The following is a 49788-nucleotide window of genomic DNA, read 5'->3' as shown; positions in this document are numbered from 1 at the left end:
TTCAAGGTCCACGGGGAACTTTGTCCCCAAGAACATTGTACCAAATCCGTGTCCACCTGTGGTGGACGTGGGGGAGTCCATGTATCCCCGGTTTGGTCAGCCTGTAGGGCTATCTTGGAAACCGGGGGATTATAGCTCCCCCACACCCCCTCTTTTCTCTAAGCGGGGGAAGGGTGTGGGTCAAAAGAGGGCTGGGACGGGAACTCGCCTTGCTCACGCAAGGGGGCGAAGGCGCCTTCCCCCTGGGGCAGGGGTTTGGCCTGGCCCTTCTGGAACCGGGGGAGAAGGCGCACCTGGACTTTTCCTCCCTGGAGGAGGAGGCGGTGTTGGAGCTTCTGGGGGAGGCCTATGCTCCTGAGGATTCCTGGGGGCTTCTTTTAAGCGTGCGGGGGGCCTGGGGGGAAGGGCACCTGCGGCTGGAGGGATCCTTTGCCCATCGGCTTCTCCTTCCCCCTGGTCCTTTTCACCTGCGCTTTTCCGGCGTGGGGGTGGCCGAGTTTACCCTGCGGGCCTACCGCCCGCGGTCGGACGAGGGCACCTTCCGTTCGGGCAAGGCTCCGGTGGACGTGTGGGTCTTAGCGGCGAAGAAGGCCGAGGAGGTTCCAGAGCAGGGTGAGAAGAAGGGAAAGAACCAGGGCCGAGGTGAGGGGAATGTACACCCGTAGACCTTCCCGTTCTATGCGGATGTCCCCCGGCAGGTGGCCGAACCAGGAAAAGAGCTTGGGGAAATAGAGGAGCACCAGGCCAAGAAGGACCAGCAAAACTCCCAGGAAAAGTAGAGCCTTACCCACCTCCATCCCGAACCTCCAGATAGGCAGTGAGGGCGGCACCCAAAAGCCCGGCCTCCCCGCCCAGGAGGGCCCGGCGCAAGGGGGGAGCCTCCCAGCCCGCCAGGTAGTGCCGGTAGGCTTCCTCCAAGGCTTCCCAGTAGGCCTGAGGGGCGTTTAGGGCAAGTCCCCCGCCCACCACCACCACCCCGGGGTCGAAGGCCTTCACCAGGCTGGCCAGGCCCATGCCCACATAACGGGCTGCCTGGAGGAGGATGCGCCGGGCCCTGGGCTCGCCTTCCTGGAAGAGCTGGAAGAGCTCCTTGGTATCCACCTTGCGGTGGTAGGCGTAGGAGGCTTCCCGCTCCAGGGCCCTGCCCGCCGCCAGGGCCTCGAGGCATCCCTCCAGCCCGCAGCCGCACACCGGCCCCCCGGGAAGCAGGGTGATGTGGCCGAGCTCCCCTCCCTGGCCTCTTTCCCCCCTCAAGACCCGCCCCCCCAGAACCACCCCACCCCCGATCCCCGTGGATACCGTGAGGAAGAGGGAGCTACCTTCTCCCCTTGCCGCTCCCAGGTGGTGCTCGGCCAAGGCGGCGGCGTTGGCGTCGTTTTCCAGATGGACGGGCCTTTTGGTGGCCTCCTCCAGAAGGCGGCGGATGGGGAAGTTCACCAGGCCCCGGATGTTGGGGGTGAAGCGGATCACCCCCTCCTTAAAGTCCAGGGGCCCCGGGGTGCCCAGGCCGATGGCCACACCCTCCACCCCAGCCTCCGCCTCCGCTTTCCTGGTAGCCTCGGCCAGGGCCTGCACCACCGCCATCCCGCCTTCCTCGGGGGTGGGAAGGACCACCTTGGAAAGAAGCCTCGTGCCGTCAAAGACCCCGGCGGCGATCTTGGTGCCCCCCAGGTCCAGGCCCACCACGGTCATGGGATCTCCTCCTCCAGGGCTGCTTCCGCTTCCCCCAGAAGGGCCTCGGGCACAAAGAGGTTCACGTCTCCCATGTAGGTGCCCAAGGCCGCCTCGGGCAGACCGGAAAAAGGGGTTTCCAGGACGACGGGGATGCCCCTGGCCTCGAGCCTCGCCTTCATTCCCTCGGCCACGGGCCGGGGGGCGGTGAGGAGCTTCCGGTAGGGGGTGCCGGCGATCAAGCGGCGTTCCATAAAGCCTCCACCAGGCGCACGTAGTCCTGGGCGGCCCTTTCCACCTCGGCCAAGGGAATATGCTCCCTGGGGGTGTGGGCTAAGGAGGGATCCCCCGGGCCGTAGCCCAAGACGGGAGCCTTGGTGCCCAGATAGGGGGCGTCGGTGGTGAAGGGCCAAAGGCCCGCCCCCTCCTGGCCCAGGGCCTTAAGGGCCGCAAGGAGCAAGGGGTGGTCCTCCGGCAGGCGGTAGGGAGGCCAGAGGGCGGGGATGACGAGGCGCACCTCCCCCGAGGCCCGTTCCTCTTCGGGGATGTAGACCGAGGCATCCCCCAGGGCCTTGAGCCTTTCCAAAAGAGCTTCCAGGTTGGCCTCGGGCTCGTAGCGCACATCCAGGTACAGGCGCACCACCCCGGGGGTCTGGTTCCGGGCCCCGGGGTAGGTGTCCACCCGGGTGGGGGTGAGCTTGAGGCCGGGGGAAAGGGGAAGCTCCTTTAGGGCCAGGAGGTACTCCCCGAGGCCGAAGAGGGGGTTTTCCGGGCCCGAGAGGGCGGCGTGGGCCTCCTCCCCTTCAAAGTCAACCCAGACCTCCGCCCGGCCCCGGTGGCCCCGCATGAGCCTTCTTCCCGAGGGCTCCCCCAGGATGAAGGCCAGGGGGGAAAGCCTTTCTGCGGCATGACGGCTCCCCAGGCCCCCCACTTCCTCCTGCACCGTAGCGAGGAAGCGCACCCGTCCCTTGAGGGGTCTTTGGGCAAGGGCCTCGAGGGCCAGGAGCATGGCCACCAAAGGGCCCTTCATGTCCACCGCCCCCCGGCCAAAGACCGCTTCTTCGGCCACGGTACCTTGGGGATAGGGCCAGTGGGCGGGGTCTCCTGCGGGGACCACGTCCAGGTGTCCCGCCAGGACCACCTCGGGTTCCTTCTCCCCCAAAAGGGCCTCCACGTTGCCCGCCTCGTCCAGGGTGGCCGTCAGGCCCATGCCCTTGAGGGCCTCCAGGAGAAGGGCCGCTGCTTCCCCCTCCTGTCCCGGGAGGCTTTCCGCCTGGATGAGGCGGGAAAGAAGCCGGATCCAGTCCACGACCCTATCCTACACCCCGGCCCAAGGCCACCGCATAAAGGGCTATCCCTAAGGCCACGGAGGCGTTCAGGGACTCGGCCTCCTCCCGCATGGGGATGCGGAAAAGCTCGTCGCAGCTTTCCCTTACCAGCCGGCGCATCCCTTCCCCTTCCGAGCCTAGCACCAGGGCCAGGGGCCTTTGGAAGTCCAGCTCTCTAGGGGTCTTTGCTCCCCTCACGTCCAGGCCGTACACCCAAAGCCCCTTTTGCTTGACCTCCTCGAGGGCCCGGGGAAGGTTTTTCACCTTCACCACGGGAAGCTTTAAGGCGGCCCCGGCGCTGGCCTTCAGGGCCAGGGGCGAGAGGGGGGCGCTTCGGCGCTCCTCGGACACCACCCCGTGGGCTCCCAGGGCCAGGGCGCTTCGGATCATGGCCCCGTAGTTCCTGGGGTCGGTGATGCCGTCCAGGAAGACCAGAAGGGGAAGCTCCTTGCGGGCTTCCGCCAGAAGGAAGGCTTCCTCCAGGGGAGCGTAGCGGGGTTCCTCCACCTCCGCGGCCAGGCCCTGGTGGTGGGTGGTTCTCAGGAGGGTATCCAGCTCGATCCGGGGCACCAGGGTGTACTCCGCCCCGAGTTTCTCCAGCTCCCTTAAAAGCCAGGCCTCCACCCCCCGGGCCACCAGGACGCGTCGCACCCGGCCCTCCTTCAAGGCCTCGAGGACCGGGTTCCTTCCGTAGATCCACATGGCCTGAGTTTACGACGGGGTATCATGAAGGCGAAGGAGGCGAGCCATGTACAAGACCATCCTGATGCCCACGGACGGAAGCCCCTGTAGCTTCCAGGCCCTAGAGCACGGCCTTTCCCTGGCCAAGGCCTTGGGGGCCAAGGTTCACTTCCTCTACGTGCTGGAGAATCCCGCCCAGGCCATCTGGATCGTTCCCGAAAGCGTTCCTTATGGCCTTGAGCTTTTGGAGGACCTGAAAAAGGCGGGGGAGGAGGCTATTGCCAAGGCCTTGAGCCTGGCTCAAGAGAAGGGGGTGGAGGCCACGGGGGAGGTGAAGGAGGGGGTGCCGATACCCACCATCGTGGAGGCGGCCAAGGGCTTTGACCTTCTGGTCATGGGTACCCACGGGCGCACGGGTTTGGACAAGCTCCTCCTGGGCTCGGTAACGGAGGGGGTCCTGCACCGGGTTTCCATTCCCGTCCTGGTGGTGCGCTGCCGCTAGATGCGCTTGGTCTCTGCCTTTGTCTCCTCTCGCCTCGCCCCGGAGGACCCCCTTTACGCCAAGCTGGTTCGCTACGGGGAGGTGATGGCCGAGGAGGGCTTCGGCCTGGCCTGTGGGGGCTACCAGGGAGGGATGGAGGCCTTAGCCCGGGGGGTGAAGGCCAAGGGGGGCATGGTGGTGGGGGTCACCGCCCCGGCCCTTTTCCCCGAGAGGCAGGGGCCCAACCCTTACGTGGACCTAGAGCTTCCGGCTGCCACCTTGCCCGAGCGCATCGGTAGGCTTTTGGACCTGGGGGCGGGGTACCTGGCCCTGCCGGGTGGGGTGGGCACCTTGGCCGAGCTCACCCTGGCCTGGAACCTCCTCTACCTAAGGCGGGGCCTGGGGCGGCCCTTGGCGGTGGATCCTTACTGGCTTTCCCTCCTCAAGGCCCACGGGGAGATCGCCCCGGAGGACCTGGCCCTTTTGCAGGTGGTGGCGGACGAAGAAGACTTGCGGGCGTTTTTGCGGAGCCTATGAGCGAAACCCTTGTGGTGTACGTGCCGGATCTGGGCCAGGGCGTGAGCTTCTATCAGGCTTTGGGGCTGGCCCTGGAGGAGCTGATCCCGGAAAAGGAGGCCCTTTTGGCCCCAGGGGAAGGCCCCCTCCTCCTTCTCCGGCTGGGAGGGGGAGGGGTGGAGCGGGGGCCGCAGAGGCCGAGCCCCGAGGGCCGGGGTTTCGCCCGGTTGTGCCTGGAGGAAGGGAGGTTGGTCTTCTTGGTGGAGGACCTGGCCCACGAACGCCTTCGCCTGGCCAAGTACGGCCTGGCCTTCCTGGAGGCAGGGGAGCACCTCCTCCTCTTTGACCCGGGGGAGAACCCGGTCTTGGTGCGGGAGCTTCCCCCAGAGAAACATTCCTGACCCGAGGAGATACATGAAGCTTTGGCTTTTGGACCTGGACGATACCCTTCTTGTGGACCACCGGGTGAGCGAGGAGATCTTGGGCCGCCTGGGGCAGGAAGCAGGGATGGAGGGGCTACCCCAGGCGGTGCGGAGAAAAGCAGAGGAGTTCTTCCGGCAGGCTCCCTTCTACCCCTGGGCCGAGCGCATCGGCCACTCGGCCCTGGAGGCCCTTTGGGCCCGCTACTCCACCCCGGGGCTGGAAGCCCTAGCGGAGTGGGCCTGGCCCTTTCGGGAAAGGGTTTTCCGTGAATCTCTTTTGGAGCTTGGGGGTCCAGGGGAAAGGGCGCGGGAGTTGGCGGAGGCCTTCTTTTGGGAACGGCGCCGCTATCCCCTTTTCCCCGAGGTGCCTGAGTTTTTGGAAGCCCTAAGGGCCAAGGGGGCCAGGCTGGTTCTTCTTACCAACGGGGTACCGGACCTGCAGCGGGAAAAGCTCTTTGGGACCGGCCTGGGGGAGGCCTTTGACCTTACCCTGGTCTCCGGGGAGGTGGGCCTGGGCAAGCCCGATCCCAGGCTCTTCCGCATGGCCCTTTGCGCCTTTGGCGTGGGCCCGGAGGAGGCGGTGATGGTGGGGGATAACCCCGAGCGGGACATCAAGGGAGCCCTTTCGGCGGGGATAAGGGCGGTGTGGGTGGACCGGGGCCACCGCCCCAAGGACCCCTGGTATCCCGCCCACCTGGAAGTCCAGGACCTCCGGGAGGCCTTGGCCCTCCTGGAGACTTGACCCTCCTTGGCCGCATTTAATACCCTTTGTGATTTCCTTCCGTGGGCCAAGGGCTTCCTGGGATAGCCTTGGACCATGTACGAGGCTTTGCTCTTCATCCACAACCTGGTGCGCTGGTTCGTTCTAGCCTTTGGCCTCTTAGCCCTCTGGCGCCCTGGGGCTAAAGAAGGAGCTTTTTTCGCCCATGCCCTCACCCTGCAGGTGGTGTTGGGGATCCTGCTGGCCTTTGTGAGCCCTCTCTTTCAGGGAGCCTTGGCCAGCCTCGAGGCGACCCTGCAAACCCCAAGCGAGGCCCGCTACTTCGTGGCCGAGCACTGGGTGGGGGGGCTTGTGGCCTTGGGCCTGGCCCACGCTGGGCTTTCCCAGGCCCGAAAGGGAAAGCCCCGGGCCCGGCTCCTCTTCGCCCTGGCCCTGGCGCTGGTGCTCCTTTCCATTCCCTGGTTCCGGCCCCTTCTTAGGCTGTAGCCCGAAGCTCCACCCGGTCGTCCTCTCCCAGGAGGCCCGCCTGGACCATCCTGTGGAACTCCTCCATGGTGAACCGCTTGCGCACCGGGGTCGTGGTTTCATCTTAAGGCAGGTGGATCTTGCCCTAAATAGGCCACTGCGGCGTACCCCACCACGCGGCTTGTGTCCCCGGAGGCCTCGGCGCTGGTGGCGTAGGCCAGAAGCTTTGGCCGATTTCATGATACCACGCCTCTTGGGTTCCTCCTGCTGCGCCTTAAACTGGTCTTGTGCTGCCTTTCCCCCCAAAAAAGGAGGAGGACTTTGCCCCTCTTTTTCCCCCGGAGGTCCTCAGGCGGGGACTGGCCTACTTCCAGGAGGGCCGGGTGCTCCGGGTTTTTCGGGTAGGGGAGAGGGTTTTCGGCCTGGTGCAGGGTTCGGCGGAAGCCCCCTACCAGGTGGAGGTGGGTCCCGGGCTTTTGGGCCAGTGCACCTGCCCTTATCCCGACTTCCCTTGCAAACACGCAGCGGCGCTTCTCTATGCCTACGTGGAGGGAACGGTGCCCGACCTTGCGCCCCTGATTGAGGCTTTGACGCCCGAGGAGGCCAAGGACCTTTTGAAGAAACTCGCCGTGATTCCCGATGTGGCTTTGTATCTGGCGGAGGCCCTGGCCCCGGAGAAGGCCTTCTTGGAGGCGGTAAAGGCCCTGCGTTGGGCTTTCCGGCTGGGAGGAGGGTTGGGGGAAACCAAGGCCTTGTCCCTACGCTTGGACCGGGCGGGGAGGGAGGAGGTGGAGGCCTATCTGGAGGCGCTCCTCGAGGCTCCCTTTGATCCGGAGCCCTACCTCAGGGCGGCTTTGGAGCGCTACCTGGCCCTCACCCCTAGGCTTTCCTTCCTCCTGAACCTTTACCTGAGGCACCCTTCCGAGGCCTTGCGGGAGGCTTTCCTGCAGGTGGCGGGGGAAAGGGGGGAGGAGGCCCTTCACCTTTTAAGGGGTGGGAACGGCTTGGGGCTTAAGCGGGCGCTTAGGGCCGAGCTTCTCTTCCGCCTGGGGCGGGTGGAGGAGGGGCTTTCCGCCTTGCGGGAGGGGCTTGAGGGGGTGGAGGACTACCTCCATCTGGTGCACCGGCTCCTTTCCTTAGGCCGGGTGGAGGAGGCCTTAAGGTATGCGGAGGAAGCCCGGGACTGGTTTGGGAAAGACCCCAGGCTCCTTCCCCTTCTGGACCTGTTGGTGGCCCATAGGGGGAACCCGGAGGACCACCGGGCCCGCTTTGGGGTAAGGCCGAACCTCGAGGACTACCTGGCCCTAAAGTCCAAGCTGGGCCGGGAGTTTTACCGGGAGCGCAAGGCTCTTCTCAGGCAGGTGCGGGACCCCGCCCTCCTGGCCCGCATCTACCTCTTGGAGGAGGATTGGAAGGCCTTGGACCGCCTGTTGAGGAACGCCCCGCCGGAGGCCTATCCCGCCTTGGCGGAGGTCCTGGAGGAGAAACTTCCCGAGGAGGCCAAAAAGCTTTACCGGGAAGCGGCCAGGCGCTTGGTGGAAAAGGGCCCCCGCAAGGCCTACCGGGAGGCAGCCAGGCTCCTTGGGCGCCTTTCCCGCCTGGACCCCAAGGGGGCTAGGGAGGCGGCCTTGGCCCTGGTCCTGGCCTACCCCAGGAGGGCTGCCCTGAAGGAGGAACTCGCCCCTTTGTTCTCGGAAAAGCCTCATGGACCTGTGGAAGAATAACCCCGTGGAGCGCTTCCCTTGAGTAGAGGTCTTCCGGGGGCTGGCCATCTTGGAAGTGGTCCTCCACCACGTAACGGGCCGTTTCCTGCGGGAGCTTTCCCCGGGAAGCTTGGAGTGGTACCTTCTTGCGGCAACGAACCGCACCTTACACTTCGCTGTACCGGCCTTTCTCTTCATGGCGGGCTTCCGGAAGACTGCCCGGACTGCTACGCTCGGCAAAGCCCCTTACCCTATGCGGCCCTTTTGGCGACCCCCCTTCTCATCCTCCATGCGGGCAACGACCCCCTTATTCCCCCCACTCAAGCTTGTCGCCTGAGGGATGTGCGGGAGAAGATGGGCCGCAGGGTGTATCAGGTGGCCCTGACCCGGGAGGGTGAACCCTGGACCCTGCCCCTAACCAAGGACCGTGCCTGCCTAAGGCCCACGGGGTTCGGCCCCCTAGGGGAGGACCACCTAATCCTCTTTCCCGACCTCCACCATGCGGTGATTCCGGCCATGGAGGCTTGGGTGGAGCGGTTTGTCTTGGCCTGGCTCCGCTAAGAGTCCAGAAGGGGGATGGCCTGAGCCAGCATCTGCCTAAGAAGGGGTTCTAAAGCCTTTGCTTCCTCCTCCGTGTAGGCGTGAAGCTCCACCGGAAGGCCCTTAAAAGCCTTTCGCGCCAGGCGGTGAAGGTCCCCGCGGGCAGGGCCTTGGTAGATGAGGAGGAGGTCCAGGTCGCTTCCCGGTAACGCTCGGCCCGTGGCCCAGGAACCGAATAGGTAGCTCTGTTGAAGGGGAACTTCCTTCCCCAGGGATTCAAGCCCCTCCTTGAGGCGCCGAAGAACCTCGTCCTGGGTCCAAGGGGGGAAGAAGACTCTGACAGAACTCATAGATCTCCTCCGCATGGCGCAAAAGCCGCTCCGCCTCGGGGCGCCGGTAACGCTCAAAGGGAGCCCCTTCGGGGAGGGCATCGGGATAACGGGTGGGGATGTAGGCCTTGTCCAGCTCGCTGGCTGCGTCTAGGAGGGACTCGCTTACGGGATGCCGCTTGGCTAGTTCCTCCAAAAGGCCCAGCACCGAGTGCCCCCAGGCCACAGCTCCTAGGTGCTGAAAGACGGCTTTAACCGCTTTTTCCGCTGCTTGTTGAGCGGAGAAGGCAGCCCACTCGTAAAAGCCCTTTTCCAAGGCGAAGCGGGCGTGCTCCAAGTCCCTCCTTGCTTGAAGGATAAAGTCCCGGCTTCGCTCCACAAAGGCAGTATAGCCCATCCCGATTGACAACCTGAGGAGCTTGCCGCATAGTAAACCTTGCGGCCATACCTTGGAGGGTTGGCCGAGCGGTTGAAGGCGGCGGTCTTGAAAACCGCTGTGGGCTTCAGGCCCACCGGGGGTTCGAATCCCTCACCCTCCGCCAAACGGCTTGGAGAGGTGGCCGAGTGGTCGAAGGCGGCACCCTGCTAAGGTGTTGTACCGGGAAAACCGGTACCGCGGGTTCGAATCCCGCCCTCTCCGCCAGAAAGCCCGGTCTTAGACCGGGCTAACGTTTTGGTCATGCTGGCCTTGCCCTTGCCTCCCCTCAAACCCTGCCGTTTCCTGAAGAGGAAAAACCGCTTCCTGGTGGAGTCGGACGTGGGGCCCTTGCACCTTCCCAACTCCGGGCGGATGGGGGAGCTTCTCCTTCCCGGGGCTCCTTGCTTTTACCATCCCAGGCCCACGCCTAAAACGGTGGGCCGGATGATCCTGGTGGAAAGCCAGGGGGTGCTGGTGGGGGTGGATGCTTCCTTGGCCAACCGGCTCCTGGAATTGCTTTTGAGGGAAGGGGTTTTCGGCTCCCTTGCGGATTTGCGAAAAGAGGTGCGCCTGGAAGGGGAGAGGCTGGACTTCTCCGCCCGGATTGGGGGGAAGGAAGCCCTTTTGGAAGCCAAGAACTGCAACCGGGTGGAGGGAGGCCTGGCCCTTTTCCCCGATGCCCCTACCCCTCGAGGCGCCCGGCACCTGAGGCTTCTTTCGGGGTTTGCCCGGGCCGGGGGCTTGGCCTATGCGGTGTGGATGGTCCAGCATCCCCTGGCCCGGGCCTTTGCCCTCGACCCTGAGGACCGGGTTCTTTACCAGGCAGCCCGGGAAGCAAAGCGGGCTGGGGTGCAGCTTCTGGCCTACCGGGTGCGGCCGACCCTCGAGGCCCTCCACCTGGAGGAACAGCTTCCCTGGGTCTGGTTACCCTCCCAGGAGGATCTGGAAGGCCACCATCAGGGCCACGGCTAGGGTAAGCACCGTGGCCACTCCCTCCGCCTTGGCCTCCCTTAAGGCTTCGGGGAGGATTTCCGCCACCGCCATCCAGGTCATGGCTCCGGCGGCGAAGCCCAGGCCCACGGGCAGGGCGGGTTTGAAGGCCTCCACGAAGAGGTAGGCGGGCACGGCCATAAGGGGTTGGGGGAGGCTGGAAAACACGCTCCAAAGGGCAGCGCCCAGGACGCTAACCCCCCTGGGGATCAGAACCAGGCTGATGGCCAGGCCTTCGGGAATGTTGTGCACGGCGATGGCCAGGGTGATGAAGACGCCCAGGGCTTCCCCACCCCCGAAGGCCACCCCCACCCCCACTCCCTCAGCGAAGGAGTGAAGGGTCATGATGCCCACCATCATGAGGGCCTTGCGGGCGTCCAAGCCCTTCAGTTGGCCAAAGCTTACCTCCCGGCCTTGCAGGAAGCGGTGGGAAAGCTGAATGAAGAAAAGGCCCAACACCACTCCCAAGAGGGTGCGGCCCAGGTGGTAGTGCACCCCCTCGTAGATGAGGCCGAAGCTGGCCGAGAGCATAAGGCCAGCAGCCGCGGCGTTGGCCAGGCCCAGGTGATGGGCCAGGATGCGGCGGGTGAAGAGGAAGGGTAGGGCTCCCAGGCCCGTGGCGATGGCGGTGAAAAGGGCGTATAGGAAGACGGTCCAAGGGGAGATGGATAAGGGCTCCACGGCTAGCATCTTACTGCAAACGATTACTGTTAGCAATAAGCCAATCCCTGACCACCTGGGCTACCGCCTCCCGGTCCCGGTCCAACAAGAGGTCATGCCCACTTTCGGGAAAGACCAGGTAATCCTTCTTTTGGCTTCCCAAAAGGGCGTGGTAGCTGCGCACTCCCTCCGGGGCCACCACCTTGTCCCGGCCCGCCTCGATCACCAGGGCGTTAGCCTTCACCTTGGGCAGGACCTCCGGGGTGCGGCGCATCAGGGCCAAAAGCTGGAGCAAGGCCCGGGTGGGGAAGTAGGGGTAGTTGGGGTTTTGCTTCTTGAGCTCGGGGTCTTGGATGGAATCGGGGCCGGGGAAGCGGGGGATGAGCCAGGCCAAAAAGGGGGCCAGGGGGGCAAGGGGGTGCTTGAGGGCCATGGCCGGAGCTAGGGCCACCAGGGCCTGGGTGGGGGTTTCCGCCGCCAGGTGGGCGGAAAGCAGGGCGCCCATGGAAAGCCCCACCACCCCTCGAGGCTCGGGCAGTTCCCGGTAAAAAGCCCGGGCCGTTTCCAGCCAGTCCTGCCACCGTACCTTGAGGAGGTCCTCCGGCCGGGTGCCGTGGCCGGGAAGGGCTGGCTGGCTCACCTGAAACCCGGCTTCCCGCAACACCTGGGGCAAGGGACCCAGGGTGAGGACGGGGTGCGAGGTAAACCCGTGAAGCAAGAGGAGGTTCATGCCCCTAGCTTACGCAAATGGGTATGGGTTTGCCCTTCGGGCAAAGCAACAGGGTACCCCGCCTGGACGCTTGGGAGGTGGCATGGTAAAACGGAGGGGAATGCTGGGTCAACCGCCGGGCCATTCTGGGCAACCTTCAGGCCACCTTGAAGGCAACCTTGCGGAGTTCCCCTTCTCGGCTTTGGTGGGGGCTTTGATGAGCACCGGGCGCACGGGCCAGCTTCTCCTCCGCACCCCTTACCTGGAGGGGGAGGTCTTCCTGCAAAACGGCCAGGTGGTCCACGCCCGGGTGCGCTCGGGGGAGAAGGTCTTGGAGGGGGAGGAAGCCTTGGACCTTCTCACCGGGATCAAACGGGCTCCCTACCGCTTTGAGCCCGAGGTGTCGCCTCCCCACACCACCCTTCTTGGGGGGCTTGCGGTGCCTGCTCGCCTGGCCGAGGCCGAGGCTCAGTGGCGGGGGCTTTCCCTTCCCGTCGACTGGGGGTATGTCCTGCGCCTGCCCGCAAAGGGAGGTGCGGTGGAACTTGGCCCTGAGGCTTTGCGGGTTCTTGCCCAGGTGGAGGGAAAACGCATCGTGGAGGTGCTCCTGGCCCCCGGGACCCTGCGCCTGGCCCGCATCCTGCATACCCTTTTGCAAATGGGGGCCCTCGAGGCGGTCCCCCTGGTGGAGGTGCCGCCCGCTTCCCTTCTTGTCCTTCCCATCTACGGCCCGGGGTCCGGGGTGGCCTATGTGGACGAGGCCCTTTACGCCGAGTGGGCCCGGGCCATCCGCCACGGGTTCCGCCTGCGCCTAAGGCCTCCCGAGGTGGTGATGGAGGTGCGGCCCAGGCCCAACATCCCGGGCCGGCTGGGCCTATTGGAGGAGGATCTCAGGCGCCTCCGCCTCAGGCGGGGGGATAAGGTGGAGGTGGTGCCGGAGGTATAGCCATGGATATCCTGGCCTTAAACGAGTATCTCAACCGGGTCGTATACGGCTTTCCCATGAAGCTGGTCTTCCTCCTGGTGGGGGCCTATCTGGTCATCTTCCAGATCCGCTGGTTCAGCGCCCCCTTGCGGATGATGCGGGTTTCCTTCAGCGAAACCCTGGGAGCCATCCGCGAGCGCACCTACGGCTTCGGCGGGCAGATCACGCCCTTCCAGGCCACCATGGTGGCCCTATCCGCCACGGTGGGGACCGGGCACCTTTTGGGCATGCTGGCGGCGGTGCTCGTAGGGGGCCCGGGGGCGGTCTTCTGGATGTGGCTGGGCTACTTCTTCGGCACCGGCACCAAGTTCGCCGAGGCCACCTTGGCGGTTCATTTCCGCCGCCGCTATGCCGATGGCTCGGTTTCCGGCGGGCCCATGTACTACCTGTACCGGGGCCTACCCAGGCTCCGTTTTCTGGCCTACTTCTTCGCCTTCTTCGCCGCCGTGGCCGCCTTCGGCATCGGCAATCTCTCCCAGGTTGGGGCGGTGGGGGGTGCCCTGGCTCCTTTAGGGGCGCCTCCAGCTTTGGTGGGGCTTTTCCTGGCCCTGCTGGTAGGGGTGGTGCTGGGGGGAGGCATCGTGCGGGTGGCCCGCTTCGCCCAGGTGGTGGTGCCCTTGAAGCTCCTTCTTTTCCTGGTGGCGGTGGTTCCCCTTCTGGTGGTTTACGGGGGCCAGATTCCAGAGGCCCTGGCCCTGGTCTTCCAGGCGGCCTTCAGCCCGGAGGCAGCCTTGGGGGGAGCGGCGGGGTATAGCCTCTTCGCCGCCATCAACGCCGGGCTTGGCCGGGGCATCTTCGCCAACGAGGCGGGCTTGGGCTCCGCGCCCATCGCCCACGCCCAGGCCCAGGTGGACCATCCCGTGCGCCAGGGCTTCTGGGGGGTCACGGAGATGTTCGTGAGCTTCCTGGTGACCAGCCTCACCGCCCTTACCTTCATCGCCTCGGGGCTTTGGCGAGGAGGAGGAAGCGCCACCGAGGTGGCAGGTGCCCTCTTTCAGGTCCATCCCCTGGGCGGGCTTATCCTGGCCGTCACCGTGGCGGTCTTCGCTCTGGGGACCATGGTCTCCTGGGGGTTTTACGGGGAGGAGGCCGCGGCCTTTATCTTCGGGGAAGGGATCCGCTGGCCCTACCGCCTCACCTTTGCCGTTTTGGCCTTCGTGGGGCCCTTGGGGGGCCTCGAGGCCTTCCTGGCCATCTCCGACACCCTAAACGGCCTCATGGCCATCCCCAACCTCATCGGCCTGGTGCTCTTGGGGCCGGTGGTGGGGCGGCTCGTCTACGGCTTCTTCCGGGGAGAGCCCTGGGTGCCTCCCCGCTAACCCCACTCCCGGATGGGCACCAGCTCTCCCCCCACCACTTCCTTGCGCACCGGGCGGAACCGCCGGTCAAACCAGATCTCCAGCACCGCCCGATCCAGGCTCTTGGGGGCCACGATCTCCTTGCGCACGTAGTAGCCCCCCTCCACGGGGCTTATCTCCGTGGATTTGGAAAGCCTTAGCTCCACCACCTCGCCGCTTTTCGTGCGCACCCGCACCCTAAAGGCCAAGGGGCCTTCGGGCTTCACATGGGGGTCTGGGCGGAGGAACCACATAAGGGGTCACAGGGCGTAGAGGAGTTCGGCCAAGAGGGCCGTGCGTCTGGGGATCTCCGAGACCACCACGTACTCGGTCTTCTGGTGGGCGTCGCCTCCAAAGAGACCGAGGCCATCCAGGGTGGGCACCCCAAGGGCGGCGGTGAAGTTGCCGTCGGACCCTCCGCCCACCCGGCCTGGACGTAAGGAGAGCCCCAGGGCCTCGCCGATGGTCCGGGCCTTTTCAAAGAGGGCCAGGCTTTCCGCCGTGGGCTCCATGGGAGGGCGGTTAAGGCCTCCGGAAAGCTCCAGCCTGGCCCCGGGGAGGATGGGGGTGAGGCTTTTAAGGCCCTCCTCCACCCGCTTCACCTCCTCCAGGGTCCAGGCCCGGAGGTCGATCTCCACCCAGGCTTCCTCCGCCACCACGTTGCTCACCGTGCCCCCTGCCACCACGTTGGGGCCCAGGGTGGTGCCCTTTTCCCGGTCCTCGAGGGCCGCGACCCTTACGATCTGGTGGGCGAGTTCCAGGATGGCGTTCACTCCCTTTTCCGGCTCCACCCCCTGGTGGGCGGCCTTGCCCAGGGCCTTAAGGCGGTAAAGCCCCACCCCTTTTCGGGCCACCTTGAGATCCCCTTCCGCCGTGGGGGGCTCGAGGACCAACACTGCCCTGGCCTTTCTGGCGGCGGCCTCGATGAGGGGCCGGCTTTCTTGGGAGCCGATTTCTTCGTCCGGGGTGAAGAGGATTTCCAAAGGGGGAAGCTTTCTTCCCGTGGCCTCCGCATGGCGAAGGGCGTAGAGCAAGGCCACGATGCCCCCTTTCATGTCGTAGACCCCGGGCCCCACCGCCCGGTCCCTTTCCACTCGGAAGGGCTCGGGGAAGCTTCCCCTGGGATGGACGGTGTCGTAGTGGCAAAGCACCAGGACCGGGGCTCCTTCCCCTTCCCGCTTCAAGAGAAGGATGGGGCCCAAGGGGGTGTCCTTGCGGGAAAGCCGCCCCTGGAGGGGCCCGAAGGCCTCTTCCAGGAAGGCCGCCGCTTCCATTAGACCCTTCAGGTCCTTGGAGGGGGATTCCCGGCGCACGAAGGCCTCGAGGTCCTTTAAAAACTCAGGGAGCTTCGCCTGCATCCAGGCTAGGGTTTCCATGGGCTCATTATGACCTAAGCCCAAGGGGCCTGGTGCCTCTTGGCAAGGGGGCCTCCCCGTGGTATAAAGGAGGGGTATGCCCTTCGGGGCCGGTTCACGCGAGAGGGGAGTGAGGGGTCTCCCCCTACTTTTCGTGTGAGCGTGCGCGAAAAGCGCCCGCCTTCCCAAGAAGGCGCGTAAGGAGGAAAGAGGCGGCATGGAAGAAAAGGCGACCCAGGTCAGCGAAGCCAACTTGACCCCAGGCCAGACCTTCAGCATGGAGGAGGCCCTTCAGGAAACCGAGGCCCGCTTGGAAAAGCGCGTGCGCCCGGGCCAGATCCTGACGGGCAAGGTGGTCCTGGTGGGCTCGGAGGGTGTGGCGGTAGATATCGGCGCGAAGACGGAAGGCATCATCCCCTTTAACGAGCTTACGGAGAAGTCCCTTCCCGAGGAGGAGCTAAAGGCCCTTTTGAAGCCCGGGGATCTGGTGCGGGTCCAGGTGATCAAGGTGGACCCCGAAACGGGCCAGGTCCTTCTTTCCCGCAAGCGGGTGGAGGCCACGGAGCACTGGGACCGCATCCGGGAGCTTTATGAGAAGGGCGAGCCGGTGACCGTCACCGTAAAGGAGAAGGTCAAGGGGGGCGTGGTTGCCGACCTGGATGGCGTGTCCGCCTTCATCCCTGCTTCGCAGCTGGACCTCAAGCGCATCCCCAACCTGGATGCCTACGTGGGCCAGCAGATCCTGGTGAAGATCATCGAGTTTAACCGCAAGAAGGGGCGGGTTCTCCTCTCCCGTCGGGCGGTTTTGGAAGAGGAACAGAAGCGGGCCAAGGAGGCCTTTTTCCAAAGCCTGCAGCCCGGCCAGGTGGTGGAGGGTACGGTGGTGGACGTCACCGACTTCGGGGCCTTCGTGAACCTGGGCCCGGTGGACGGCCTGGTGCACCGTTCCGAGATCACCTGGGGGCGGTTTAACCACCCCAAGGAGGTCATCCACAAGGGGCAGAAGGTGCGGGCCCAGGTGGTTTCCGTGGACCCCGAGAAGGAGCGGGTCAACCTTTCCATCAAGGCCCTGATCCCCGATCCCTGGACCACCGTGGCCGAGAAGTACCCGGTGGGAAGCCGGGTCCGGGGCAAGGTGGTGGGCCTCACCCAGTTCGGGACCTTCGTGGAGGTGGAGCCTGGCCTCGAGGGGCTCATCCACATCTCCGAGCTTTCCTGGACCAAGAGGCCCAAGCATCCCTCCGAGGTGGTGAAGGAGGGGGACGAGGTGGAGGCGGTGGTCCTTCGGCTGGACCCCAGTGAGCGCCGCCTTTCCCTAGGGCTCAAGCAGACCCAGCCCGATCCCTGGCAGCTCCTCACGGAAAAATACCCCCCGGGTACCGTGGTCAAGGGCAAGGTCACCGGGATCACCGACTTTGGGGTCTTCGTGGAGCTGGAACCCGGCATGGAGGGGCTGGTCCACGTTTCCGAGTTGGACCACGGGCGCATTGAGAACCCCGCCGCCCTCTTCAAGAAGGGGGAGGAGATGGAGGTGGTGGTCCTCAACATCGACCCCGTGGAGCAACGGATTTCCCTCTCCCGCAAGCGCCTCCTGCCCCCCCCGCCTCCTAAGGTGGAAGAAGAGCGGCCTCGTCGGGCCAAGGGCAAGGAGGCCCGGGGCAAGAGGAAGCCTGGACCGCGCCGCGAGGAGCGCCGGGAGTACGAGTACGGGGCGGTGGCCGAGTACAACCTGTACGATGCCTCCGCGGTGCCCACGGCTAGCGCCAGCGTGAAACTCGGGGACCTCTACGGAGACCTTTTGGCCAGCCTGGGCCTCGAGGAGGAGAAGCCCTCCTAAAGCTTCCAGAAGTTATGGGACCCCGCCTTGGCGAAAGCCAAGGCGGGGTGGTTTACCGGGGCCCCCACTCCGCCGGTAGGCAGAGCGGGGTGGTATTACTGGAGAGCCTCTTCCTCCTTCTTCCCGTAGAAGATGCGGAGCAGGGTGTAGGAAACGAGGTAGGTAAGCAAGGGCCCGCCCAGGACCAAGGTCCAGAGCACGGCGTTGTTTCCCAGGATGGAGCCCTGTTGCTGGAAGTCGATCTTGTACCCGGCTAACGTGGTCATGAGGAAGAAGACCAGGAGGGCCAGGATGACGCTGGTGCGCACCGGGTGCTCTGAGGGAAGCTCCATGTAGCGCATCTTGTCCTTGCGGGTGTCCACGAAGGGCAAAAGAAGCCCCACCAGGCCCAGGATTCCCGGGATCAATACCCCCCCGATGAACTCCGGTCCTATGGTGGCCCCGAAGAGGCGGAACTTCCAGCTGGAGGGGATGATCTGCAGGATGCCGTAGATCCAGAGGAAGTACCAGTCGGGCTTGACCGCAGGGGTATTGGGGGTGGGAGGGCCGAAGGCCTCGATGGGGTGGGCCAGGAAGGCCCCGGCGATCATGGTCATGATGCCCACGTACAGGGCGAAGAGGATGCCCATCATCACCAGCTGCTGGGGGTACATGGGCACGCCGAGAATCCTTCCAGGGGCCACCCTTTCCGCATAGCGGGGCTGGGTGTGCTTCTGCTTCATCATGATGGCCATGTGCGCCCCGATGAGGGCCATGAGAAGCAGGGGAAGCCAGAGGACGTGGAGACTATAAAGCCTGGGGATGGACTTCTCCGAGCCCGGGAACTCTCCCCCGAACATCACCTGGGCCAGGGTGGTACCCACCCAGGGGATGGAGTTTGCGATCCCGTAGCCGATGCGGGTGGCGGTGACCGCGTAGTTGTCGTAGGGAAGGGCATATCCGGTGAAGGCGGTGACCACCGCCAGGCCCAAAAGGGCCAGGCCCACCAGGTAGTTGAGCTCCCGGGGTTTCTTGTAGGCCCCCGAGAGGAGAATGCGGAGCATGTGCAGGAAGGCGGCGGCGATCATCACGTTGGCCGACCAGTGGTGGAGGCTACGGATCACCGCCCCGAAGGGAAGGCTGTCTATGTAGAGGACGCTGGCGTAGGCAGCGGGCACGGTGCGGCCGTCGGGGAGCTTCACCTCCCGGATGGAGGGTTCAAAGTTGAGGGTGAGAAAGATGCCGGTAAGCACCAAGACGATGAAGGCAAAGAGGGTGATCTCGCCCAGGAAGAAGGAGTGGTGCACGGGAAAGGCCTTGCGCAAGACCTTCTGGTAAAGGCCCGTGAGGTCCAGGCGTTCGTCTAACCACTTGTACATGCTTCCCTCCTAGACATGACGGTAGAAAGCGGCTTCCGCCTTCACCCCCACCTCGCCCAGGAACTCCCCGGCGGCCACCAGGACGCCTCCTTCCACCATAAGAGGAAGCTGGGGTACAGGCCTGGGCGGGGGGCCAGCGATGACCCTGGCTCCGCGGGCGAGGTCATAGATTCCACCGTGGCAGGGACAAAGGGCTGCCTTCTTGTCCGCCACCCACTGGCTCACGATGCAACCCAGGTGGGTGCAGACGGCGGAGTAGGCCACGATCCCTTCCACCCCGTTCTGGGCCACCTCGGGGGCGAGCTCCTCGGGGTTATAGCGCACCACCAGGACGGTGTTTTTGGCCTCGCCGCTTTTCACCACTTTGGTCTTGGGGTCCATGGGGTAGGCCAGAACGAAGGGGTCGCCGGGCTTGAGCTCCTCAGGGCGGATGGGTTGAGGCTCACCCCCGCCTTGGGCGTAAACCAGAATGTCTCCCGGCTTCAGGGGTTCCTTCTCCGGGGTGACCTCGGCCTTGGGGCGCAGGCTCGCCCCCACGTAGAAGGCGGAAACCAAGGAGAGGCCGATGCCGGTACCGATGGCGGTCTTCAGGAAAAGCCGCCTGCGGGATCTTTGCAAGCGAATCTCGCGTTCGTCCATGCTTCACCTCTTACCAGGGGAAGTGGCTCTTCTCCTCCTCGGTGATCACCTCGTCCCGGCCGAAGAACTTCTTGTAAATGCCCAAAAGGGCGGCTACCACTAGGCTGATGGTTCCGAAGACAAAGCCCTGGAGCCAGGTGGGGTTATGCCCGGTCTGGGCGGCGTAAACGAGAAGGCGCACAAAGAAACCGGAGAGGGCGGTGAGGAGAAGAACCAGGACCACACCCACCGCTACCGGTGCGGTGGAGGGAGTGGGGAAATGGCGGCCAGGGCGAAGCTCTATCCCTTCCAGCCAGTAGGAGACCAGGCCGATTAGTCCGTAGAGGAGTAAGACAGCGCCAAAGGCCATGAGGCCAATCTGGCCCACGGAAAGCTTTTGTGGAACGTGGCCCAGGAGGCGGACGATGTGGAGCCCATCCAGGTAGGCCATGTAGAAGAGGCCTGCGGCCAGGATGAGGGCGAAGGTGGGTACGATGGGGTCGTTGCGGTACATGCCTTAGCCCTCCTTATTCCACCGGGCCGAAGTTGTTGCCGAAGCTGTTGCGGATGTAGGTGGCCACGGCTTTGAGCTCCTCTTCCGAGAAGGCGGCTCCCACCGGGGGCATCGCCCCGCGCCCGTTCTTTACGACGCTAAGGATCATCTGGGCGTCCTTTAGGTTGGCGTTGCCCGCCAGGGCAGGCATAACCGGGGGCATTCCCTGGCCGTCTGCCCCATGGCAGGCGGCGCAGTTGGCCTCGTAGATGGACTTACCCTTTTCCATGAGGGCCGGGTCCACGCTGGCTGTGGCCTGGCTGCCTCCTTCCTTAGGGGCTTGGGCTTCCTGGGCCGGAGGGGCTAGCTCGGTTACCACTTTCTCCGTTGCTGGAGAAAGGGCGAAGTAGGCCCAGATGCCGCCCAGTACGACCACCGAGGCCACCACGTACCAGATGGGGTTGAAGCGGACCGGTTCCACGGGAAGCTCAGGCTCGCCCACAGCCAGGCGGAGCTCGAGGGTCCCCGCCACCTCGCCCCTCTCGTCCAGGCCCAGGACCATCACATCGGGGTAGTTGTTAACGGTGAAGGGGATTTCTCGGACCTCCTGGCCTCCGCCGCGGAAGTGGGTTACCACCCGCAGGACATGCTCCCCGTCGGGGATCTTTCGGGTGTCTAGGTTTAGCCGGTAAGGGGGCTCCTTCAGAACCGCCAGGGGCTCGCTGGCCCCATCCAGGTACACCTCAATCCGGTCTACGACCATTCTGCCTCCCTTTGTGAAGGGGGGGTACAAACCCCCACTCCACTACTATAAGCGTACCCTGGCAAGGACAGATGTCCCCCCTTATGAAAGGGGAGGCTTAGGAGGCAAGGAGGGCCTGCAGACGGGAAAGGCTCTGGCGTACTCCTTGGATGTTCCCACCCACCTCGAGGGCCGCGGTGGCAGGGAAGCTCCTCAGCCGGGGGGCCAGCCTTTCCCAGGGCACGGCTCCCGTGCCCACGGGCAGGTGGTCATCCCGGCGGGCGTGGTTGTCGTGGAGGTGCAGGTGGATGAGCCGGTCTCCCAGGGCCTCCCAGTAGAGGAAAGGACCCAGGGGACCTAGCTCCACCAGGGCGTGGCCCACATCCAGGCAGAACCCGTACTGGGGGAAGCGGTCCAGGAGGGCCCTTAGCTCCTCCGGGCCCCGGAGGAGATCCTCCTCGGCAAGGGCCAGGTTTTCCAAAGCCACGGGGAAGGGAAGGGGGAGGAGGGCGGAAAGGGTCTTTTCCAAGGCTTCCCGGGCCAGGCTTATGGCCATGGGGTGGCGCACGGGTACCTGGCCGGTGTGGAGGACCCCCACCTTGGCCCCCAGGGCCTCGCCAAACTCCAGGGCCCGCTTGAGGCGCTCCTCGGCCAAGGCACGGACGCTGGGGATGAGGCTGGCTGGGTTCATCTCCACGAAGGGAAGGTGCAGGGTGAACCCCACCCCCAGGGCTTCCCCCGTGGCCCGCAAGGTCTTGGCGTCGGGAAGGGGCAGGACCTCGTGCAAGTCGTAGGGAACCTCGAGGTCCAGCCCCAGTTCCGCCGCCAGGCGGAAGGCTTCCTCATAGCCCATCTCCGCATTGAAGGGACTGAAACCTAGGCGCATCCCTGCCATTTTAGAGTGTTTTATGGCGGAGCTAACCCCTTCTCGCCCTATTGTGCTCCTTAGGTACTCCCAGACGTGGCTTGGAGGAGGGGTTTATCGGGGCCCCCACCCTGGCAGAGCAAGGGTGGGGTGGTATTACCGGATGGCCTCCGCCTTCTTCTGGGCTTCCTCCAGGGCCTTCTGGGGAGGAACCCCGCCCTTCAGGGTCTTTTCCAAGGCCTCTGCCAGGACGCTGGCCCAGGCGGAGAACTGGGGAATGCGGGGGCGCTCCTGGGCGTGGGCGATCTGCTCAAAGGCCACCTTGCGGAAGGGGTTTTCCCGGTAGAAGCCCTCCAGGAGGGGAATGGCCGACTTGCGCACGGGCACGTAGTAGCTGGCCTGTACCCAGCGGGCCACGTTTTCGGGCTCCATCAGGTACCTCCAGAACTCCAAGGCCCCCCGTACCTGGGCTTCCGTGGCCCCTCGGAGCACCACCAGCTGGGCCCCGCCCATGGGTACCTTGCCCCCTGGCTCCCGGGGCACCGGGGCCACCCCTAAGGTGAAGGCGAAGGAAAAGTTTTCCGCAGCGGGCCAGTTGGCGATGGAGGCCATGACCATCATGCCCTTGGTGCGCACGAAGTCCAGTTGGGCGAAGGTGGCCTCGGCCATGCTCCTTGCGGAAAGGGCCCCGGCGCGGTTTAGGCGCACCAGCATCTCCAGGGCCTCGAGGGCCTCCTTGGAGGTGAAGTTGGGCTTGCCTTCCCGCACCAGGTTCCCACCCCGGCTGGTCACCATGGCCTCAAAGAGCCAGGCCTGGGGGTCGGTGACGAAGATGAAGCCCTTGGCCTGGCGGGAGGTGAGGGCCTTGGCCACCTCCTCAAACTCCTTCCAGTTCCTCGGGGCTTTAAGCCCCTTGGCCTGGAAGACGTCCAGGTTATAGAAGAGAACGGGGGTGGAGGTGTTTAAGGGAAGGCCGTAGCGCTTACCGTCCATCACCCCGTAGTTCCAGGCGGGTTCAAAGAGATCCTCCAGGAAGGTGCGCTCCAGGTTTAGATAACCATCCAGGGCCAGGGCCCGGCCTTCCCCCACTAGCCGGGGAAAGAAGCTGATCTCCGCCTGGAAGAGCACGGGCTGGCTTCCCGTGCGTAGGGCGGCCACCAGCTTGGTTTCGGCATCCCGGTAGTCCCCTGCATACTGGGGTACCACCCGGTAGAGCCCCTGGCGGGCGTTGAACTCCTGGGCGAAGGTGGAAAGAAGCCTCCCCGCGGGGCCATCCATGGAGTGCCAGAAGGAAACCTCCGTGCGGGTGCCGGCCTGGGCCAAGGCCAGGGGAAGGAGGAGAAACCCTAGGGCCAGAGCTAAGGGCTGTTTCATGGGGGGGATTTTACCATCCCAAAAGTCAAGCCTGGGTCAGGGGCTTCTTTAGCGCCTCTCCACCCCCATGGCCTTCCTCTGGGCCTCCTCGAGGGCCATCTGGGGCTTCACCCCCTGCTTCAGGCTTCGTTCCAGGGCTTCCTCCAGGTAGCTGTACCAGACCACCAGCTCCGGGTCCTGGCTCCAGGGGCGGGCCACCTCCGCCTGGGCGAAGACCGCCTGCCTTTCGGGGTCTTTCAGGAAATCGGCAAGCTCCCTTTCCGCTTCTTTTCGCAAGGGCAGGTACCAGGTAGTCCGCACCCACTCCGCCTGGCGCTTGGGTTCCAGGAAGTGAAGCCAGAAGGCCACGGCTCCCCGGGCCTGCTCTGGGCTTGCCCCCTTGAGCACCGCCAAAGCTGCCCCGGAAAGGGGTACCGCACCCCCTTCCCGCCGGGGCAGGGGGGCCAGGCCCACGCTAAAGGGCAGGGAGGTTTGGGCCAGCACCACCGGCAGGGCGGTGGTGGGTCCGATTCCCATGAAGGCCTTGGTGCGCAGGAAATCGGCCACGGCGAACTGGGCCTCGGCCAGGTTTCTGGCCTGGGCGTGCCCCTTCTGCACCATGCGGTAAAGCATCTCCAAAGCCTCCACCACTTCCTTGGAGGTGAAGGCGGGAAGCCCATCCTTGACCAAGCTTCCCCCCAGGCTCATGACGATGGCGTTGAAGCTCCAGATGTCCGTGGAGATAACAAGCCCCTTGCTGGTGCGGCTGGTGAGCCTTTGGGCGGCCTCCTCCACCTCGGCCCAGGTCCTGGGGGGCTTAAGGCCCCGGGCGCGGAAGGCATCCTTGTTGTAGTAGAGGACGGGCACGGATAGCCCCAAGGGAAGGCCATAGGTCTGCCCCCGGACCTGGGTGGTTCGCATCATCTCCGGATAGAGGTCCCTGGGCAGGTTCTGGAGGTAGGGGTTCAGAGCCAAGGCCACCCCTTCCTGGGCCAGGCGGGGGAGGAAGGAAAGCTCCCCGTGGAAAAGGACTGGGGCACCCCCCGAGCGCAAGGCGGCCAGGAGCTTTACCCCTGCCTCCCGGTAGTCCCCCACGTAGCGGGCCTCAATCCGGTAGGTGCGCTGGGACTTGTTGAAGCTTTTTATGGCCTCCTCCAGGACGGTATTCCCTGGGGGGCCTGCCGTGTGCCAGAAGGGAATGACCGCCTGGGCCTGGGCCAGGGTGGCCAGGATCAGGGGAAGGGATAGAAACCGCCTCATCCCCTAAAGGTTATCCCGCCCGGGGTGAGAGGGCTGAGAGAGAGCCTTTTAAGGAAGGGTTCGGCCTGCCGGTAAAGGGTTTCCCGAAGGGTGAGGAAGCGCTCCCGGGCGGAGGGGCCTGGGAAGCCTGGGGGAAGGAGCTCGGGGGGAAGAAGAGGGTCCAGGAAAAGGAGCTTGCGCATCTCGTGCACCAGACGGGTCAAGGTCCGGAAGGCCAAAAGGGGGTCCTCGAGCACCGGGGGCACGCTGGAGAAGAGGGTTTGGTAATGGGCCGAGGCCTCCTTAAGGGAAAAGGCGCGGAGCACTTCCTCCTTCGGCCCGAGGTGTTCCGCCCGAAAGAGGGTGGCGGAAAGCCCGTAAAAGGCGAGGAGCTCTTGGGTGGCGGCGAGGTCCACCCCCGCCCCCAGGTAGACCCCGCTTTGCAGGCTGCCGTAGCCCAAAAGGGCCATCTCCCGCCGAAAGCGTTCCCTTTCCCCCCGCTCCTTTGGGCCTTCCGGCAGGACCAGGAGGAAACGCCCGTCCCAGGAGGTCCTGGCCTCGTAGAGGCGCCGCCGAACTTGGCGCACCTGCCAGTAGACCCGGTTGGAAAGGGCGTAGTAGGCGATGCGCCCCCGCCGCTCCGGCACTACCCAGCCCCTTTTGGCGCTCCGGGAAAGAGCGGCCCTCACCGCCGCCTCGGAGAAGCCCAGGACCTCCATCATGGTGATGAGGTCCCGCACCCGGGCGCGCCGTTCCGGGTAGATGTATTCCACAAAGAGGGTGAAGATGGTGGACCTGGCCCGCATCAGAGGGTTGGCTCCAAAAGGCGTTCCTTGTATTCCTTAAGGGCGGCCTCGAGGAAAGCCGCCAGGGGCATGCTTCCCAGGTTCCCCCGGTGCCGTCTGCGGACGCTCACCGTGCCCTCGGCCTTTTCCCTGTCCCCCACCACCAGGACATAGGGCACCTTCTGCACCTCGGCGTCGCGGATACGGGCCTGCATGCGCTCGGGGCGGAGGTCGGCCTCGGCCCTGAGGCCCGCTTCCTTGAGCTTAAAGACCACCTCCTTGGCGTAGTCCTCCTGTTTTTCCGAAACCGGCACCACCACCACCTGCACCGGGGCGAGCCAGAGGGGAAAGTCCCCGGCGAAGTGTTCTATGAGAATGCCGATAAACCGCTCCAATGAGCCAAAGGGGGCGCGGTGGATCATGACAGGGCGGTGTTCGGCCCCATCCGGCCCCACATAGGTGAGGCCGAAGCGCTCAGGGAGGTTGTAGTCCACCTGGATGGTGCCGAGCTGCCACTCCCTTCCCAGGGCGTCCTTCACCACGAAGTCCAGCTTGGGGCCGTAGAAGGCGGCATCCCCTTCCTCCACCGTGTAGTGGAGACCAGCTTCCAGGGCTGCCTCCTCAATCTGTCTTTCCGCCAGGGACCATTTGGCCTCGTCCCCCACGTACTTGTCGCTTTTGGGGTCCCGGGTGCCGATGCGGGCCCTATAGTCCTTAAGGCCCAGGGTGGAAAGCACCTTCAGAACCAGGTCCAAGACCCCCAAAAACTCCTCCTTCACCTGCTCGGGGGTACAGAAGAGGTGGGCGTCGTCCTGGGTGAAGCCCCGTACCCGGGTCAAGCCCAGAAGCTCCCCCGCCTTCTCGTAGCGGTAGACGGTGCCGAACTCGGCAAGCCTCAAGGGAAGCTCCCGGTAGGAGCGCTTCTTAAAGGCGTAGATGCGGATGTGGTGGGGGCAGTTCATGGGCTTTAGGAGGTACTCCTCCTCCTCGCCCCTTTCCTTGAAGCTGATGGGGGGGAACTGGCTTTCCGCATAGTAGGGGTAGTGGCCGCTGGTGCGGTAAAGCTCGAGGCTCCCGATATGGGGGGTGGTGACCAGCTGGTAGCCCCGCCTTATCTGCTCCTCCCGCATGAAGGCCATGAGCTCCTCCCGGATCACGTTCCCCTTGGGAAGCCAAAGCACCAGCCCCTTCCCCACCATGGGATCGATCAGGAATAGCTCCAGCTCCCGCCCTAAGCGGCGGTGGTCCCGCTTCTTGGCCTCCTCCAGCTGCCAGAGGTATTCCTTTAGCTCCTCAGCGGTGCGGAAGGCTACCCCGTAGACCCGCTGAAGCATGGGCCTTTTCTCATCCCCCCGCCAGTAGGCCCCGGCCACGTGGGTGAGCTTGAAGTGGGGGGGAATGCGGCCCGTGGAGGGCACATGGGGCCCGCGGCAGAGGTCGGTGAAGCCGTAGGCCTCGTCCCCTTGCTGGTAGAAGCTGATCTCCTCCTCCTCGGGCAGGTCCAGGATGAGCTCGGTCTTGTAGGGGTCCTTGCCCTGGTAGCGGGAAAGGGCCACCTCCCGGGGCAGCACGAAGCGGCGCAGGGGAAGGTCTTTGGCGATGATGGCCCGCATTTTTTCCTCTATGACGGGCAGGTCCTCATCGGAGATGGGCTCGGGGGCATCGATGTCGTAGTAGAAGCCCTTTTCGATCACCGGTCCCACCCCAAGCTTCACGCTCTCGGGGTCGTAACCCTTTTCGGCAAAGAACTCCTTCACCGCTTGGGCCAGGACGTGGGCCAGGGTGTGGCGGAAGAGGAGTTGGTACTCGGGGTCCTTCTCCGTGAGGATCCGGACCTGGGCCCCGGGCGGGAGGGGCTTCAGGAGGTCGTAGATCTCCCCGTTCACCAAGGCGCCCACCGCAGCCTTGGCCATCCCGGGGCCAATGGCCCGGGCCACGTCCCAGGCGGTGGCACCCTCCTCCACCTCGAGGGCCTTCCCATCCGGCAGGTAGACCACCATGAACCCTACTATACACAGCCCCGCGGCCGGCGGGGATGGATTCAGCTAAGCCGAGGACTTGGGGCAAACCCAGGGTTTGCGCTAGGTGCGGGAACCGAACCCACATGGGCAGGGGCGTGGAGATAATGGATGAAAGAAGCCTTTGGCCCACGGGGCTTTTTCCCGCTTTACCCCTCGTGGGGGAGTTTTCTCCCGGCGTAAAAGGCCCAGGCGTAGAAAAAGGCCGCCAGGAGGAAGAGGCCAGAAAACCCCAGGCTGTCGGCCACCCACCCTCCCAGGACGGTGGCGAAGGCGAAGAGCCCAGCCACGGTGTTGGCCAGGCCGATGAAAGCGCTACGCTCCTCGGGTGGGGCCAGGTTCAGGAGGTAGGTGGTGGTGGAAAGCCCCAAGGCGGCCAGGTAGGCCCCCTGGAGGAGGAAGACCAAACCGAAGAGGTGCCGGGGTAGGAGAAGGGCCAGAAGGGGAGTGAGGAGGGCCAGGAAAGCCCCGGCCTGGAGCACCCCCTTGGAGCCCCGCTCCGCCAGCCTGGCCCAAAGCAGGTTGGAAAGGGTGAAGGAAAGGGCGTAAAGGGAGAGGTAAAGGCCCAGCTCCTGTCCCTGTCCCAGGGTGCGCACCGCATACACCGCATAAAAGGGCTCGGCCATCCCCGCAAGGCCCAGGAGAACCCGCACCCGGAGGTAGCGGCGGAAGCCTTGGTGCTGGAGGGGCAGGCGCAGGGAGATCCTTTCCTCCTTGGGGGGTTCTTCCGGCTCCCGGGTTAGGCCGAAAAGGTACCAGCCCATGCCAAAGGCCAAGGCTCCCAGGGCGAAGAGGAGGGCGTAGGGAAGGGGAAAGGGAAGGGGAAGGGCAAGGATTCCCCGGACCCCGAAGCCCGCCAGGAAGGCCAGAAGCCCTCCGATGAGGTTCCGGGCGGAGAAGAGGTGGGCCCGGCGCTCCACGGGCGTGGTCTTGGCCACCACCTCCCAGAAGGGGAGGCTACTGACCCCGGTGAAGAGGGCATTCAGGAGAAGGCCCGCGAGGAAGCCCGCAAGGAGGAGGTGGGGCCAGGGACCCAGGAAGAAGGTGGCCAGGGCCATGAGGATCACCCCGGAAAGCCTTAGGGCCGCCACCTTCCGGTAGAGCACGATCTTCCGGGGAAAGCGGGCCACGTAGGGGGCGAGGAAGGCCTGGGGGACCATCCCCCCTGCTTGGAGGAGGGCGGGGAGGAGGCCGATCAGGGCCCCGGGGGCCCCCAGCTTGGCGGCGAAGCTGGTGAGGACGATGTTGGGGTTCAAGAAGGTATCCCCCAGCCACACCAGCCAGCCGTTGAGCACCGCCAGGCGGTAGTTGCGTTCCCGGAGGTCTAAGATGGTGAGGATGCTGCTTCTTCCTTCCCTTGGGCCCTTCCACATCCTGCATCCACGCTACAACGCCGCCACGGTTTTGGCCCTTTTGGAAGAGGCCCGCCCCAAGGTTCTTTACCTGGCCTCCCACTCGCCAGAGGGCCTAAAGGATGGGCTTTGGCGGGAAGAGGACCCGCTCCTTTTCCACCTCCTTCCCTGGGCGGAGGAAAGGGGGATTCCCGTGGTGGCCCTGGATGAGGAGGCCCATCTAAGGGAGGAGGCCGAGGCCTTCCGTCAGGCCCTGGCCCAGCACCCCCTGGGAAAACCCCACCTAGAGCGGATGCACGCCTTTGACCAGGAGCTTTTGCAGCTCCTCAAGACCCCCCTTACCCCGGAGGTCCTGGGCTCCCAGGCCTTCCTGGACCATCTGGGCCAAATCTACGAGGGGTACGCCCAGACCTTCGGGGAAGGTCCGGCCACGGGATTCCGGGCCCGCCGCATGGAAAGGGTGGCGGAGGCTTTGAGGGGCCGGGAAGAGGTAGTGGTGGCGGAGCTTCTGGACTACCTCCTTCTGGCCAAGAGCTTTCCCGAGGCCTTGCCCAAGGCCCATGAGCCCACGGAGAAGGAACGCCAGAGGGCCCTTTTGGACCGGGCCTGGCAGCTTAGGGAGGAGGACGACTGGGCGGGGCTCTTGGAGGAGCTCTTCCAAATAGGGGATCCCGAGGCCCTGTACCTGGCGGCCCAGATCTACCTGGCGGCCGGGGAGTGGCAGGAGGCCTTAAGCCTCATGGAGGAGGTGTTCCGCATGGACTTCCAGCACCCCGGCTACCTGCCGGGCTACGTGCTGGCCCGCTTTGGCCAGCTATTGGACCTGGCGGGGGAGCGGGAAAGGGCTCTGAGGGCCTACCGGGGGGTCCTGGCCCTCTCCTGGGCCCCGGAGGAAGCCAGGACCCTCGCCTTGGCCGGGCTGAGGAGCCCTTTCCGGCTTCCCTAGCCCTCTGGGGCATTTGTCCCGGTGGCCCTTGTCTAAGATGGAACCATGGAGGTGGAGATTCGCCGTGCCCGCCACGCTGCGTACCTCCGCCTGGCCGCGGCCCACGCGGGGCCCCTGGGGCCTGCCCTTTTAGGGCATCCCGAGCTGGCTCCCCTGTACTCCAAGGCCTATGCGGCCTGTGGGGGTGCGGAGGGGCTTCCCTGTGCTGGGGTGGGGGGGGAGCCCAGGGTGTGCGTGGTGCGGCGGCTGGAGCACCTGGCCTACAGCGCCCTCCGCGGGGGAAAGCGCCGGCGGGAGCAGGAGAAGGCCATGGTGGAAGGGCTTCTGGTGTGCATGGGCCACCTGACCCGGGAGTTTCCCCCCGAGTTTACCCCCGTTCTCGAGGCCACCCGCAAGGCCCTGGAAAAGGACCTGGAGTATCTTCGCAAGGAGCTTGCTGAAAGGGAAACAAGCCGGGTTTCCTGAGGTGGGAAACCCGAAAGTGCAAAAGGCGCCCTCCTTTGGCCGGAGGGCGCGGAGTTTAAAGCAGGTGGTGCATCTTGCCCAAGATCAGCATCAGGGCCACGGTGCTGGCGGCCAGGACGATGAGTATCAACATAAAGAGGATAAAGCGCAGGTCAAAGGTTTCCCCCTCGGTGGTGAGCACGCGGGGGTTCAGGATCAGGTAGAAGAGCAGGGTAACCAGGGCGGCTCCCAAGGCAAACAGCGCGATGTACATCATATTCTTCCTCCTGTTACCAGAGGCTGAGAAGCGCCTCCAGGCTTGCCCGTAAGTTTACCAAACCCACCCCGTAGGTGGGAATCCCCAAGGCCAAGCCCACGCTTCCCCAATAGGGCCCTGGGCTTATGGGTAGCCCAAGGGGAAGAGGAGGGCTTTCCCAGGGCCCGTAGGCCCGCACCTCCTGGTAGGTGAGGCCCGTGGGCGCCTCCACCCGCAGGACCAGGGGTTCCTCCTCAGCTTCCAGGGGTTGCCAGCCCCTTGGGGTTTCCTTGGCTCCCGGGAAGCCTTGGCCAAGCCCCTCCCCGGGAAAGGCTAAGAGGAGGCGGTCTGGGCGGGTTTTTTCCAGGAGGTGGGCCAGGGGTGCCCGGGTGGGGCCGGAAAGGGGAAGGCCCTCTAAGGTGGGAGAGAGGGGCGAGGGATCCAGGGCCAGAAGGATCCGTCCCCGAAAAGAGAGGCCGTTTAGAGCCTGGAGCACGGCCAAGGCCTCCTCGTAGGGGGCGTGGAGGAGGTAGGTCCTTCCTCCTCGGCCGCCTTCCAGGTAGCAGTAAAGGGTGCCGAATTCGTCCAGTCCTGCCCGGAGGTGTTCCGAGAGGACCTCGAGGTCTGCGGAAAGCTGTTCCAGCAAGGAGGAAGCCATGTTCTCATGGTATCCTAAACCCCGTGCGCTACCTGGTCCTCTCCGACATCCACGGCAACTGGCCGGCCTTGCAGGCGGTCCTCGAGGCGGCCCCTTCTTTTGATGGGGTGCTCTTCCTGGGGGATGCGGTGGGCTACTATCCGGATGGGGACCGGGTGCTGGACTGGCTCATGGGGGTGGGGGCCCAGTGCGTCTTGGGCAACCACGATGCCTGGCTTCTGGCCCTGGACCGTTTGCCCCAGGAAGGGGTGGTCCTGGAGATCCTTTCCTGGCAGCGGAGGAGGCTTTCCCAAAGGCACCTGGATTTCCTCTCCTCCTGGCCCTGGCAAAAGGAGGTGGAGGGGGTGCTTTTGGTCCACGGCAGCCCCTGCGATCCCATGGAGTACCTGGATGCGCTGGAACTGGCCCGCCAGGCCTTCGCCTGTACGGACCACCGCCTCACCTTCCACGGGCATACCCACCTGGCCGGGGCCTTTTTGGAGCTTTCCGGACCCCGCCCCTGGGTGCGCTACCAGCGCCTGGCGGAAGGGGGTGAGCTGATCCTTCCCCCTGCGGTGCGGGCTCTGGTCAACCCAGGTTCGGTGGGCCAGCCCCGCGACCACGTGCCGGGGGCGGCCTTTGCCCTGTGGGAGGGGGACGGGATCACCTTTTTCCGGGTGGGGTACAACCTGGACCAGGTGGCCCAGCGCCTGGCGGAGGAGGGGTTTCCCGCGTGGCTCTACGAGCGTCTGACCCTGGGGGAATAATCGGCCACGAGGCCATTTTGGAGCTCCTACCCCGGCTTAGGGCCCACACCCTGCTTTTTTCCGGTCCCGAGGGAGTGGGCAGGCGCCGGGTGGCCCACTGGTACGCCTGGGGGCTCAACCGGGGGTTTCCTCCCCCCGCCTTGGGGGAGCATCCCGACCTTCTGGAGATAGGTCCCCCGGAGCGGGGTTTGAAGGGGCGGGTGGAGATCCGCCTCGAGGAGGTGGAACCCCTTTTTGAATGGTTCGCCACCCACCCCCGGGAGCGGGTCAAGGTGGCCATCCTGGACTCGGCCCACCTCCTCACCGAGGCGGCGGCCAACGCCCTTTTGAAGCTTCTGGAGGAACCTCCCTCCTACGGGCGCATCGTCCTCATCGCCCCAAGCCGCGCCACCCTGCTTCCCACCTTGGCCAGCCGGGCCCTGGAGGTGGCCTTTGCCCCTGTTCCCGAGGAAAGGCTATACCCCCTGACCCAAGACCCGGAGCTTCTGGCTTACGCCGGCGGGGCTCCAGGCCGGCTCTTAAGGGCTCTGGCCGACCCCACTGCCTTTCGCGCCCGCATGGAGAAGGCCAGGGAGGTGGGTGGCGCCTCCTCCTGGCGGCGGTTTGCCCTCCTGAAGGAGCTCTTCGCGGACGAGGAAGGGATTTTCGCCCTTTATGTCGCCTTCCGCCACCGTCCGCAGGCGCTTCTGGCCCTCGAGGCCGCCTGGGAGGCTCTGGAGCGGTATGTGAGCCCGGACCTGGTCCTGGCCCGATTGGCCTTAGACTTGGAAACATGACCGTGGGCGTTCGCCTGCACGCCGATCTGCGCAAAGCCCGCACCCCTGTCCTGCGCTACTTCCGTTTCCAAGGGGATCCCCCACCCCTGGAGGCGTATGTGGTGGTGCGCACCAGCCGGGGCCTGGAGGTGGGCAAAGTGCGCACCCCGCCCCGCAAGGAGAAGGAGGCCGGGGAGGTGGTGCGCCTGGCCACCAAGGAGGATCTGGACCTGGCCTCGAGGCTCCGGGCCAGGGCGGAGGAGGCGGCCTTTTACCTGCGGGCCCGCCTTCAGGAAGAGGGAGTGAGGGCCAAGGTCCTGGGGTGCGACTTCACCCTGGATGGCCGGCACCTTTCCGTGCACTACGCCGCGGAGGAGCGGGTGAACCTCAGGCGTTTTACCCGGGAACTTGCCGAGCGCTTCGGGGCCCGGGTGGAGTTTTTGGCCGAAGGACCCAGGGAGGAAGCCGCCTACTTGGGGACCCTGGGGGCCTGCGGGATGGAAAGTTGCTGCTCCACCTGGCTACAGGGTTTCGCCCAGGTTTCCATCAAGCTGGCCCGCGACCAGGGGCTTCCCCTGAACCCCGAGAAGATCTCCGGCCCCTGTGGAAGGCTTCTTTGTTGCCTGGCCTACGAGCACCCCGTGTACCAGGAGCTTCTCTCGGAGCTTCCCCGCAAAAACGCCAGGGTCTGCACCAAGGAGGGGGTGTGCGGCAAGGTGCAGAAGGTGAACCCCTTGAAGGGGACGGTGGAACTCCTCCTGGAGGAGGGGAAGACGGTGGAGGTGCCCAAGGAAGAGCTGGCCTAGGATGACCCAGGCCCAAGCCTTTGCCCTTTTGGTTCGCCGGATCACCTTAAACCGCCAGGGCACCGAGGCCCAGGTGTTCCTGGGGTACCCTGGGGAAGAGGGCTTTTTGTATCTTCGCTCCGATGGCTTTGCCCACTTTGCTCAGGGCTTGGCCAGGGAAGAGGTGGTGGACTTTCTCTTGGGCAAGGGTTATGTGACCCTGCGCTTCCAGGATGGGAGCACCCTCACCCTAAGCCGCCGCTTCGGGCAGTTGGCCAAGTCCTTGGGCCCTTGAGCCTACTTCTCGTAGGGCCTTCCCACCGCCGCCGGGGGTCGGCTCTTGCCCATGAAGCCCGCCAGCACCAGAACGGTGACCACGTAGGGGAAGGCCTGCACCAAGACCGCAGGCAGGATCTCCGTGCCCTGAAGCTGGATGGCCAAGGCGCTGGCGAAGCCGAAGAGCAGGGTGGAGAAAAGGATACCCAAGGGGTGCCACTTCCCGAAGATCATGGCTGCCAGGGAGATGAACCCCATTCCCGCCGACATGCCCCGCACGAACTGGTTGAGGAAGCCGATGGCCAGATAGGCCCCGGCGAGGCCGGCCAAAACTCCGGAGAGCACCACCCCGATGTAGCGCATGCGGTACACGTTGATCCCCAGGGTGTCGGCGGCTTCGGGATGCTCGCCCACGGCCCTGAGGCGCAGGCCGAAGGGGGTCTTGAAGAGGACCCACCAGCTTAGGGGGACCAGGAGGAAGGCCAGGTAGACCAAGGGGGAAAGGGCAAAACCCTCGGAGCCCCAAAGGGGCAGGCGGTTTACCACCTCCTTGGAGTTGGTGGCGTTGCCGTAGAAGTAGGTGAGCACCAGGCTGGGGGCTCCCAGGGCCAGGAGGTTGATGGCGGTGGCGCTGATGATCTGGTCGGCCCGGTATTTGATGGAGACCACCGCATGCACCAGGGCCACCAGCCCTCCCACCAGCATGGCGCTTAGGACCCCAAGCCAGGGAAGCCAGGGATGGGGGCCGGGGCCTAAGGTGTGTTCCACCCTTTCCACCACCACCGCGGCGGTGAGGGCTCCGAAGAGGATGATGCCCTCGAGGGCGATGTTCACCACGCCGCTTCGCTCGGAGAACATGCCCCCCAAGGCGGTGAGCAAAAGGGGCGTGGTCTGGCGCAGGGTGGAAAAGAAGAGGGCGATCCAAAAGGCAGCGTCCAGGTTCATGGGGTCTCCTCCCTTTCCTCTCGCTTTCGGCTTTCTTCCCTAAGCTCCACCTCGGCTGCTCGCAGGGGGTCGGTGAAGTAGCGGGGCAAAAAGCCCCCTGCGGCGATGAAGAGCACGATCAAGGCCTGAAGCACCGCCACCAGTTCCCGGCTGATGCCGAGCTGCAGGTTCACCTGCAACCCCCCGGTGAGGAGGATGCCGAAAAGCCAGGCGGCGAGGCCCACCCCCAAGGGGGTGTTCTGGCCCATCAGGGCCACGGCGATGCCGTCAAAGCCCACGGAATAGGGAAGGGATTGCTTCAGGCGGTACTCGTCAATCCCCCCGCCCAGCACGTAGTGGGTGGCGGCCAGACCCGCCAAGGCCCCTGCCAGAAACATGATGAGGACCATCTTCCGCCCGGCCAGCACCCCCCCGTACTCCGCCGCCTTGGGGGCCAGGCCCATGGCCCTAAGCTCGTACCCTCCCACGGTGCGGAAGACGTAGAAGTGGAAGAAGAGAAGGGCCAAAAGGGCCAAAAGGAAGGCCCCGTTGAGCCGCACCGAGGTGAGGTCGGGGCCGAAGTTCACCGCAGGCCCCGGAAGAAGGCCCCCCACCAAGTACCCCACCACCCCGGCCAGGGGGCCCAGGAGCACCCGGTGGCCCAGGCTTTTCCTGGTAAGGAAGTAGCCCAGGAAGCCCAGGAGGAGGGCCAAGGGCAGGGCGAAGGAAAGCTCCCCCCCTGGGGCCAAAAGCTCGGTCCAGTGGGGGATGCGGGCCTCTGGTCGGATCTCGTAGCTCCGGGCCTCGTATCCGGGGTACTTGAAGGGAAGGTACAGGGTGTTGCCGAAGAACTTGTACTCGTTGGAGGAGATAAGGAAGAGGAAGAGGCTTGCGGCGATGTAGTTCAGCATGATGGTGTTGATCACCTCGTGGGCTCCGAAGCGGGCTTTAAGCCAGCCGGGCAGGGCACCCCATAGCCCCCCGGCCAAACCGGCGGCCAGGATGGCGAGGGGCAGTACCAGCCACCTGGGCCCTGGCAGGTACACCCCCACCAGCATGGCGGCGATGGCCCCCAGGATGAGCTGCCCCGGGGCCCCGATGTTGAAAAGCCCCCCGCGGAAGCCTAAGGCCACGGCTAAGCCGGTGAAGATCAGGGGAGTAGCCAGGAGGAGGCTTTGCAGGAAGCCCGAGGGGTTGACCAAGGGGCTATAGAGGAGCTGGTAGGTGTAGGTGATGAGGTCCAGCTTCAGCATCCAGGCTTCCCTTAGGGTCTGGGCTTCCCCCGGTGCCCTCTTCATCACCGCCACGATGACGCCGCCCAACAAGGAGGCCAGGAGGAGGGAGAAGAGGGGCACCACCACCCCCCGGCGGCGCACCAGAAAGGCCACCCCTCCAGGGGAGAAAAGCCGGGCCAGAAGGAGGAGGTAGAGGCTATAGGCCAAGGTGGCGTAGCTGCCAAGCCCCAGGCTGTACCGCCTGAGGATGGGCCTTTCCGCACCCGCGTTCACCTGGGCCACGCTGGCTTGGAAGAGAAGGTAGGTGAGGAGGAAGAGGCCCAGGCCCAGGATCCCCATGAGGAAAAGCTTCCGGGCGGGCTTGGGAGTCCAGGCCAGGACCAGGGTGAAAGCCAGCCAGGCCAGGGAGGGATAGAAGACACCCCAAAGCCAGCCGTCCCCGTAGCCCGGGGGCAAGGTTCCCTGGGGGAGATGGTGGCCGAAGGGGCTTAGAAGCACGCCTTCCCCGCCAAAAAGACGATGGGGTACCGCCCAGGGCGCCAGGTACCAGAGAAGGAGGAGAACCCCTCCCCCCAGGGCCACCAGGATTCCCAGGCGCTTACGGTCCTTCCACACGCCCACGATTGTACCCTAGTCCCGTAGGTCTACGGCCCCGGGCCGTGCTAGACTTCTTTCGTGGAGGTTTCTCCCCGGGAAAAGGCCGAGCGGGTGCGGCGCATGTTTGCGGAGATCGCTCCCCGCTACGACCTTTTGAACCGGCTTCTTTCCTTTGGCGCCGATCTTCGCTGGCGCAGGCGGGCGGTGGCCCTGGCTTTGGAAAAAAATCCCGGGCGCATCCTGGACCTGGCCACGGGTACGGGAGACCTGGCCCTTATGTTGAAGAGGAAGGCGCCCACGGCTCAGGTGGTGGGGGCGGACTTCGCCCTGCCCATGCTGGAGATCGCCCGCAGGAAAGCCCGGGCGCAGGGCCTTGCGGTGGAGTTTCTGGAAGCCGATGCCCTGTCCCTGCCTTTTCCCCAAGGGAGCTTTGAGGCCATCACCATCGCCTTCGGTTTCCGCAACTTCGCCGACTACCGTAAGGCTCTTTTCGAGCTCCGCCGGGTCCTGGCCCCGGGGGGGCGGCTGGTCATCCTGGAGTTTCCCCCGCCTCCCAGGGGGGTCTTTGGCCTGGTTTACCGGGTTTACTTCCAGAGGCTTCTTCCCTTCCTGGGGGGGGTGATCTCGGGTAGCTTCGGGGCCTACCGCTACCTGCCGGAAAGCGTGGAGGCCTTTCCCCCGCCGGAAGCCTTAAAGGGCATGATGGAGGAGGCGGGCTTCAAGGTGCGCTACGAACTCCTTACCTTCGGGGTGGCGGCCATCCACGTGGGGGACTTAGAGGCCTGAGGCCTCCCTTAGCTCCTCATCGGTGGGGATGCGCCCCCTTTTCAGGTTTTCCACCAGGTAGCGGCTCATCTGGCCCAGGGCGTCCCGCACCCGGCGCCATTCCTCCACGGGTTTCCCCGAGGGGTCGGGGAAGGAGACGTGGCGCTTTTCCGTCTTGGCCGGGTAGGCGGGGCAGGCCTCCTTGGCGGCATCGCACACGGTGAGAACCAGGTGGAAGTTCCAGGGATCGGGGAGCTCAAAAAGGGTTTTGGAGAAGTGCCCCGTGGGGTCAATCCCCACCTCGGCCATCGCCCTCTTGGCCTCCTCCTTGACGAAGGTCTTTTCCGTGCCGGCGGAGTGGACCTCGAGGTCCACTCCCATTTCCCTGGCCCAGTGCCGGAGCCAGCCCTCCGCCATCTGGCTGCGGGCGGAGTTGTGGGTGCAAAGAACCAAAAGGCGCATCCTATAAACCTGACCTTCCCCAGGTCAGGGGACGGTCAGGAAGGTGCCCGGCTGGGCTAGGCAAGCCTCCTCTCCAGCTCCTCCACCTTCTCGGCCAGAACCGCAAACCCCCTTCGCCAGAAGGCGGGGCTTTCCAGGTCAAAGCCGTAGCGGGCCGCCAGCTCCTTGGCCCGGTACATGCCCGAGGTGGCCAGAAGCTCCTCGTAGCGCCCGGCAAAGCCCGGGTCCTCCTTGGCCTCCTGGTACACGGCCAAGCCGAAGAGGAGGCCGAAGGTGTAGGGGTAGTTGTAGAAGTCGGAGCCGTAGTAGTGCCCCTTCACCGCCCACATGTAGGCATGGTGGGTGGCGAGGACCTCCCCGTAGGCCTCCTTCTGAGCCTTCAGCATGAGCTCCTTGAACTCCCTGGGGGAAAGCTCCCGGGCCTTCCTTCCCTCAAAGACCCAGGACTCAAAGAGGAAGCGGCTATAGATGTCCACCACCACCTGGGCCGCTCCTTGCAGGTAGGCGTCCAGGATGAGAAGCCCCTCTTCCGGGGAGACTTCCTTAAGGGCCGCCTCCACCACCAGGGTTTCGTTCATGATGCTGGCGGTCTCCGCCAGGGTCATGGGCACCTCCCGCAAGGAGGCGGGCACCCGGGCCAGGGCGAAGTTGTGGTAGGCGTGGCCCAGCTCGTGGGCCAGGGTGGAAACCGACTCAAAGCTTTCCTCGTAGTTGGCCAGGATGAGGCTTTTTCCCCCGCCCCTTCCCATGCAGTAAGCCCCGCCGATCTTGCCCTTGCGGGGCAGGAGGTCCATCCAGCGCTCTTGGAATGCGGTTTCCGCCACTTTAGCGGCGTTCGGGACCAGGGTGGCGAGCTTTTCCCGGATGAAGTCCCGGGCCTCCTCCAGGCTCCAGCGCCGGCCCTTTCCGATGGGGGCAAAGAGGTCCCACCAGTCCAGCCTTTCCTTGCCCAGAGCCTTGGCCTTCAGGAGGTAGTAGCGGTGGAAGAGGGGAAGGCTTTCCCGTACCGCTTCCAGGAGGGCCATGAGGGCCTTCCGGGTGATGCGGTTTCGGTGCAGGCTGGGCTCGAGGTCATCCCGGTAGCCCCGCCTGCGGTTCAGGACAGAGGCTTCCCCCTTGACCCCGTTTAGGGCGTAGGCCAGGGGCACCTCGTGGCCTTCCCAGGCTTTGAGCTCCGCCTGGTAGGCCTTCTTGCGCACCTCCTCCTCGGGGCGGAAGTAGAGGTTCCGCACCTGGGTGATGGGCAACTCCTCCCCGTCCACTACCGCGGTGATCTGGCTGGTGAGGTTCTCGTGGAGCTTGGACCAGGCCTGGCGTCCGGAGAGGGATAGTTCCGCCGCCAAGACCTCCTCTCCTTCGGGCATCATGTGCAGGGCTTCCTCCCGGGCCTCCTCCACCAGGATGCGGTAAGGCCCCGCCTCCTCGGGGTCCTGCAGGGCCAGGTAGCGGGTGAGGCGGGGCCTTAGGCGGGCGAAGTCCAGGAAGAGCACCTCCAGCTCGGAGAGCTTGGCCAAGGCGGCCTCGTCGGTGGTGTCGGCGGTGAAGCGGGCGTAGAGGTAGGCCCAAAGGGGGGTGGATTCCTCCAAAAGGGCGTCCAGGGAGGCCAGGACCTCCTTTAGAGGGGCTTGTTGGTCCACCTGCTCCTTGAGCTGACCAATCCGCTTCCTCACGCCTTCCCAGGCTGCCTGGAACTCGGGGCTTTCCAGGCCGGGGAAAAGGGGGGTTAGATCCCACGTGGTTTCCATGGCCCCACTATACCTGACCCGCGGGTCAGCCGTGGTATACTCTGGCTTCGTGGAGGGTTTTCCCGTATCCGTACCCATACAGGTGCGCTTCCGCGACCTGGATGCCCTGGGGCATGTGAATAACGCGGTCTACCTCACCTACTTTGAGGTGGCCCGCGCCGCTTACTTCCAGAGATTGGAAAGGGACTGGGTGGAGAAGGGGCATTTCATCCTGGCCCGGGCGGAGGTTGATTTTCTGAAGCCCGTTTTCCTCGAGGATCCCGTGGAGGTGGGGGTGCGGGTGGTGCGCATCGGGCGGAGTAGCTTTGACATGGAGTACCTCCTCCTGGCCAGGGGGGAGGAGGCTGCTCGGGGCAAGACGGTCCAGGTTTGGCTGGAAGGAGGCAGGCCTGCTCCTTTGCCCCCGGTCATCCGAGGGCGCATAGAGGCCCTGGAAGGCCGTTCCTTCTAGCCCTTCAGCACCACCACCGTGACCCCATGCCCGCCCTCGTGGGGAGGGGCGTCGGCGAAGGTTTCCACCCGTTTGTCCCGCCTTAGGGCCTCGCGGATGGCCTGCCTTAGGGCTCCGGTACCCTTGCCGTGAAGGAGGCGCAGGGTGGGGAGGCCCAAGGCGCGGGCCTCCTCCAGGGCGGAGGCCACCTCCAGGAGGGCTTCCTCCACGGTAAGCCCCCTGAGGTCCACCTCCTTCACCTCCCTTCGCGGTTTTAGGCCGATGGCCTTTGGGGTTTCCTGGGCCTTAAGGGGGGTGAGCTCCTTGGCCTTCACCGTCATCTTCACCGGGCCCACCTGGACCAGGGCTTCCTCTCCCCTTAGCTCCAAAAGCCTTCCCTGACGCCTCAGGGAGGGGATCTCCACCATCTGTCCCGCCTCGAGGCCCCTAGGCACCTCCCAGGCACCCTTGGGCGTGGCCCTGGCATACCTTTCCCTCAGGGCCAAAAGCTCCCGCAGGGCGTCCTTTTTCCCTTGGGTTTTGGCCTTTTCCTTGAGGGATTTGAGCTCGGCCTCCACCTTTAGGAGCTTCTGGCGGATCTCCTCCTCCAGGGCCTTGAGCCTTTCCGAGCGCTCCTCCTCAAAACGGGCTTCCCGTTCCTCCAGCCGCTTCCTTAAGGCTTCCACCTGGGCCATCTGGGAGAGGAGTTGGTTTCTTTCCTCCTCCAGGCGTAACCTTTCCGCCTCCAGCTTCTCCAGGAGGGCTTCCAGCCTTCCCCCCTGGGGCAGAAGGCTTTCCGCCCGCTTCAGCACCGCCTCGGGCAGGGAAAGCCTCCTGGCGATGGCTAGGGCGTAGCTCCGCCCAGGCACCCCCAGGACCAGCTCGTAGGTGGGGCGCAGGCCCTCCAGGTCAAAGCGCATGGAGGCGTTTTGGATGCCCGCTCGCCCCTGGGCGAAGGCCTTCAGGGGGGAGAGGTGGGTGGTGACCAGGCCCTTGACCCCTTTTTCCAGGAGGGCTTCCAGGATGGCCTGGGAAAGGGCGGCTCCCTCCTCGGGGTCGGTGCCGCTACCCAGCTCGTCGATGAGGACCAGGCTTTGGGCCGTGGCGCTTTCCAGCATCTCCTTGAGCCTTCTTAAGTGTCCGGCGAAGGTGGAAAGGTTTTCCTGAAGGGATTGCTCATCGCCGATGTCGGCGAAGACCCTGTCGGGCCAGGCCAAGGTGGCCTTCTTGGCCGCCACGAAAAGCCCCGACTGGGCCATGAGCACCGCAAGGCCCAGGGTTTTTAGGAGGGCCGTCTTTCCCCCCATGTTGGGGCCGGAGATGAGGATGAGGCGCTTTTCCCCGTCCAGGGCCAGGGAGTTGGGGACGGGATTGGGGATGAGGGGGTGGAAGGCTTGGAAAAGCTCGTAGGCTTCCCCGAAGCGGGGCCGGCTAAGCCCGAAATCCCGGGCCAGGGCTGCCTGGGCCTGGACGAGGTCCAGAAGGCCCAGGGCCTTAAGGGTGCCGGACAGTTCCTCATCGGCCGCCAGGGCCTCGGAAAGCTCCCGTAGGATGCGGTTTACCTCCTCCTCCTCCTGAAGGCGCAGGGTTTGGAGGCGGTTATTGAGCTTCACCACGGAAAGGGGTTCTATGAAAAGGGTGGCCCCGGATTCGGACTCATCCAGGAGAAGGCCGGGAATCCTTTGGGCCATCCCCGCGCGCACGGGGATACAGTAGCGCTCGCGGCGCAGGGTGACGAACCGGTCCTGGATCGCCTCGGGGTGGCGGTCCATGAGGGCGTAGAGTTTGTCCAGGATCTGTTGGCGCAGGGGCTTGAGTTCCCGGCGGATGGCGAAAAGCTTGGGGCTTGCCTCATCCCGCACGGCTCCTTCCTCGTCCAGGGCTTTCCTGATCTTGGCGAGGAAGGCCCCGTGGTCCCCGATGCCCGCCGCCACCTGGCTCAGGAGGTTTTGTAGGGGAAGAAGCTCCTCCTTGAGGGCTATGGCCTCCTCCAGGGCCTGGGCTCCTTTAAGGAGCTCGAGGCCCGAAAGCCTGGCCCCGCCTTGGGCTTTTTGGTAGGCTTCCTCGAGGGCCCCCGCCTCGGGAAGGGTGTAGGGATAGGCTAAGGCCTCCTGGGTTAGCTGGTGGCGCCTTTCCGCCTCCTCCTGGGAGAGGGGGACAAGGGCCAAGGCCAGCCTTCGCCCCAAGGGGGTCTTGGCCCTTTCCGCCAGGAGGGCGCGGACCTTGGGGAACTCCAGGACCTCGAGGACATCCCGCACAAAGGTCCAGTATACCGGGAAACCCTAGCGTCTCAACAGGCGCAGAAGAAGGGAGAAGGCCACCTGGCCACCTGGGCCCAGGGCCTTTTCCAGAAGTAAGCCTACCCGGCCCAGCCGTCCAAGGGTAGGAGGGAAAGAAGCCCAGCGAGGAGGGAGAGGAGCCGCCTGCGCTCCTCTGGGGTAAGGTTTCCCCAGCGGGCCTTGGCCTCCTGGAGCAAGGCGGCAAGCCGCCTGCGGAAGCCAGGAGTCATGGGGTCTTCCCCACCCTGGCGCAAGCCAGGGTGGGGTGGTATTAGGGTTTCCATCCGCACCAAGAGGCCTCCTCCAGTTGGGGAAGCCTCTTTGGGTTGGACCCGGGGCTTGCCCACCCGGCGCGCCTTTGGGCCAAACCGCTTAAGCCGCATGGGTTTCCATTATAAGGGCTGGAAGAGGAGGTAAGTGGCCTCCACTTCCCCTTCCACCTCTCTTTCCGTCAGCAGGTCCAGCCCCCGGGGGAGGGTGAGCCTGGTCCCCTTTGGGGCGAAAAAAGCCCAGACCTCCTGGCCCTGGTAGCGCCTTTTGAAGGCCAACACCTCCTTGTCGGCCCTCGAGGGTAGAAGCCCCCCCAGGCGGAGGACGGGGTGGGTGCGTTTGAGATGGACAAGCTTCCCAATAAACCCCAGCACTTCCCGGTTCCACCGCTTTTCCTCCCAGGGGAAGGGAGCCCGGCAGTAGGGATCCCCTTGCCACTTTGCGTAGGGGTTGGGTTGGGAAAGGCCCACCTCATCCCCGTAGTAGATGGCGGGGCTTCCCGGGAAGGCGAAGAGGAGGGCATAGGCTAGCTTGAACCGTTCCCCATCCCCCTTAAGCCGCCAAAGGGCGCGGGGGATGTCGTGGGAGGAGAGGAGGGTGTACATGCTGTGCCGAAGCTGCACGGGCAGGGCCTGGTAGTGGTCCCAGAGGACCCGCCAGGTCTCCTGGGCGTCCAGGTGGACAGGCCTTCCGTGCACATCCCTTCCCGAAAGCCACTCCATCACGGGGTGGGCGAAGCCCGCATAGTGCATGGCCCCGTCCAGGGTATGGGCCCTTAGGGTGGGGATGGCGTCGTAGGAAAGTTCCCCGAAGACTACGGCCTCGGGTCTTTCCTCCTTAGCGGCCCGGGCTAAGACGCGAAGCCAGCGGGCGTTCTTGCGGTTGGTCCCCCCTTCCCCGATGGAGTGGGCCACATCCAGCCGGAAGCCGTGGGCCAGGCGCATCCAGTAGCGGATGGGGGCTCTTGGCCCATGGACGAAGCGCTCCTGGGTGAGGGGGGAGGCATAGTCCAGCTTGGGCATGGACTTTACCCCCCAGAAGGTGGCGTAGGAGCCATCGGGGTAAAAGGTGAACATGCTCCGCTCTGGGCTTTCCGGGTCCTTTAGGGCCCTTTGAAACCAGGGGTGGGTGGCTCCCACATGGTTGAAGACGCCATCCAGCACCAGGCGCATGCCCCTCTTTTCCAAAGCCTGGAAGAGGGCTTCCAGGGCTTCCTCGCCTCCCAGGTGGGGGTCCACCCGCAGGTAGTCTTCCGTGTCGTAGCGGTGGCTGCTTGGGCTTTGGAAGATGGGGGTTAGGTAGAGGGTTTCCACCCCCAAGGCCTCCAGGTAAGGGAGGGCTTCCAGGATCCCCCAGAGATCCCCCCCGTAGAACTCCCAAGCCCCTTCTGGGCCCGGGGGTTCGTTCCAGGCCTTCTTGCGGATGGGCCTGCCCATGAGAAGCCATTCCCCATCCTTGGGGGCAAGCTCCTTTCGCCCCTGGCGGAAGCGGTCGGGGAAGATCTGGTAATACACGGTGCCCAGGGCCCACCAGGGGGGAAGGGATCCCGCCAGGAGGTGGAAGAAACGGTCGTAGCGGGGAAGGGTTTTTTCCAGGCCGTGGCTGCCCAAGAAGCCTTCGGGCAGGAGGAAGCAGTAGCGAAAGGGGCTTACGTGCACGGGAACCCGCACCCTTAGGCCCCCCTTGGCCGGTTCCATGGGTTTTTTGTGGATCTCCCCGTCCTTTTCGTAAAGGAGGAGCCCTTCCTCGGCCTCAGTTTCCAGGTAGAGGGTCACCTCCTCTCCCAGCTCGGGCAGAGGGGGATGGATGTGCTCGAGGTCGTGGTAGTGAGCCATAGGGCTACTCCTTCACCGCTCCTGCGGTGTACCCGGAAACGAAGTACTGCTGGAAGCCGTAGAAGAGGAAGAGGATGGGCAGGGAACCGAGGACGCTGGCGGCGGCGAAGATCCCCCACTTGGTCTGGAACTGGCCGGTGGTGAAGCTCCTGAGCCCCACGCCCACGTTCCAGCTTTCCACCCCGGTGAGGACCAGGTTGGCCAAGACGAACTCCGAGTAGGTGCCCACGAACTGCAGGAGGAAGACGAAGACGAACATGGGGGCGGAAAGGGGTAGGAGGATTTTGGTGAAGACCTGCCACTTGGTGGCCCCATCCACCATGGCCGCCTCCTCGAGGCTCGGGCTGATGCTTTCCAGGTACCCCTTGTACACCCAGGTGCCGAAGCTGATGATCCCCCCAGAGTAGGCCAGCACGAGCCCGGTAAAGGTGTTCAGGAGGTCTAGCCGCGAGAGCAGGTAGTAGATGGCCACCAGGGCCAGAAATCCGGGAAACATCTGCACGAAGATGAAGAAGAGGAGCACGGGGTAGCGGCCGGGCAGGTGGCGGAAGCGGGCGAAGGCGTAGCCCGCGGTGGCGGTGAGCAACACGGCGAGGAGTCCCGTGAGCCCGGAGATGAGGAAGGTGTTGCGCACCCAGAGCAGGAACTTGGCCTCGGTGCCTTGTCCGGTGAACTGCCTGGGGGAAAGGGTGAGGGCCAAGGCGAAGACCGCCAGGGCCAGGAGGAGGAGGAGCCTTCCTTGCCAGAAGTCCATCCAGTCCTCCGGGGTTAAAAGCCGCCTCAGGAGGCCGATGAGGGCCACACCCAAGAGGGCGAGCCCCCCGAGGAGGAGAAGGCCCACCTGGTAGGGGTAGAGCACCACCCCCTCCACCAACTTGGCGTAGTTTTCCAAGGAGGGCTCGGGCACGTAGGGGATGACCTTGGCGTCCAAAAGCAAAAAGCCCGTATCCGGCCTGCGGAAGCTGAAGAGGTTGTTGGTGGGGTCAAAGCTGGCGGCCACCACCTGCACCACGGGGTAGTAGACGAGGAGGATCAGGATCCAGAGGAAGAGGTGGGTCACCCCCTGCCAGAAGAGGGGCCAGGGGCTTCGCTTGCGCCCTTGGATACGGTTGGCCAAGGCGGTGTGAATCACGCTGTAAAGGAGAAGCAGGAGGACCAGGCCCAGAAGGATGCCCAGGGCATAGGCCCAGCCGTAGGGCACGAAGACGCTGCCGAAGGCCACCTGCTTGCGGTAGGAACCCGCGTCAAAGAGCCGGTTTAGGGCAAACCAGTAGACCCCGTAAAGGGCGAGGCCCACGAGGAGGAAGGCCAGAAGCCGCCGCACCTACTTCACCTCCCTCAGGGCTCCGGTGATGCGGAAGTTCACCAGGCTGATGGCCACGGTGATGGCGAAGATGAGGAGGCTGATGGCCGCCCCCAGGCCATAGGCCGACTGCCCCTCGGCGCTGAAGGCGGTTTTGTAGGCCCAGGAGATCAGGATGTCCGTGGCCTGGGCCGTGGCCAAGCGGCCTTCCTGGGCGGGGCCTCCGCCGGTAAGGAGGTAGATGATATAGAAGTTGTTGAAGTTGAAGGCGAAGGAGGAGAGGAGGATGGGCACCATGGGTTTTTCCAGAAGGGGAAGGGTGATGCCCCATAGAGCCTGCCAGGGAGTGGCCCCGTCCACCTTGGCGGCCTCGTAGAGCTCGTCGGGGATGGTGGAAAGAGCCCCCAAGGTGGCGGTCATCATGTAGGGGAAGCCGAGCCACAGGTTCACCAGGAGGATGGCCACCTTGGCCCAGTCGGGGTCGTTGAGCCAGGGGATGGGGTAGATGCCCAGGACCCCCAGGAGGCGGTTGATGGCCCCGAAGTTGTAGTTGAGGAGGGCCACGAAGACCTGAACGGTGATCACCCCCGGAAGGGCCCAGGAGATGATGAGGACCGTGCGGTAGAAGTTTCGGAGCTTGAGGCCCTTGTTGTTGAGAATGAGGCCCAAAATAAGGCCCAAAAGGGCGTTGAGGAGCACCGTGCTGGCGGCGAAAACCACGTTCCAGAGGAAGACGGGAAGGAGGGCCTGGTTCGCCTGGGAGAGGATGAAGGCGAAGTTCTTCAGGCCCACGAAGCGGAAGGCGTTCACCTTGGCCACAAAGGCGGCCTGAAAGGGCGGGGTGCGGTCTAGGACCAGGGTGTTTCCCTCAGCCTCGAGGATCCTGGCCCGGGCCCGGTGCCCCTCGCTGTAGACCTCCACGGGTTCCCCTTCGCAGGGGTTGCAGCGGAGAGCTTCCGTAGCCGGTTCCTCCAGGATGAGCTTAGGGCCTTCCTGCTTCAGTACCCGGGTTTCCGTGGAGCGATCGGGGAAACCGTTTTTCCGCCCCGAGTAGTCGGTGAAGGCCAGGTAAACCGTGAGGGCGATGGGGTACAGGGTGAAGACCAGGAGGAAGGAGAGCGCAGGGAGGAAATAGTACCAGTCGGTGAGCCAGGGAAAGAGGCGCCCGATCAGGATGGCTCCCGGTACCAGCACCAAAAGGGCCAGGACCAGGATGGTCCAGCCCGGAGGGGCCAGGTAGACCTCGAGGGCCAGATATCCCAGGATGCCCACCCCTGTGGACAGGATCAGGAGGCCCAAAAGCAAGGACAGGGCCAGGAGAAAACCCTTAAGGCCAGGAGGGTGTTTCATGGCTTAAAGATACGCCCCCCACGGGGGAAGGAGGTCCCATGGGGGGCCGACATGCCATTGAGTCCTATCAACGGAGACTTGGGGAGGTTTGCCGGGGTCCCTGCCCTGGCGGCAGCCAGGGTGGGGCGGTATTACCTCCCGATGCCCTTCTTGATCTCGGCCACCATGTCCTCCACGATCTTCTTCAGGTTGGAGTCGGGCCGCTGGATGGCCAGGTTGATGGCGTTGGCCCACGGACCCCATACCTTGCCCATCTCAGGGATGTTGGGCATGGGGGTACCCAGGGGAAAGACCCGGGAGAAGCCCGCCACCACGGGGTCTTTTTCCAGGGCCTTCACGGCGCTCTTGGACACGGGGATGCGGCCGCCTGCCTGGTTGAAGGAAACCAGGTTCTTGCCGGTGACCAGGGTCTTGGCGAAGTTGACCGCGGCGGTCTTGTTCTTGGAGTAGGCGTTCACCGCCACCCCCTGCACTCCCAGGAAAGGCCCCCAGGGGTTCTTGGCCCCGGGCGGGGTGGGGAAGGGGGCGATCCCGAAGTCAATCTTGGCCTTCTTGTAGTCGCCTAAGGCCCAAGGGCCGTTGAGGATCATGGCCAAGGCCCCGTCCTTGAAGGCGCCGTCCGCCACGCCGTAGTCCACCCCTTCGGGCACCAGGTTGTACTTGAAGCGCAGGTCCTTGATGAACTGGAGGGCCTTTTCCCCTACTTCCCCGCCTATCAAGAGCTTGGAGGGGTCCAGGTTGCCCCGGGCGTCCTTGGCGAAGACGTTGTTCGCCCCAAAGGCCCGGAAGAAGCCGAAGTTGAAGTAGGGATCGCCGATGTTATACAGGAAGCCGAAGGTGGAACCGGTGGTGAACTTCTTGGCCAGGGCCAGGAACTCCTCCCAGGTCTTGGGGGGTTCTTTTACGTACTTCTTGTTGTAGATGAGGGCCAGACTCTCGGCGAAGGCGGGAAGGCCCATGAGCTTGCCCCCAAAAGTGAAGGCCTCCACCGCCACCTCCTGGAGGTCGGCGAGGTAGCTTTGCGTCACGTACTTGCCCATGGGCTCCAGCACCCCGGCCCGGGCCATCTCCCCCAGCCAGTCGTGGGGCACGGTGACCAAGAGGTCTGCCGCCTGCCCCTGGGGGGCGCCCAGGATAAACTTCTGCTTGATGTCCCCGAAGGGGACCTCCACCACCTCCACCTTGGTGCCGGAGGTCTTCTCGTAGGCCCGGGCCTGGGCCTTGAGCCACTCCAGCTCCGGGCCGCCAAAGTGGGTCCACACCGTGATCTTCCCCTGGGCAAGGGCCAAGGAGAGGCCAAGGGCTAAAACCGCCAGCGTTTGCCTCATATCCCACCTCCAGGCGCGGGGTAGCGTTTCCGCTTAACTTTTTTTCCGCGCCCTACAGGCTGAGTATACTCCTGCTTTCCCGGGACGCAAGTTCCCCCTAATAGAGGGCCCGCACCACCTCAAAGGCGATGAGGGCCAGGACCACCACCTCCACCGCCTGGGTTCTCAGGTGCACCACCTCCTCGGTGACCATCTCGTAGGTGGCCTCGAGGACCCTAAGCTTCTCCTCCAGGCTCCGTTCCAGCTCGTGGGCCCCGTAAAGCTCCAAGGCGGCCCGGTAGATCTTGGCGTAGAAGAGGTCCTCGGTGATGCGCAAGGCCCCCTCCATGCGGGCGCGCACGTCGGCGATCTCCGCATGGCGGGCCATGAGGCGCCGCCTAAGGCGCTGGAGCTTGCCATAGCCCCAAAGCCCCCGGTGCCTCAGCACCTGGGGAACGGCTTCCAACTCCTGGGTGAGGACCCCGTCGTAGTAGGAAAGCTCCAGAAGCTGGGCGTGCACGAACTCCACCAGGTCGGCCACGTCCCAGATGCCCTCGGAGTCCAGGATGAAGACCCGGTCAAAGCCCAAAAGGGCCAGGTCCTCGGTGGAGTAGCTGTAGCGGTAGCGCTCCATCTCCCGCCGGACCTCGGGGGCGAACTCCTCCCTGGCCCCCATCCAAAGGGGGGTGAGGTCCACAGGGGGGGCGTGGGCCTTTTCCCCTTCTATCCCCAGGGCGTGGTAGACGGTGAACTCCTCGCTCAGGCGCTTTTTCTCGGGGTGGAGGAGGGCGCCTTGCAGGTAGGGCTCGAGGGCCAAAAGCTCCGCCAGAAAAAACCCTTCCCAGAAGGGAAGCTCGGGCAAGGCCAGGGCCTTTTCCAGAAAGGCTTCCCAGGGCACCTTCTCCCCCAGGTGCACCCGGAAGGAAAGGGAGGCCACCCCAAACTCGTAGAGCCGGGCGGTGAGGAGGCCGGAGATTCCCTCCACGCTCCTCACCCCAAGCTCCAGCTGCGCCGGGGGGTTTTCGAAGCGCACCGCCCCCAGCCGGGGCCGGGAGAGGCGAAGCCTGGGGGTGGCCAGGCGGGAGAGGTCTATCTCGTCCGCCAGGTCGTAAAGGCGATAGAGGGCGATGTGGGGTGAGAGGAGGTTCATGGAGAAAGAGCCTCATTCCAGCTTGGAGATCTCCCGGGGTGGGGGCCCGTGTTCATAGGCTTTCAGGAGGGCCCTTATAGCCTGGCCCCGGTGGGAGTAGCGGGCCTTTTCCTCCAAGGACATCTCCGCAAAGGTTTTCCCGGCCTCCGGCACGTAGAAGAGGGGGTCGTACCCAAAGCCCCCTTCCCCCCGGGGGGCCTCGAGGATGTACCCCTCCACCTGTCCCTCGTAGGTTTCCACATGCCCGTCGGGGTAGGCCAGGACCAGGACCGCCACGAAGCGGGCCCTGCGCTCCTCGCCTTTTAGGTGGCGCATCCTCTCCAGGAGGTAGACGTTCCGCTCCTTATCGGTTTCCCTCCCCCCATAGCGGGCGGAGTAGACCCCCGGCTCCCCCCCCAGGGCGGGCACCACCAGGCCCGAGTCGTCAGCAAGGGCGGGCAGGCCCGTGGCCTTGGCCACGTAGGCGGCCTTGAGGAGGGCGTTTTCCAGGAAGGTGGCGCCTTCCTCCTTGGGCATGCGCAGGGGAAAGTCGGCCAGGGAAAGAAGAGTCCAGCCCAGAGGAGCCAGGCCCTTCTTAAGCTCCCGCACCTTCCCGGGGTTGCTGGTGGCCAGGACCAGGCGCATCCCTTCTAGGATACTCCCTTAAGGGCCTGGACCACTTCCTCCGGGGAATCCAGTGGGGTAAGGAGGGCAAGGTCTTTGGGATCGATGGCCCCTTGTTCTTTCAGAGACTCCATCCAGCTCAGAAGCCCTTGCCAGTACCCCCGGTCCAAGGCGAAGACGGGGAAGGGGTGGACCTTCTCCGTCTGGATGAGGACCAGGACCTCGGAGAGCTCGTCCAGGGTGCCGAACCCCCCGGGCAGGAAGACGAAGCCCACGGCGTAGCGCACGAAAAGCACCTTGCGCACGAAGAAGTAGCGCAAGGTCAGGGCGTGGGTCTGGTAGGGGTTGGGCTTCTGCTCGTGGGGAAGCTCGATGTTCAGGCCCACGCTCACCCCGCCCGCCTCAAAGGCCCCCCGGTTCACCGCCTCCATCACCCCGGGGCCGCCTCCCGTCACCACGCCGAAGCCTGCTTCCGCTAATGCCCTTCCCAGGCGGTAGCCCAGGGTGTAGGCGGGGTGGCCCTCCCCAAAGCGGGCGGAGCCGAAGACGGAAACCAAGGGCACCTCTATCTCCGAAAGGGTTTCAAACCCCTCCACGAACTCCGCCAGGATGCGGAAAAGCCGCCAGGCGTCCTCGTGGTGAAGCTGGTCTATCAGGGGCTTTTTGGGCATCACAGCTCCTCCAGACTCACCTGCT

The 49788-nt window shown here is 64.8% G+C and carries 56 protein-coding genes, 2 tRNA genes and 1 pseudogene; 22 read left to right on the top strand and 37 right to left on the bottom strand.

Annotation, left to right across the window (positions count from 1 at the left end; translation table 11 throughout):
- Nucleotides 1-173 precede the first annotated feature (173 nt).
- The gene (locus F604_RS0103065; protein ID WP_019550380.1) at nucleotides 174-665 is read left to right on the top strand and encodes a hypothetical protein; all 492 of its coding nucleotides are present in this window, start codon (nucleotides 174-176) and stop codon (nucleotides 663-665) included.
- On the opposite strand, the gene F604_RS12540 is transcribed toward F604_RS0103065, so the two are convergent.
- From F604_RS12540 to rlmB, 5 genes are read right to left on the bottom strand one after another with little or no spacing between them, the layout of a single operon-like run.
- Complete coding sequence (locus F604_RS12540) at nucleotides 576-797, bottom strand: DUF2905 domain-containing protein (RefSeq protein ID WP_038029865.1); 222 nt, start codon at nucleotides 795-797, stop codon at nucleotides 576-578. The two genes, F604_RS0103065 and F604_RS12540, sit on opposite strands and share 90 nt — an antisense overlap.
- On the bottom strand, nucleotides 784-1692 hold the full coding sequence (locus F604_RS0103055; protein WP_019550379.1) for a glucokinase: 909 nt from the start codon (nucleotides 1690-1692) through the stop codon (nucleotides 784-786). Before F604_RS0103055 ends, F604_RS12540 begins: the two co-directional genes overlap by 14 nt.
- Complete coding sequence (locus F604_RS0103050) at nucleotides 1689-1925, bottom strand: hypothetical protein (protein ID WP_015718252.1); 237 nt, start codon at nucleotides 1923-1925, stop codon at nucleotides 1689-1691. Before F604_RS0103050 ends, F604_RS0103055 begins: the two co-directional genes overlap by 4 nt.
- A complete protein-coding gene (locus tag F604_RS0103045) occupies nucleotides 1910-2980 on the bottom strand; it encodes a M20 family metallopeptidase (protein ID WP_019550378.1) in 1071 nt (356 codons plus the stop codon). Before F604_RS0103045 ends, F604_RS0103050 begins: the two co-directional genes overlap by 16 nt.
- 4 nt (nucleotides 2981-2984) lie before the next feature.
- Nucleotides 2985-3701 (bottom strand): 23S rRNA (guanosine(2251)-2'-O)-methyltransferase RlmB, encoded by a 717-nt coding sequence (rlmB, locus tag F604_RS0103040; RefSeq protein WP_019550377.1) that lies wholly within the window; start codon nucleotides 3699-3701, stop codon nucleotides 2985-2987.
- 46 nt (nucleotides 3702-3747) lie between these two features.
- On the opposite strand from rlmB, the gene F604_RS0103035 reads away from it, so the two are divergent.
- The 5 genes from F604_RS0103035 to F604_RS0103015 all read left to right on the top strand — a co-directional run bounded on the left by F604_RS0103035 (nucleotide 3748) and on the right by F604_RS0103015 (nucleotide 6306).
- Nucleotides 3748-4182, top strand: a complete 435-nt coding sequence (locus F604_RS0103035; RefSeq protein ID WP_019550376.1) for a universal stress protein — start codon at nucleotides 3748-3750, stop codon at nucleotides 4180-4182.
- On the top strand, nucleotides 4183-4698 hold the full coding sequence (locus tag F604_RS0103030) for an LOG family protein (RefSeq protein ID WP_019550375.1): 516 nt from the start codon (nucleotides 4183-4185) through the stop codon (nucleotides 4696-4698). It begins immediately after the preceding gene.
- Nucleotides 4695-5078 carry a hypothetical protein gene (locus tag F604_RS0103025; protein WP_019550374.1) on the top strand — a complete coding sequence of 128 codons (384 nt, stop codon included), beginning with the start codon at nucleotides 4695-4697 and terminating at the stop codon, nucleotides 5076-5078. Before F604_RS0103030 ends, F604_RS0103025 begins: the two co-directional genes overlap by 4 nt.
- A gap of 13 nt (nucleotides 5079-5091) precedes the next feature.
- Nucleotides 5092-5841, top strand: coding sequence for an HAD family hydrolase (locus F604_RS0103020; protein ID WP_019550373.1), 750 nt, complete (start codon nucleotides 5092-5094; stop codon nucleotides 5839-5841).
- A 75-nt stretch (nucleotides 5842-5916) separates the two neighbouring features.
- Nucleotides 5917-6306 (top strand): hypothetical protein, encoded by a 390-nt coding sequence (locus tag F604_RS0103015; protein WP_019550372.1) that lies wholly within the window; start codon nucleotides 5917-5919, stop codon nucleotides 6304-6306.
- A gap of 98 nt (nucleotides 6307-6404) precedes the next feature.
- Here the strand turns inward: F604_RS0103015 and amrB are convergent.
- A pseudogene (gene amrB, locus F604_RS12535) lies at nucleotides 6405-6518 on the bottom strand (AmmeMemoRadiSam system protein B); the annotation flags it as partial.
- A gap of 54 nt (nucleotides 6519-6572) precedes the next feature.
- On the opposite strand from amrB, the gene F604_RS0103005 reads away from it, so the two are divergent.
- On the top strand, nucleotides 6573-8009 hold the full coding sequence (locus tag F604_RS0103005) for an SWIM zinc finger family protein (RefSeq protein ID WP_019550370.1): 1437 nt from the start codon (nucleotides 6573-6575) through the stop codon (nucleotides 8007-8009).
- A 243-nt stretch (nucleotides 8010-8252) separates the two neighbouring features.
- The gene (locus F604_RS11840) at nucleotides 8253-8549 is read left to right on the top strand and encodes an alpha/beta hydrolase (protein ID WP_248644114.1); all 297 of its coding nucleotides are present in this window, start codon (nucleotides 8253-8255) and stop codon (nucleotides 8547-8549) included.
- Here F604_RS11840 and F604_RS0102995 read toward each other — a convergent pair.
- Both F604_RS0102995 and F604_RS0102990 read right to left on the bottom strand, forming a co-directional pair.
- Entirely contained in the window at nucleotides 8546-8878 is a 333-nt protein-coding gene (locus tag F604_RS0102995) for a nucleotidyltransferase domain-containing protein (RefSeq protein WP_019550368.1), read from the bottom strand. The two genes, F604_RS11840 and F604_RS0102995, sit on opposite strands and share 4 nt — an antisense overlap.
- On the bottom strand, nucleotides 8805-9236 hold the full coding sequence (locus tag F604_RS0102990) for a HEPN domain-containing protein (RefSeq protein ID WP_026328933.1): 432 nt from the start codon (nucleotides 9234-9236) through the stop codon (nucleotides 8805-8807). The genes F604_RS0102995 and F604_RS0102990 overlap by 74 nt, the downstream gene beginning before the upstream one ends.
- 72 nt (nucleotides 9237-9308) lie before the next feature.
- Between F604_RS0102990 and F604_RS0102985 the strand changes: the two genes are divergently transcribed.
- From F604_RS0102985 to F604_RS11835, 3 genes are all read left to right on the top strand, one after another.
- Nucleotides 9309-9399 (top strand) — tRNA-Ser (locus F604_RS0102985).
- Between the two features lie 8 nt (nucleotides 9400-9407).
- A tRNA-Ser gene (locus F604_RS0102980) sits at nucleotides 9408-9500 on the top strand.
- Between the two features lie 36 nt (nucleotides 9501-9536).
- Nucleotides 9537-10247 (top strand): DNA/RNA nuclease SfsA, encoded by a 711-nt coding sequence (locus tag F604_RS11835; RefSeq protein ID WP_155984147.1) that lies wholly within the window; start codon nucleotides 9537-9539, stop codon nucleotides 10245-10247.
- Here the strand turns inward: F604_RS11835 and F604_RS0102970 are convergent.
- Both F604_RS0102970 and F604_RS0102965 read right to left on the bottom strand, forming a co-directional pair.
- Entirely contained in the window at nucleotides 10200-10946 is a 747-nt protein-coding gene (locus F604_RS0102970) for a ZIP family metal transporter (protein WP_019550366.1), read from the bottom strand. The genes F604_RS11835 and F604_RS0102970 overlap by 48 nt on opposite strands.
- 10 nt (nucleotides 10947-10956) lie before the next feature.
- Complete coding sequence (locus F604_RS0102965; RefSeq protein WP_019550365.1) at nucleotides 10957-11655, bottom strand: alpha/beta hydrolase; 699 nt, start codon at nucleotides 11653-11655, stop codon at nucleotides 10957-10959.
- A gap of 100 nt (nucleotides 11656-11755) precedes the next feature.
- On the opposite strand from F604_RS0102965, the gene F604_RS0102960 reads away from it, so the two are divergent.
- Nucleotides 11756-12580 carry a DUF4388 domain-containing protein gene (locus tag F604_RS0102960; protein WP_051080481.1) on the top strand — a complete coding sequence of 275 codons (825 nt, stop codon included), beginning with the start codon at nucleotides 11756-11758 and terminating at the stop codon, nucleotides 12578-12580.
- A 2-nt stretch (nucleotides 12581-12582) separates the two neighbouring features.
- Entirely contained in the window at nucleotides 12583-13938 is a 1356-nt protein-coding gene (locus F604_RS0102955) for an alanine/glycine:cation symporter family protein (RefSeq protein ID WP_019550363.1), read from the top strand.
- On the opposite strand, the gene F604_RS0102950 is transcribed toward F604_RS0102955, so the two are convergent.
- Nucleotides 13935-14210: a hypothetical protein gene (locus F604_RS0102950; protein ID WP_019550362.1), complete on the bottom strand. Its 276-nt coding sequence runs from the start codon at nucleotides 14208-14210 to the stop codon at nucleotides 13935-13937. The genes F604_RS0102955 and F604_RS0102950 overlap by 4 nt on opposite strands.
- Nucleotides 14211-14216: 6 nt before the next feature.
- Nucleotides 14217-15332, bottom strand: coding sequence for a M20 family metallopeptidase (locus tag F604_RS0102945; RefSeq protein ID WP_019550361.1), 1116 nt, complete (start codon nucleotides 15330-15332; stop codon nucleotides 14217-14219).
- A gap of 196 nt (nucleotides 15333-15528) precedes the next feature.
- On the opposite strand from F604_RS0102945, the gene F604_RS0102940 reads away from it, so the two are divergent.
- The gene (locus tag F604_RS0102940; protein WP_019550360.1) at nucleotides 15529-17148 is read left to right on the top strand and encodes a 30S ribosomal protein S1; all 1620 of its coding nucleotides are present in this window, start codon (nucleotides 15529-15531) and stop codon (nucleotides 17146-17148) included.
- Between the two features lie 95 nt (nucleotides 17149-17243).
- Here the strand turns inward: F604_RS0102940 and F604_RS0102935 are convergent, their stop codons facing one another.
- From F604_RS0102935 to F604_RS0102890, 10 genes are all read right to left on the bottom strand, one after another.
- Nucleotides 17244-18506, bottom strand: a complete 1263-nt coding sequence (locus F604_RS0102935; RefSeq protein ID WP_019550359.1) for a cytochrome b — start codon at nucleotides 18504-18506, stop codon at nucleotides 17244-17246.
- Between the two features lie 9 nt (nucleotides 18507-18515).
- Nucleotides 18516-19145: a QcrA and Rieske domain-containing protein gene (locus F604_RS0102930; protein WP_019550358.1), complete on the bottom strand. Its 630-nt coding sequence runs from the start codon at nucleotides 19143-19145 to the stop codon at nucleotides 18516-18518.
- A 10-nt stretch (nucleotides 19146-19155) separates the two neighbouring features.
- A complete protein-coding gene (locus F604_RS0102925) occupies nucleotides 19156-19638 on the bottom strand; it encodes a hypothetical protein (protein WP_019550357.1) in 483 nt (160 codons plus the stop codon).
- 13 nt (nucleotides 19639-19651) lie between these two features.
- Complete coding sequence (locus F604_RS0102920) at nucleotides 19652-20380, bottom strand: c-type cytochrome (protein ID WP_019550356.1); 729 nt, start codon at nucleotides 20378-20380, stop codon at nucleotides 19652-19654.
- Between the two features lie 97 nt (nucleotides 20381-20477).
- Nucleotides 20478-21245 carry a sugar phosphate isomerase/epimerase family protein gene (locus F604_RS0102915; RefSeq protein WP_026328932.1) on the bottom strand — a complete coding sequence of 256 codons (768 nt, stop codon included), beginning with the start codon at nucleotides 21243-21245 and terminating at the stop codon, nucleotides 20478-20480.
- A 135-nt stretch (nucleotides 21246-21380) separates the two neighbouring features.
- Nucleotides 21381-22598, bottom strand: a complete 1218-nt coding sequence (locus F604_RS0102910; RefSeq protein ID WP_019550354.1) for an ABC transporter substrate-binding protein — start codon at nucleotides 22596-22598, stop codon at nucleotides 21381-21383.
- 48 nt (nucleotides 22599-22646) lie between these two features.
- A complete protein-coding gene (locus F604_RS0102905; protein ID WP_019550353.1) occupies nucleotides 22647-23837 on the bottom strand; it encodes an ABC transporter substrate-binding protein in 1191 nt (396 codons plus the stop codon).
- Nucleotides 23834-24622 carry a PaaX family transcriptional regulator C-terminal domain-containing protein gene (locus F604_RS0102900; protein WP_019550352.1) on the bottom strand — a complete coding sequence of 263 codons (789 nt, stop codon included), beginning with the start codon at nucleotides 24620-24622 and terminating at the stop codon, nucleotides 23834-23836. Before F604_RS0102900 ends, F604_RS0102905 begins: the two co-directional genes overlap by 4 nt.
- Nucleotides 24622-26601, bottom strand: a complete 1980-nt coding sequence (thrS, locus tag F604_RS0102895) for a threonine--tRNA ligase (protein ID WP_019550351.1) — start codon at nucleotides 26599-26601, stop codon at nucleotides 24622-24624. The genes F604_RS0102900 and thrS overlap by 1 nt, the downstream gene beginning before the upstream one ends.
- Before the next feature lie 167 nt (nucleotides 26602-26768).
- A complete protein-coding gene (locus F604_RS0102890) occupies nucleotides 26769-27992 on the bottom strand; it encodes an MFS transporter (protein WP_019550350.1) in 1224 nt (407 codons plus the stop codon).
- Between F604_RS0102890 and F604_RS0102885 the strand changes: the two genes are divergently transcribed.
- Together F604_RS0102885 and F604_RS0102880 are read left to right on the top strand one after the other, a co-directional pair.
- A complete protein-coding gene (locus tag F604_RS0102885; RefSeq protein ID WP_019550413.1) occupies nucleotides 27958-28917 on the top strand; it encodes a tetratricopeptide repeat protein in 960 nt (319 codons plus the stop codon). The genes F604_RS0102890 and F604_RS0102885 overlap by 35 nt on opposite strands.
- Before the next feature lie 45 nt (nucleotides 28918-28962).
- Complete coding sequence (locus F604_RS0102880) at nucleotides 28963-29382, top strand: hypothetical protein (RefSeq protein ID WP_019550349.1); 420 nt, start codon at nucleotides 28963-28965, stop codon at nucleotides 29380-29382.
- Nucleotides 29383-29437: 55 nt separating this feature from the next.
- Here the strand turns inward: F604_RS0102880 and F604_RS0102875 are convergent, their stop codons facing one another.
- Together F604_RS0102875 and F604_RS0102870 are read right to left on the bottom strand one after the other, a co-directional pair.
- Nucleotides 29438-29638: a hypothetical protein gene (locus tag F604_RS0102875; RefSeq protein ID WP_019550348.1), complete on the bottom strand. Its 201-nt coding sequence runs from the start codon at nucleotides 29636-29638 to the stop codon at nucleotides 29438-29440.
- 13 nt (nucleotides 29639-29651) lie between these two features.
- A complete protein-coding gene (locus F604_RS0102870) occupies nucleotides 29652-30275 on the bottom strand; it encodes a hypothetical protein (protein ID WP_019550347.1) in 624 nt (207 codons plus the stop codon).
- 23 nt (nucleotides 30276-30298) lie between these two features.
- Between F604_RS0102870 and F604_RS0102865 the strand changes: the two genes are divergently transcribed.
- Genes F604_RS0102865 through F604_RS0102850 form a run of 4 tightly spaced genes read left to right on the top strand, consistent with a single transcriptional unit; the run spans nucleotide 30299 to nucleotide 32856 of the window.
- The gene (locus F604_RS0102865) at nucleotides 30299-31021 is read left to right on the top strand and encodes a metallophosphoesterase family protein (RefSeq protein WP_019550346.1); all 723 of its coding nucleotides are present in this window, start codon (nucleotides 30299-30301) and stop codon (nucleotides 31019-31021) included.
- Nucleotides 30988-31797 carry a DNA polymerase III subunit delta' gene (locus tag F604_RS0102860; protein WP_019550345.1) on the top strand — a complete coding sequence of 270 codons (810 nt, stop codon included), beginning with the start codon at nucleotides 30988-30990 and terminating at the stop codon, nucleotides 31795-31797. The genes F604_RS0102865 and F604_RS0102860 overlap by 34 nt, the downstream gene beginning before the upstream one ends.
- Entirely contained in the window at nucleotides 31794-32582 is a 789-nt protein-coding gene (locus tag F604_RS0102855; RefSeq protein ID WP_019550344.1) for a PSP1 domain-containing protein, read from the top strand. The genes F604_RS0102860 and F604_RS0102855 overlap by 4 nt, the downstream gene beginning before the upstream one ends.
- Before the next feature lies 1 nt (nucleotide 32583).
- Nucleotides 32584-32856: a hypothetical protein gene (locus tag F604_RS0102850; RefSeq protein WP_019550343.1), complete on the top strand. Its 273-nt coding sequence runs from the start codon at nucleotides 32584-32586 to the stop codon at nucleotides 32854-32856.
- A 2-nt stretch (nucleotides 32857-32858) separates the two neighbouring features.
- On the opposite strand, the gene F604_RS0102845 is transcribed toward F604_RS0102850, so the two are convergent.
- Both F604_RS0102845 and F604_RS0102840 read right to left on the bottom strand, forming a co-directional pair.
- A complete protein-coding gene (locus F604_RS0102845; protein WP_019550342.1) occupies nucleotides 32859-33782 on the bottom strand; it encodes an ABC transporter permease in 924 nt (307 codons plus the stop codon).
- The gene (locus tag F604_RS0102840; RefSeq protein ID WP_155984146.1) at nucleotides 33779-35611 is read right to left on the bottom strand and encodes an ABC transporter permease; all 1833 of its coding nucleotides are present in this window, start codon (nucleotides 35609-35611) and stop codon (nucleotides 33779-33781) included. Before F604_RS0102840 ends, F604_RS0102845 begins: the two co-directional genes overlap by 4 nt.
- Before the next feature lie 60 nt (nucleotides 35612-35671).
- On the opposite strand from F604_RS0102840, the gene ubiE reads away from it, so the two are divergent.
- Nucleotides 35672-36379 (top strand): bifunctional demethylmenaquinone methyltransferase/2-methoxy-6-polyprenyl-1,4-benzoquinol methylase UbiE, encoded by a 708-nt coding sequence (gene ubiE, locus F604_RS0102835; RefSeq protein WP_019550340.1) that lies wholly within the window; start codon nucleotides 35672-35674, stop codon nucleotides 36377-36379.
- Here the strand turns inward: ubiE and F604_RS0102830 are convergent.
- A complete protein-coding gene (locus F604_RS0102830; protein WP_019550339.1) occupies nucleotides 36368-36820 on the bottom strand; it encodes an arsenate reductase ArsC in 453 nt (150 codons plus the stop codon). The two genes, ubiE and F604_RS0102830, sit on opposite strands and share 12 nt — an antisense overlap.
- A gap of 56 nt (nucleotides 36821-36876) precedes the next feature.
- The gene (locus tag F604_RS0102825) at nucleotides 36877-38565 is read right to left on the bottom strand and encodes a M3 family oligoendopeptidase (RefSeq protein WP_015718207.1); all 1689 of its coding nucleotides are present in this window, start codon (nucleotides 38563-38565) and stop codon (nucleotides 36877-36879) included.
- Nucleotides 38566-38614: 49 nt separating this feature from the next.
- Between F604_RS0102825 and F604_RS0102820 the strand changes: the two genes are divergently transcribed.
- Nucleotides 38615-39016, top strand: coding sequence for an acyl-CoA thioesterase (locus F604_RS0102820; RefSeq protein ID WP_015718206.1), 402 nt, complete (start codon nucleotides 38615-38617; stop codon nucleotides 39014-39016).
- Here F604_RS0102820 and F604_RS0102815 read toward each other — a convergent pair.
- From F604_RS0102815 to F604_RS0102775, 9 genes are all read right to left on the bottom strand, one after another.
- A complete protein-coding gene (locus F604_RS0102815; RefSeq protein WP_026328930.1) occupies nucleotides 39013-41253 on the bottom strand; it encodes an endonuclease MutS2 in 2241 nt (746 codons plus the stop codon). The two genes, F604_RS0102820 and F604_RS0102815, sit on opposite strands and share 4 nt — an antisense overlap.
- A 101-nt stretch (nucleotides 41254-41354) precedes the next feature.
- Nucleotides 41355-41657: a hypothetical protein gene (locus F604_RS11830; RefSeq protein WP_248644112.1), complete on the bottom strand. Its 303-nt coding sequence runs from the start codon at nucleotides 41655-41657 to the stop codon at nucleotides 41355-41357.
- Nucleotides 41658-41666: 9 nt separating this feature from the next.
- On the bottom strand, nucleotides 41667-43379 hold the full coding sequence (locus F604_RS0102805; protein ID WP_019550336.1) for a glycoside hydrolase family 13 protein: 1713 nt from the start codon (nucleotides 43377-43379) through the stop codon (nucleotides 41667-41669).
- A gap of 4 nt (nucleotides 43380-43383) precedes the next feature.
- Nucleotides 43384-44703, bottom strand: coding sequence for a sugar ABC transporter permease (locus tag F604_RS0102800; protein WP_019550335.1), 1320 nt, complete (start codon nucleotides 44701-44703; stop codon nucleotides 43384-43386).
- Nucleotides 44704-46032 (bottom strand): ABC transporter permease subunit, encoded by a 1329-nt coding sequence (locus F604_RS0102795; protein WP_019550334.1) that lies wholly within the window; start codon nucleotides 46030-46032, stop codon nucleotides 44704-44706.
- Between the two features lie 131 nt (nucleotides 46033-46163).
- A complete protein-coding gene (locus F604_RS0102790) occupies nucleotides 46164-47360 on the bottom strand; it encodes a sugar ABC transporter substrate-binding protein (RefSeq protein ID WP_019550333.1) in 1197 nt (398 codons plus the stop codon).
- 97 nt (nucleotides 47361-47457) lie between these two features.
- Nucleotides 47458-48489, bottom strand: a complete 1032-nt coding sequence (locus tag F604_RS0102785) for an RMD1 family protein (protein ID WP_019550332.1) — start codon at nucleotides 48487-48489, stop codon at nucleotides 47458-47460.
- Between the two features lie 12 nt (nucleotides 48490-48501).
- Entirely contained in the window at nucleotides 48502-49113 is a 612-nt protein-coding gene (locus F604_RS0102780; RefSeq protein WP_019550331.1) for an XTP/dITP diphosphatase, read from the bottom strand.
- 5 nt (nucleotides 49114-49118) lie between these two features.
- Complete coding sequence (locus tag F604_RS0102775; RefSeq protein WP_019550330.1) at nucleotides 49119-49763, bottom strand: LOG family protein; 645 nt, start codon at nucleotides 49761-49763, stop codon at nucleotides 49119-49121.
- Between the last annotated feature and the right edge of the window lie 25 nt (nucleotides 49764-49788).

This window comes from Thermus scotoductus DSM 8553, assembly GCF_000381045.1.
GTDB classification, from domain to species: domain Bacteria; phylum Deinococcota; class Deinococci; order Deinococcales; family Thermaceae; genus Thermus; species Thermus scotoductus.
The sequence above is the reverse complement of the archived record's forward strand: the minus strand, read 5'-3'. Positions and strand labels throughout refer to the sequence as shown.

Bases quoted from the DNA above. Each gene is read 5' to 3' on its own strand.
- F604_RS12540 (WP_038029865.1), bottom strand. From the start codon at position 797: ATGGAGGTGGGTAAGGCTCTACTTTTCCTGGGAGTTTTGCTGGTCCTT.
- F604_RS0103055 (WP_019550379.1), bottom strand. From the start codon at position 1,692: ATGACCGTGGTGGGCCTGGACCTGGGGGGCACCAAGATCGCCGCCGGG.
- F604_RS0103050 (WP_015718252.1), bottom strand. From the start codon at position 1,925: ATGGAACGCCGCTTGATCGCCGGCACCCCCTACCGGAAGCTCCTCACC.
- rlmB (WP_019550377.1), bottom strand. From the start codon at position 3,701: ATGTGGATCTACGGAAGGAACCCGGTCCTCGAGGCCTTGAAGGAGGGC.
- F604_RS0103035 (WP_019550376.1), top strand. From the start codon at position 3,748: ATGTACAAGACCATCCTGATGCCCACGGACGGAAGCCCCTGTAGCTTC.
- F604_RS0103030 (WP_019550375.1), top strand. From the start codon at position 4,183: ATGCGCTTGGTCTCTGCCTTTGTCTCCTCTCGCCTCGCCCCGGAGGAC.
- F604_RS0103025 (WP_019550374.1), top strand. From the start codon at position 4,695: ATGAGCGAAACCCTTGTGGTGTACGTGCCGGATCTGGGCCAGGGCGTG.
- F604_RS0103020 (WP_019550373.1), top strand. From the start codon at position 5,092: ATGAAGCTTTGGCTTTTGGACCTGGACGATACCCTTCTTGTGGACCAC.
- F604_RS0103015 (WP_019550372.1), top strand. From the start codon at position 5,917: ATGTACGAGGCTTTGCTCTTCATCCACAACCTGGTGCGCTGGTTCGTT.
- F604_RS0102995 (WP_019550368.1), bottom strand. From the start codon at position 8,878: ATGAGTTCTGTCAGAGTCTTCTTCCCCCCTTGGACCCAGGACGAGGTT.
- F604_RS11835 (WP_155984147.1), top strand. From the start codon at position 9,537: ATGCTGGCCTTGCCCTTGCCTCCCCTCAAACCCTGCCGTTTCCTGAAG.
- F604_RS0102965 (WP_019550365.1), bottom strand. From the start codon at position 11,655: ATGAACCTCCTCTTGCTTCACGGGTTTACCTCGCACCCCGTCCTCACC.
- F604_RS0102960 (WP_051080481.1), top strand. From the start codon at position 11,756: ATGCTGGGTCAACCGCCGGGCCATTCTGGGCAACCTTCAGGCCACCTT.
- F604_RS0102955 (WP_019550363.1), top strand. From the start codon at position 12,583: ATGGATATCCTGGCCTTAAACGAGTATCTCAACCGGGTCGTATACGGC.
- F604_RS0102950 (WP_019550362.1), bottom strand. From the start codon at position 14,210: ATGTGGTTCCTCCGCCCAGACCCCCATGTGAAGCCCGAAGGCCCCTTG.
- F604_RS0102945 (WP_019550361.1), bottom strand. From the start codon at position 15,332: ATGGAAACCCTAGCCTGGATGCAGGCGAAGCTCCCTGAGTTTTTAAAG.
- F604_RS0102940 (WP_019550360.1), top strand. From the start codon at position 15,529: ATGGAAGAAAAGGCGACCCAGGTCAGCGAAGCCAACTTGACCCCAGGC.
- F604_RS0102935 (WP_019550359.1), bottom strand. From the start codon at position 18,506: ATGTACAAGTGGTTAGACGAACGCCTGGACCTCACGGGCCTTTACCAG.
- F604_RS0102930 (WP_019550358.1), bottom strand. From the start codon at position 19,145: ATGGACGAACGCGAGATTCGCTTGCAAAGATCCCGCAGGCGGCTTTTC.
- F604_RS0102925 (WP_019550357.1), bottom strand. From the start codon at position 19,638: ATGTACCGCAACGACCCCATCGTACCCACCTTCGCCCTCATCCTGGCC.
- F604_RS0102920 (WP_019550356.1), bottom strand. From the start codon at position 20,380: ATGGTCGTAGACCGGATTGAGGTGTACCTGGATGGGGCCAGCGAGCCC.
- F604_RS0102915 (WP_026328932.1), bottom strand. From the start codon at position 21,245: ATGCGCCTAGGTTTCAGTCCCTTCAATGCGGAGATGGGCTATGAGGAA.
- F604_RS0102910 (WP_019550354.1), bottom strand. From the start codon at position 22,598: ATGAAACAGCCCTTAGCTCTGGCCCTAGGGTTTCTCCTCCTTCCCCTG.
- F604_RS0102905 (WP_019550353.1), bottom strand. From the start codon at position 23,837: ATGAGGCGGTTTCTATCCCTTCCCCTGATCCTGGCCACCCTGGCCCAG.
- F604_RS0102900 (WP_019550352.1), bottom strand. From the start codon at position 24,622: ATGCGGGCCAGGTCCACCATCTTCACCCTCTTTGTGGAATACATCTAC.
- thrS (WP_019550351.1), bottom strand. From the start codon at position 26,601: ATGGTGGTCTACCTGCCGGATGGGAAGGCCCTCGAGGTGGAGGAGGGT.
- F604_RS0102885 (WP_019550413.1), top strand. From the start codon at position 27,958: ATGCTGCTTCTTCCTTCCCTTGGGCCCTTCCACATCCTGCATCCACGC.
- F604_RS0102890 (WP_019550350.1), bottom strand. From the start codon at position 27,992: ATGTGGAAGGGCCCAAGGGAAGGAAGAAGCAGCATCCTCACCATCTTA.
- F604_RS0102880 (WP_019550349.1), top strand. From the start codon at position 28,963: ATGGAGGTGGAGATTCGCCGTGCCCGCCACGCTGCGTACCTCCGCCTG.
- F604_RS0102875 (WP_019550348.1), bottom strand. From the start codon at position 29,638: ATGATGTACATCGCGCTGTTTGCCTTGGGAGCCGCCCTGGTTACCCTG.
- F604_RS0102870 (WP_019550347.1), bottom strand. From the start codon at position 30,275: ATGGCTTCCTCCTTGCTGGAACAGCTTTCCGCAGACCTCGAGGTCCTC.
- F604_RS0102855 (WP_019550344.1), top strand. From the start codon at position 31,794: ATGACCGTGGGCGTTCGCCTGCACGCCGATCTGCGCAAAGCCCGCACC.
- F604_RS0102850 (WP_019550343.1), top strand. From the start codon at position 32,584: ATGACCCAGGCCCAAGCCTTTGCCCTTTTGGTTCGCCGGATCACCTTA.
- F604_RS0102845 (WP_019550342.1), bottom strand. From the start codon at position 33,782: ATGAACCTGGACGCTGCCTTTTGGATCGCCCTCTTCTTTTCCACCCTG.
- F604_RS0102830 (WP_019550339.1), bottom strand. From the start codon at position 36,820: ATGCGCCTTTTGGTTCTTTGCACCCACAACTCCGCCCGCAGCCAGATG.
- F604_RS0102825 (WP_015718207.1), bottom strand. From the start codon at position 38,565: ATGGAAACCACGTGGGATCTAACCCCCCTTTTCCCCGGCCTGGAAAGC.
- F604_RS11830 (WP_248644112.1), bottom strand. From the start codon at position 41,657: ATGCGGCTTAAGCGGTTTGGCCCAAAGGCGCGCCGGGTGGGCAAGCCC.
- F604_RS0102805 (WP_019550336.1), bottom strand. From the start codon at position 43,379: ATGGCTCACTACCACGACCTCGAGCACATCCATCCCCCTCTGCCCGAG.
- F604_RS0102795 (WP_019550334.1), bottom strand. From the start codon at position 46,032: ATGAAACACCCTCCTGGCCTTAAGGGTTTTCTCCTGGCCCTGTCCTTG.
- F604_RS0102790 (WP_019550333.1), bottom strand. From the start codon at position 47,360: ATGAGGCAAACGCTGGCGGTTTTAGCCCTTGGCCTCTCCTTGGCCCTT.
- F604_RS0102785 (WP_019550332.1), bottom strand. From the start codon at position 48,489: ATGAACCTCCTCTCACCCCACATCGCCCTCTATCGCCTTTACGACCTG.
- F604_RS0102780 (WP_019550331.1), bottom strand. From the start codon at position 49,113: ATGCGCCTGGTCCTGGCCACCAGCAACCCCGGGAAGGTGCGGGAGCTT.
- F604_RS0102775 (WP_019550330.1), bottom strand. From the start codon at position 49,763: ATGCCCAAAAAGCCCCTGATAGACCAGCTTCACCACGAGGACGCCTGG.